The 40,647-nt window shown below is 54.5% G+C and carries 39 protein-coding genes and 1 other RNA gene; 18 read left to right on the top strand and 22 right to left on the bottom strand.

All coding sequences use genetic code 11. The features are described from left to right. Nucleotides 1-227: NUDIX hydrolase (locus PSSD_RS16800; RefSeq protein ID WP_500812363.1), on the top strand; the 227-nt coding region annotated here is incomplete at its 5' end. Nucleotides 228-346: 119 nt separating this feature from the next. On the opposite strand, the gene PSSD_RS16795 is transcribed toward PSSD_RS16800, so the two are convergent. Genes PSSD_RS16795 through PSSD_RS16760 form a run of 8 tightly spaced genes read right to left on the bottom strand, consistent with a single transcriptional unit; the run spans nt 347 to nt 8,273 of the window. After that, nucleotides 347-1,309, bottom strand: a complete 963-nt coding sequence (locus PSSD_RS16795; protein ID WP_058973010.1) for a ribokinase — start codon at nt 1,307-1,309, stop codon at nt 347-349. After that, nucleotides 1,309-2,202, bottom strand: a complete 894-nt coding sequence (alsK, locus tag PSSD_RS16790; RefSeq protein ID WP_058973009.1) for an allose kinase — start codon at nt 2,200-2,202, stop codon at nt 1,309-1,311. Before alsK ends, PSSD_RS16795 begins: the two co-directional genes overlap by 1 nt. Further along, nucleotides 2,199-2,891 carry a D-allulose 6-phosphate 3-epimerase gene (gene alsE / locus PSSD_RS16785; protein WP_058973008.1) on the bottom strand — a complete coding sequence of 231 codons (693 nt, stop codon included), beginning with the start codon at nt 2,889-2,891 and terminating at the stop codon, nt 2,199-2,201. The genes alsK and alsE overlap by 4 nt, the downstream gene beginning before the upstream one ends. Next, nucleotides 2,891-3,940 carry an ABC transporter permease gene (locus PSSD_RS16780; RefSeq protein ID WP_058973007.1) on the bottom strand — a complete coding sequence of 350 codons (1,050 nt, stop codon included), beginning with the start codon at nt 3,938-3,940 and terminating at the stop codon, nt 2,891-2,893. Before PSSD_RS16780 ends, alsE begins: the two co-directional genes overlap by 1 nt. A gap of 16 nt (nt 3,941-3,956) precedes the next feature. Then, nucleotides 3,957-4,946, bottom strand: coding sequence for an ABC transporter permease (locus PSSD_RS16775; RefSeq protein ID WP_058973006.1), 990 nt, complete (start codon nt 4,944-4,946; stop codon nt 3,957-3,959). Next, the gene (locus PSSD_RS16770) at nt 4,939-6,444 is read right to left on the bottom strand and encodes a sugar ABC transporter ATP-binding protein (RefSeq protein ID WP_058973012.1); all 1,506 of its coding nucleotides are present in this window, start codon (nt 6,442-6,444) and stop codon (nt 4,939-4,941) included. Before PSSD_RS16770 ends, PSSD_RS16775 begins: the two co-directional genes overlap by 8 nt. 2 nt (nt 6,445-6,446) lie before the next feature. Further along, nucleotides 6,447-7,430: a substrate-binding domain-containing protein gene (locus tag PSSD_RS16765; protein WP_039329719.1), complete on the bottom strand. Its 984-nt coding sequence runs from the start codon at nt 7,428-7,430 to the stop codon at nt 6,447-6,449. Between the two features lie 12 nt (nt 7,431-7,442). After that, nucleotides 7,443-8,273, bottom strand: coding sequence for a DeoR/GlpR family DNA-binding transcription regulator (locus PSSD_RS16760; protein WP_039329717.1), 831 nt, complete (start codon nt 8,271-8,273; stop codon nt 7,443-7,445). A 624-nt stretch (nt 8,274-8,897) separates the two neighbouring features. On the opposite strand from PSSD_RS16760, the gene PSSD_RS16755 reads away from it, so the two are divergent. Then, nucleotides 8,898-9,971, top strand: coding sequence for a DUF1176 domain-containing protein (locus tag PSSD_RS16755; RefSeq protein WP_058973005.1), 1,074 nt, complete (start codon nt 8,898-8,900; stop codon nt 9,969-9,971). Between the two features lie 88 nt (nt 9,972-10,059). Here the strand turns inward: PSSD_RS16755 and ampH are convergent, their stop codons facing one another. From ampH to tal, 3 genes are all read right to left on the bottom strand, one after another. Continuing rightward, nucleotides 10,060-11,229: a D-alanyl-D-alanine-carboxypeptidase/endopeptidase AmpH gene (gene ampH / locus PSSD_RS16750; RefSeq protein WP_058973004.1), complete on the bottom strand. Its 1,170-nt coding sequence runs from the start codon at nt 11,227-11,229 to the stop codon at nt 10,060-10,062. A 145-nt stretch (nt 11,230-11,374) separates the two neighbouring features. After that, nucleotides 11,375-13,384, bottom strand: a complete 2,010-nt coding sequence (gene tkt, locus PSSD_RS16745; protein WP_058973003.1) for a transketolase — start codon at nt 13,382-13,384, stop codon at nt 11,375-11,377. A gap of 69 nt (nt 13,385-13,453) precedes the next feature. Continuing rightward, a complete protein-coding gene (gene tal, locus PSSD_RS16740) occupies nt 13,454-14,404 on the bottom strand; it encodes a transaldolase (RefSeq protein ID WP_039329710.1) in 951 nt (316 codons plus the stop codon). Nucleotides 14,405-14,733: 329 nt separating this feature from the next. Here tal and maeB point away from each other — a divergent pair, with 329 nt between their 5' ends. Further along, the gene (gene maeB / locus PSSD_RS16735) at nt 14,734-17,013 is read left to right on the top strand and encodes an NADP-dependent oxaloacetate-decarboxylating malate dehydrogenase (RefSeq protein WP_058973002.1); all 2,280 of its coding nucleotides are present in this window, start codon (nt 14,734-14,736) and stop codon (nt 17,011-17,013) included. A gap of 147 nt (nt 17,014-17,160) precedes the next feature. Here the strand turns inward: maeB and hemF are convergent, their stop codons facing one another. Together hemF and amiA are read right to left on the bottom strand one after the other, a co-directional pair. Further along, complete coding sequence (gene hemF, locus PSSD_RS16730) at nt 17,161-18,081, bottom strand: oxygen-dependent coproporphyrinogen oxidase (RefSeq protein WP_058973001.1); 921 nt, start codon at nt 18,079-18,081, stop codon at nt 17,161-17,163. A gap of 47 nt (nt 18,082-18,128) precedes the next feature. Further along, a complete protein-coding gene (gene amiA / locus PSSD_RS16725) occupies nt 18,129-18,986 on the bottom strand; it encodes an N-acetylmuramoyl-L-alanine amidase AmiA (RefSeq protein ID WP_039329704.1) in 858 nt (285 codons plus the stop codon). 210 nt (nt 18,987-19,196) lie between these two features. Here amiA and PSSD_RS16720 point away from each other — a divergent pair, with 210 nt between their 5' ends. The 11 genes from PSSD_RS16720 to PSSD_RS16670 all read left to right on the top strand — a co-directional run bounded on the left by PSSD_RS16720 (nt 19,197) and on the right by PSSD_RS16670 (nt 29,069). Further along, on the top strand, nt 19,197-19,622 hold the full coding sequence (locus PSSD_RS16720) for a GNAT family acetyltransferase (protein ID WP_034825851.1): 426 nt from the start codon (nt 19,197-19,199) through the stop codon (nt 19,620-19,622). A gap of 7 nt (nt 19,623-19,629) precedes the next feature. Continuing rightward, the gene (locus PSSD_RS16715) at nt 19,630-20,091 is read left to right on the top strand and encodes a DUF2919 domain-containing protein (protein ID WP_153011454.1); all 462 of its coding nucleotides are present in this window, start codon (nt 19,630-19,632) and stop codon (nt 20,089-20,091) included. Between the two features lie 63 nt (nt 20,092-20,154). Next, nucleotides 20,155-20,775, top strand: coding sequence for an RpoE-regulated lipoprotein (locus PSSD_RS16710; protein WP_058973000.1), 621 nt, complete (start codon nt 20,155-20,157; stop codon nt 20,773-20,775). Nucleotides 20,776-20,872: 97 nt separating this feature from the next. Further along, nucleotides 20,873-21,769, top strand: a complete 897-nt coding sequence (locus PSSD_RS16705; protein WP_058972999.1) for a Dyp-type peroxidase — start codon at nt 20,873-20,875, stop codon at nt 21,767-21,769. Nucleotides 21,770-22,098: 329 nt separating this feature from the next. Further along, nucleotides 22,099-23,115 (top strand): sulfate ABC transporter substrate-binding protein, encoded by a 1,017-nt coding sequence (locus tag PSSD_RS16700; protein ID WP_058972998.1) that lies wholly within the window; start codon nt 22,099-22,101, stop codon nt 23,113-23,115. Further along, entirely contained in the window at nt 23,115-23,948 is an 834-nt protein-coding gene (cysT, locus tag PSSD_RS16695; RefSeq protein WP_058972997.1) for a sulfate/thiosulfate ABC transporter permease CysT, read from the top strand. The genes PSSD_RS16700 and cysT overlap by 1 nt, the downstream gene beginning before the upstream one ends. Then, complete coding sequence (cysW, locus tag PSSD_RS16690) at nt 23,948-24,820, top strand: sulfate/thiosulfate ABC transporter permease CysW (protein ID WP_039329693.1); 873 nt, start codon at nt 23,948-23,950, stop codon at nt 24,818-24,820. The genes cysT and cysW overlap by 1 nt, the downstream gene beginning before the upstream one ends. Further along, nucleotides 24,810-25,898, top strand: a complete 1,089-nt coding sequence (gene cysA / locus PSSD_RS16685; protein WP_039329691.1) for a sulfate/thiosulfate ABC transporter ATP-binding protein CysA — start codon at nt 24,810-24,812, stop codon at nt 25,896-25,898. The genes cysW and cysA overlap by 11 nt, the downstream gene beginning before the upstream one ends. Before the next feature lie 72 nt (nt 25,899-25,970). Then, nucleotides 25,971-26,852: a cysteine synthase CysM gene (gene cysM / locus PSSD_RS16680; RefSeq protein WP_039329689.1), complete on the top strand. Its 882-nt coding sequence runs from the start codon at nt 25,971-25,973 to the stop codon at nt 26,850-26,852. 178 nt (nt 26,853-27,030) lie between these two features. Beyond that, on the top strand, nt 27,031-27,711 hold the full coding sequence (locus tag PSSD_RS16675; RefSeq protein ID WP_039329688.1) for a response regulator transcription factor: 681 nt from the start codon (nt 27,031-27,033) through the stop codon (nt 27,709-27,711). After that, nucleotides 27,708-29,069, top strand: coding sequence for an ATP-binding protein (locus tag PSSD_RS16670; protein ID WP_058972996.1), 1,362 nt, complete (start codon nt 27,708-27,710; stop codon nt 29,067-29,069). The genes PSSD_RS16675 and PSSD_RS16670 overlap by 4 nt, the downstream gene beginning before the upstream one ends. 287 nt (nt 29,070-29,356) lie before the next feature. On the opposite strand, the gene crr is transcribed toward PSSD_RS16670, so the two are convergent. From crr to cysZ, 6 genes are all read right to left on the bottom strand, one after another. Beyond that, nucleotides 29,357-29,860 carry a PTS glucose transporter subunit IIA gene (crr, locus tag PSSD_RS16665; protein WP_034825872.1) on the bottom strand — a complete coding sequence of 168 codons (504 nt, stop codon included), beginning with the start codon at nt 29,858-29,860 and terminating at the stop codon, nt 29,357-29,359. Nucleotides 29,861-29,902: 42 nt separating this feature from the next. Then, nucleotides 29,903-31,630, bottom strand: coding sequence for a phosphoenolpyruvate-protein phosphotransferase PtsI (gene ptsI, locus PSSD_RS16660; protein WP_058972995.1), 1,728 nt, complete (start codon nt 31,628-31,630; stop codon nt 29,903-29,905). Between the two features lie 159 nt (nt 31,631-31,789). Further along, the gene (gene ptsH, locus PSSD_RS16655) at nt 31,790-32,047 is read right to left on the bottom strand and encodes a phosphocarrier protein Hpr (protein ID WP_007889063.1); all 258 of its coding nucleotides are present in this window, start codon (nt 32,045-32,047) and stop codon (nt 31,790-31,792) included. 64 nt (nt 32,048-32,111) lie between these two features. Next, entirely contained in the window at nt 32,112-32,414 is a 303-nt protein-coding gene (locus PSSD_RS28150; protein ID WP_231568844.1) for a hypothetical protein, read from the bottom strand. Between the two features lie 19 nt (nt 32,415-32,433). Next, nucleotides 32,434-33,405, bottom strand: coding sequence for a cysteine synthase A (gene cysK, locus PSSD_RS16645; RefSeq protein WP_058972994.1), 972 nt, complete (start codon nt 33,403-33,405; stop codon nt 32,434-32,436). 140 nt (nt 33,406-33,545) lie between these two features. Continuing rightward, complete coding sequence (cysZ, locus tag PSSD_RS16640) at nt 33,546-34,304, bottom strand: sulfate transporter CysZ (RefSeq protein ID WP_058972993.1); 759 nt, start codon at nt 34,302-34,304, stop codon at nt 33,546-33,548. A gap of 218 nt (nt 34,305-34,522) precedes the next feature. Between cysZ and zipA the strand changes: the two genes are divergently transcribed. From zipA to PSSD_RS16625, 3 genes are all read left to right on the top strand, one after another. After that, entirely contained in the window at nt 34,523-35,509 is a 987-nt protein-coding gene (gene zipA, locus PSSD_RS16635; RefSeq protein WP_058972992.1) for a cell division protein ZipA, read from the top strand. Between the two features lie 187 nt (nt 35,510-35,696). Then, nucleotides 35,697-37,712, top strand: a complete 2,016-nt coding sequence (ligA, locus tag PSSD_RS16630) for an NAD-dependent DNA ligase LigA (protein WP_058972991.1) — start codon at nt 35,697-35,699, stop codon at nt 37,710-37,712. Nucleotide 37,713: 1 nt separating this feature from the next. Next, the gene (locus PSSD_RS16625) at nt 37,714-37,932 is read left to right on the top strand and encodes a DUF3820 family protein (RefSeq protein WP_058972990.1); all 219 of its coding nucleotides are present in this window, start codon (nt 37,714-37,716) and stop codon (nt 37,930-37,932) included. Between the two features lie 30 nt (nt 37,933-37,962). On the opposite strand, the gene PSSD_RS16620 is transcribed toward PSSD_RS16625, so the two are convergent. Further along, complete coding sequence (locus tag PSSD_RS16620; protein ID WP_058972989.1) at nt 37,963-38,964, bottom strand: bile acid:sodium symporter family protein; 1,002 nt, start codon at nt 38,962-38,964, stop codon at nt 37,963-37,965. Between the two features lie 100 nt (nt 38,965-39,064). Between PSSD_RS16620 and PSSD_RS16615 the strand changes: the two genes are divergently transcribed. Next, nucleotides 39,065-39,985: a LysR family transcriptional regulator gene (locus tag PSSD_RS16615; RefSeq protein WP_058972988.1), complete on the top strand. Its 921-nt coding sequence runs from the start codon at nt 39,065-39,067 to the stop codon at nt 39,983-39,985. On the opposite strand, the gene PSSD_RS16610 is transcribed toward PSSD_RS16615, so the two are convergent. Together PSSD_RS16610 and PSSD_RS26230 are read right to left on the bottom strand one after the other, a co-directional pair. Continuing rightward, nucleotides 39,982-40,332, bottom strand: coding sequence for a FlxA-like family protein (locus tag PSSD_RS16610; protein WP_039329661.1), 351 nt, complete (start codon nt 40,330-40,332; stop codon nt 39,982-39,984). The two genes, PSSD_RS16615 and PSSD_RS16610, sit on opposite strands and share 4 nt — an antisense overlap. A 148-nt stretch (nt 40,333-40,480) precedes the next feature. Further along, a non-coding RNA gene (locus tag PSSD_RS26230) (RtT sRNA) lies at nt 40,481-40,617 on the bottom strand. Nucleotides 40,618-40,647: the final 30 nt, after the last annotated feature.

Here is a 40,647-nt window from a genome sequence, read left to right as displayed (position 1 = left end):
CCTATATGTCGCCAGGTGGCGTGACGGAGATTGTCCAATTCTTTGCGGCCGAGTACAGCGATGCGATGCGCACCCATGAAGGCGGTGGCGTCGAGGATGAGGAGATCACGGTACTGGAATTACCGTTCCCGCAGGCGCTGGCGATGGTGAAAGAGGGCCGTATCCAGGACGGAAAAGCAATCATGCTGTTGCAGCATGCGCAAATTGCGGGTTGGTTGAAAGCGTAAAGGGTGCGGTGATTGACCTGATCAGTATAAATGCCGTCAATACCCGGGTGCGGTGATTAACCAGGTCGGCATAAATGCCGACCCTACGGACGCTGTAGTGTGCGCATTTATGCGCACCGTTACACGCAAACGGCTAACGGTTCTGGCACACACTCCGGATGTGCCTGCATACGCGCCAACGCTTCGGCGTAAGAAGGCATTGAATTCGCCGCTCCTGAACGCTCCACACACAGTGAAGCATAGGCAGAAGCAAACAGCGCCGCCTGCGGTAGCTCATCACCGGACGCCAGCCGTGCCGCCAGTGCGCCGTTGAACGCATCGCCCGCGCCGGTGGTATCCAGCGGCTGTGCCGGGAACAGCGGAATGCGCAGCGGCGCTTGCTCTGCGTTGGAAAGCAGTGCGCCGGCCATACCCAAGGTAATAATCACCTGACGTGCGCCTTTACGATGCAGCACCTCAGCGGCTTGCTGCGCGCTGGCGAAATCGGTGACTTTCACTCCGGTGATTTGCATCGCTTCGGTGCTGTTTGGCGTCAGCAAATCCACTTTCGCCAGCAATGAGTCACTCACTTTTTGCCATGGCGCAGGGTTTAAAATCACAAAAGTGCCACCTGCACGCGCATTATCAATCATGCGCTGGATGGCGCTGAGGTTGTTCTCCAGCTGAACCAGCAGAATATCGGCGGCGGCAACGGTGGGCTGGCAGCGTGACACTTCAGCGGCACTCACCGTGGTGTTAGCGCCGGGATACACCGAAATCATATTCTCGGCATCATTACCCGCCACGTAAATCAGGGCGTTACCGGTCGGTTTCTCTTTGCAGGTAAACAGCGTAATGGCATCAAAGCCGGTTTTTTCTAAGTGACGACGCGCAAAGGTGCCGAAATCATCGTTCCCCACTTTGCCGATGTAGTGCACGCGCGCCCCGGCGCGCAGGGCAGCAGTGGCCTGGTTTGCGCCTTTACCGCCGGGTCCCATCATACTCTGGTGGGCCGTCAAGGATTCACCCGGCATCGGGAAACGGTTCATCACCGCGACAACGTCGAGGTTGAATGAGCCAAACACACACACTTTTCCTTTCATCATGCACTCCTGAACAGGCGTTCTGCGGCCAGACAGGCGCCGCGACAGCCGGTGTGATCGGTGGATTGACTGAACACAATCTTCAAATTATCACGCGTGGCAGGTGGACGCAGATGCTGCTGAACCTGGCTGCGTAGCTGCGCCAACGGGAAATCTGCCATCGCCAACACGCCGCCGCCCAAAATCAAGTATTCCGGATCGAGAATGTTCATCTCGGTGGCAATCAGCTGCGCCAGACGATAAACGAACGCCTGCAGTTCAGGATGATCGCCATGCTGGGTAAACAGCACAGACATATCGGTTTGTGGCACGTTGGCCTTCGCCCATTGGCTCAGCCAGTGGCCTGACGTCAACGTCTCTGCACAACCCCGGTTGCCGCACGGGCAGGGGAGATCGTTACCGGCGATCGGTACGTGTCCCAGCTCACCCGCGCCGCCGTGCTGACCGTGGTAAAACTGGCCGTTGATCCACAGGCTGTTGCCCATGCCGGTGCCAGGATAGAGGCCGACGGCGATATCCGGTAACTGCTCCAGCTGCATCAAATCCCACATCATCAGATGATTGACGTCTTTATCCATCGCCACCGGCACGCCAAGGCGTTCAGTGAGGATGGCGGCAACTGGCTGGTGATCAAGCGCCTGGATAAAGGGCAGCGAGATCACCTGCCGACGGTCACGGCTGAGAATGCCCGGCAAGCCCAGCATCACGCCGTTCACCGGCTGTTGCTCTAACGTCTCGCCGATTAACTGCCCGAGTGCCGACAGGGCATCGGGTTGCTGCGCCCAGCTGGCCGTCGGCACTTTGCGGAAGCTGGACCATTCGCGTCCCTCTTCCATCAGTTGCAGACGTGTGCCGGTGCCGCCAATGTCGATACCGAGCCAGCGTTTTTTCATGCGGACACCTTGCTCAGGCCCTGCGCTTCATCAATGCTGTCGCGCATCATGTCCCAGGCGGTCGCCAGATCGTTGTGAATATTGAACAGGCCAGAGGTGCCGACAATCAGCACTTCCGCGCCCGCACCCACCAGGGTGTTATAAGTGCGGATGTTACAGGAGCCGTCGATCTCAATCAGATATTTATGGCCGTGCTGCTGCTTCAGAGCTTTCAACTCCTGCACTTTCGCCACCATCTCCGGGATAAACGGCTGGCCTGCATAGCCAGGATCAACGGTCATCACGGTGATCTTATCCAGCAGGTGAATGTAGTGGTGGATAAACGACACCGGAGTCGCCGGGTTCAGCACCACACCCACTTTCTTGCCGAAACTGCGAATCAGGTTAATCACGCGGAACGCATCACGGTTGATGGTTTCGGCGTGCGGGCAGATGTAGTCTGCGCCGGCTTTGGCAATCACGTCGATGAAATCAGTCGGGTGTTCCACCATCAGATGAACATCCAGCGCCACTTTGGTGTGTGGACGAATCTGTTCAATAAAGAACGGCGACAGCGTGATGTTCTTAACGTAATGACCGTCCATGATGTCGATGTGAAGGAAGTCCGCGCGGGAGTCCAGCACTTCTAACTGGTGCTTGATCTCCATCAGATTCATACACATCAACGACGGGGAGACTTGAATACGCATCATACTTCCTTCTTTTCGGTCAAAGGGTTAAGGGCCGCGGCTAACTTGCTGAGCTTTACGGCGCGATGTTCATTAAAACGAGCTTTAAATTGTTTGAAGGCCAGCACGACAATCAGCACGGCACCCCACATCGCCAGGCTGACATGCTGGCTGATGTTCATCAGGTTGAATCCAGTGGAGAGTACTTGCAGCGCAATCAGCGCCAGTACCACACCGGTGACGCGACCAAAACCGCCGTTCGGGTCGGTGCCGCCGAGAATAATCGCCAGTACCGTCAGCAGCAGGTAAGCATCGCCGTAACCCATGCGGGCCGAGTTAAAGCGCGCCATCATGATTAATCCGGCCAGCACACACAGCAGGCTGGAGATCACGTACACCAGAATCACCATGCGGTGGGTATTGATGCCGCTGAACCAGGTGGCGTTGATATTGCTGCCGCCCATATAGATGCATTTACCGGCACGAGTTTTGCCTAAGAACAGCGCCAGCAGCGCAGCGGCAACCAGAAATACCCACAGTGGCAGCGGCATACCCAGCAAGGTGTTGGAGCCGAGCGCTTGCACAATCGAAGGCATACCGCTGACGGCTGCGCCTTTGGTCAGCCAGATACCGATGCCGTTGAGTGTCATCATGGTCGCCAGCGTCACCAGAATCGGGTGAGCACCAATCCGCGTCACCATCACACCGGTAATTACGCCGATGAAGGCAGCAATCACCATCGCGCCGATGATGGCGATAAACAGCCACAGCAGTTGCTGGCCAGTGCCTGCATCGGCGGGCAGGGCGCTCATCAGCGTCCAGGCGATGAACAGCGCGGTCAGGTTAGCGGTGGCGATGATCGCCAGATTCAAACCGCCGCTGAGAATGGCAATAAACATCGCCAGCGTAAGCAAGCCGAGTTCTGGCAACTGGAACGCCATACTCATAAAGGTGGAGTCCGTCATAAAACGACCCGGCAACATGATGGTGAAGATCGCCAGCGCCAGCGCAATCAGTAACATCAGGCCGATATTGGTGCCGTCCGGACGCAGAGAGGAGAGTGATTTCATATGCATGCCCTTTCGGTCAGACGAAACTGACGTCAGTTTCTTTACGTTTTTTGTAGTGCGTCACGGCAATCGCCACCATGATCACGCCGCCGACGACGATGTTCATGAAGTAGTTCGAGACGCCAATCAGGTTGAGGCCGTTCTTCAGGATGGCGATCAGGAACACACCCATCAGCGTGCCGCTCACCGTGCCTTTGCCGCCCATCAGGCTGGCACCGCCAAGCACTGTGGCTGCCAGAACATCTAACTCGCCGCCAACTAACGCATTCGGCACCACTTCCCCCATACGATACACCTGCACCAGCCCGCCAATTGCGGCCATCGCACCCAGCCAGCCGTAGGCGAAGACGTGAATCAGACCGACGCGGATGCCGATGCGACGGGCAGATTCAGCATCGCCTCCCACCGCATACAGCTGACGGCCGAGGTTGGTTTTGTTCAGCAGCAGCGCGGTCAGCCCGGCAATCACCAGCATGGTGACCAGCGGCAATCCAATCTGGAAACTGTTGCCCTGCCAGGTAAAAGGCAGCACGCTGCGCAGGGTGATCCACCAGTCCGGCAGTGAGTAGAGGCTTTTTCCGCCGGTGACCCACATCAACAAACCAAACAGCAGCGACTGCATACTGATGGTGATGATGATCGACACCACGCGCAGTGAGGTAATCAGCAGGGCGTTGATCACCCCGAACAGCGTGCCGCACACAATTGCCAGCAGAATGCTTAGCAGGGCGTTATCAAACTGGAACTGCACAAACAGCGTGGCGATCAGGTATTGCACCACCGATGCCACCGCCGCGAACGAGATATCGATGCCGCCGGTGACCAGCACCAAAAACAGCCCGAGGGCAAAGATGCCGGTGACGGCATAGCTTTCGGCCAGATCCAGCAGGTTCTGCACCGTCAGAAATTGATCGCTGGCCACCGAGAAGAACAGGATGAAAGCCAGCAGTACCCACGCCAGCCAGCCTTGGCTGGAGTGCGGGCGTAAACGAGAAAAATCAGGCATTGATCACCTCCGCCAGCTGATGTTGCTCAACGGTATCGGGTTGGTATTCGGCATGAATGGTGCCATCACGGAAGTGCAGAATGCGGTCGCAGTTGTACCAAACCTCAGGCACTTCATCGGAAATCAGAATGATCGACAGACCTTCTTTCGCCAGCTCATGGATAAGTTGATAAATGCTGGCTTTGGCACCGACGTCGACGCCCACGGTCGGGGAATCAAGGATCAGGATGCGCGGCTGCGTGAGCACCCATTTCGCCAGCACGATCTTTTGCTGGTTACCGCCAGACAGGGTAGAGATCGCCAGATTGGGATCGGCCACGCGCACGCCGAGCTGTTGAATCCATTGCAGGATCAGCTTGTTTTTGCGGTATTCGTCGATGATGTGGAAACGGTTTTGCAGCTTATCGAGGATCGGCAGCACCATGTTGTCGGCTACCGACTGCTGCTGGACCAAGCCCAGCGTCAAGCGGTCTTCGGAGACATAACCGATGCCCGCTTTGATGGCATCTTCATGACCACGGAAGCGCACCGGCTTGCTATCGAGCCAGATTTTGCCGCTGTCCGGTTTGGTCATGCCAAACAGTGAGAGTGCCAGTTCGGTGCGGCCGGAGCCAAGCAGACCACACAGGCCCAGAACTTCGCCTTGATAGAGTTTGAAATTGACGTCGTGATACTGTCCGGCACGGGTCAGATTATCCACTTCAAGAATGGCACGGTCGGCATTGCGGGTTGGCGCTTTCAGCTGATAGTCGAGTTTCAGACCGGTCATCAGTTCGGTGAGATGGTGTGGCGTCATCTCTTTGGCTGGCCAGCAACCCATTTTGCGCCCGTCACGGATCACCGTCACGCGGTCGGAAATTTCTAACACTTCATCCAGACGGTGACTAACAAACACCACACAGATGTTTTTGTCTTTCAGATAACGCACGGTGCGCAGCAACTGATTCACCTCGGTACGGGTGAGAGAAGCCGTTGGCTCATCCATGATCACCAGACGCGCATCGGCGACCAGTGCCCGGCATATCGCCACCTGCTGGCGGGCCGCAATCGACAGCGCCGAGACTTTCTCATCCAGATCGAGGTCAAACTTGAGTTCTTCAATAATGCGCGCAGCGGTCTCGCGCAGCTTCGCTTTGCGATGCCAGCCGAGCAGGCCATTGAGGTTATGCTCAAAGGCGATGTTCTCGGCCACGCTGAGATTGGGGAACAGTGACAGGTCCTGGTAAATCACCTGGATGCCGAAGTCACGCGCCTGACGGGTGGTCAGACGCGGGAAGCTGGGACCCTCACCCAGTGTGATGCGGCTGCCACTGTCCGGGGCATGTACCCCGGAAATGACTTTGATTAAGGTGCTCTTGCCACAGCCGTTGGTGCCAGCGAGACAGTGCACTTCGCCAGCCAACAGGCTTAGCGAGATATCGCTCAGTGCGCGGTTGCCACCAAATGTTTTCGACAGGTTGTCGAGCGCAATCAGCGTCTGTGGGGTCACCTCTTTCATCATTACAGCCCCATTTTCACCAGTTTTGGCAGGTTTTCTTTGTCCAGGCTTTCGGTGTTGTTACCGAGGATGGTGTGTGTCGCCTCGTCAACTTTCACTTTGCCCAGCCCCTCGATGGTCATGCCATCGGTGATTGGCTCTTTCTTCTGCATCATGTCGGCGATACGGATAAACACTTCACCGGCGGTTTCTGGGTTCCAGATGTAGCCACCTTTAATCGCACCACGCTGCACCAGCGAAGCACCCTGACCTGGGCTAAAGGCACCAATCACGCACACCTGATCGATTTTGTTGCGGTTCATCACCGCGCGACCGGCACCAATCGGGCCTTGAGAACCAAACGCCATGATGCCTTTCAGATCCGGGTACTTGGACATCAGCTCATTGGTGGTACGAATCGAGTCATCCAGCGATTCGCCCACGCCGAATTTGTCGGTCACCATCTGCATTTTTGGATAGTGCTCTTTCTGGTAATTCAGTGCGGCATCGGTCCACTGTTGATGCAATGGCACGGTCAGGCTGCCGACGTACATGGCGTATTTGCCTTCCTCATGCATGCATTTCGCCAGAGCTTTCATATGGTTGATGCCGTGGGTTGGCGCATCCACCAGTTCGAAGTCCCAGTTGGCCCCTTTCTGATCGGGTGATTCGTGGGTGATGACCTGAATTCCGGCTTCACGTGCGCGTTTCAGCACCGGCTCCAGCACTTTCGGGTCATTTGGCACCACGCCGATGATGTCGACTTTCTGCGCGATCAAATCCTCAATAGCACGCACCTGTAACGCCGGGTCCGCAGCCGTTGGGCCCACCATCCATGCATCAATGCCGCGTTTCGCTGCTTCACTTTTGATGCCCGCTTCCATGGCGTTGAACCAGGGAATACCGCCAATTTTCACCACGATGCCCATGCGCAATTTATCGGCAGCGTGCGCGCCAGTGGCGGCAAACAGGGCGAGGAGAGAACAGGCGATAAGATGTTTTTTCATAAAGACTCCGAATTAATTTTTTATTAGCTGCATTGAATTGGTGCGCTGTGAGCAATCAATAATATTGACGCCGTTCCAGGCTAATTCTTGTTCCAGCTCTTTGTCTTTTATTTGGTCAGTGATGAGAAAGTCCACATCGCGATAATGACAAATACGCGCGAATGAGGGTCGCAGAAATTTACTGGCGTCCAGCAACAGATGTTTTCTTTCTGCTGCTAATAGCATTTGCTGTTTTAAATGTGCGTTGTTTTCGTTACCTTCACGTAAATAACCGTCATTGCCTAAACTGCTACAGGAAAAAAAGATCTTATTGATCTGGAATTCCCGTAAAGGCTGCTCAGCGACCACGCCATGGAAATCTTCATAACGGTCAGAATACTCTCCCCCTAAGCAGATGGTGCGGATGCTGCCGCGTGCGGCAAGGGTCTGCACGATTCTGATAGAGTTGGTTAACACCGTTAATTCAATATCCGGTAGCTGTCGCGCTAAATACCAGCAAGTGGTGCTACTGTCGAGTAATATACAATCGCCGGGGCTGATGAAATCGAGTGCACGTTTGGCTATCGCCATTTTTGCATCTACATGTTCATTCATTCTCTGGCGGAAAGATAATTCATACTCGTTAACACCTCTCGTATTCCCCTGAATGTTAGCGGCTTGTCGTTTTGCTGGTACTGCACCGCCGTGGCTACGTTGCAACAGCCCACGTTTCTCCAGCTGAGTTAAATCACGACGAATGGTTTCCTGAGAAACCTGACATAACGTGACTAATTCAGCGACAATAACCCGACCATTTAAATTAAGTTCGTCAATAATTCGCTGCTGTCTTTCAATCGGCAACATAACTGCCCTCCGATGGTGATAAATTACTGGATACCGCAGCGGGAAAATGTGGACTGCGCACGAGTCCACAGTGCCCAAATTGCCCGGCGGTGTTTGAGTGATGTGATTCAAGTTTTTATGTAAATCAAATCTTAAATTTTCATGTTAAGTGAGATCTGATTCACATAAATACGCGTATAAGCGCTCAATGAAGGGATCGGTAGCCAACAACTATTACCGCGGTAAAACACCTTAACATGACCGGATGTGACCGTTTGTGTGTATTTGACCGATTTGTGATCCCAACATAATTATGTTGTTTACCGAAGCGGTGCGATTCATCACGCGGTTTTTAACGGTGTGCTGATGACAAATGCGCAATGCATTGCGCCGCTACCTCTCTTTAGATCCTCTATTGGCGGACATCACCTGCACTGTCCGCAATAGTCCGACGAATCCGATTGAGCAGAATTCGATCGAAAAGGATGATGAAGGTGTTACGTCATCCAGCCTTAGAGCGCCTCAGGCGACGGCTTTTTCAGCAGTTAACCTTACTTTTCGGGCCAGCTCACAGTTTGGGCCTGCTGACAGCGTTGCCGTTGCGCTATGATTTTCTTTCCAGGAATTTGGGGACCGGTTTTTTTAATGTCGTATTGGATGAAGTCGCTGCTTTTGTTGCCTTTTATGTTTGTCGCGTGCGTTCAGGCTGAGCCACTGCAAAAGTCATTTTCTGACTGGCAGCTCACCTGCAACAACGCGGCTTTTTGCGTGGCGCGCAGCTTTCCCGGTGACAACGGATTAGTGATGACCGTCTCACGTCATGCTGGCGTTAACGATCGCCCGCTTCTGCGCATTGATTACGGCAGCGGATACAGTGGCGAACTGCCCGGCGGTACACTGAAAGATAACCTGCTGCTGGATCAGCGTCGCTTGACGCCAGACCTTAAACACTGGTCAGTTGAACCGCACCATCTGGCCACCAGCAATGCCGTTGCCATTGACGAGTTTCTGGCACAAACGCTGGATGCCAACAATCTTCAGCTGACCTATCAAGCCAAAGCCACCATTCCTTTAAGCGGCATGAAAGCGGCACTGCTATTGATGGATGAAGTGCAGGGCAGGGTGAACGGTGGCAGTGCCTGGGTGAAGCGGGGAGATCGGTCGCAGTGGGATGTACCGCCGCCACCTCAGCCACCTCAATTGCCCACTCCGTTACCGCAACCCGCGCCACTGACCCAAGAGGAAACCGCCGGGTTAATTGACTATGGCACCTGGCGCGTCAATACCGATAACTGCTCGCTCGATCCGCTGCGGCGAGAAGTGACGGTGGCACCGCTCACCGACACCAAAGCGTTGATCTTAGTCAGCTGCGAAACCGGCGCTTACAACGTGATTGATCTGGTGTTTGAAGTGACGCGCAGCCAGCCTTATGTGGCGCGCGGATTGATGCTGAACTTGCCCTTTACGCCGCCATCACGCAGCGATAATCAGTTGGAGTTGGTTAACGCAGAGTTCGATGCCAGCAGTGGCCTGCTGTACACCTTCAGTAAAGGGCGTGGTTTGGGAGACTGCGGCGTAGCGACCCGTTGGCAGTTCGATGGCAACGAATTTGTGCTGGCCGAGTATGCCGAAGAGAAAATCTGCGATGCCTGGCATAGCAGTGAAGACTGGCCAACGTTGTGGGTTAGCCAGTCGCAGAATGCGGTTCAGTCGCGTTAAAGCTGTTCGGTGCGCATAAATGCGCACCCTACGAAAAACCGCCTACTTTTGTAGGGGCGCCATTTATGGCGACCGAAAGACACATTTATTAACGAATCGCTTGCACCGTCATCGGTGAGCCGTTCTGGTTACCAACCAGTTCGGCCAGCAGGTTATTCACGCCATCACTCATCGGGGTAAAGCGTGACAACGGTGAACGCGTCACCACCACAAACACCCCAACATTGTTCTGCGGCACCATCGCCATATAGGTAATGAAGCCACCGCCGCCGCCGGTTTTCTCGATGATGCCAGGACGGCCCTCTTTTGGCCCCATATAAACCCAGCCCATGCCTAACGCATCGGCGCGTCCTGGCACATCCATGCCTTCGACTTTGGTCAGTTGATCGCGGCGATAAATCAGCGTTTGCAAACGATCAATCTGTGGCGTGCGATGATTGACTGCCGAGTTCAGGAACTGCTGCATCCAACGGCCCATGTCATCAGGTGTCGAGTAAACGCCACCGCTGCCCACCGCTGCCAGTGTGTTATTACAAGGACTGGCCCCTTTTTCCGGGATCATCAGACGTTGGCATTGATCCGGTGACGGAGTAAAGGTGGTGTCTTTCATGCCCAGTGGGCGCGTCACCAACTGCTGCAACAGCGCTGGGTAGGGCATCCCGCCGGCTTTCGACAAGGCATCGCCCAGCAGATCAAAACCGAGATTAGAATAGGCCGCCTGAGTGCCTGGCGTCGCCTTCAACTCGGCACCACGCAGCCATTGCCAACGGTCGGCTTTGGTTGGCCAGACAAATACCGGACGATGCGGTTTGCCGCCTGGCTGTTCGCGCGGCAGGCTGCCGGTGTGGGTGGCAAGATTGATCAGGCGAATCGGCTGGCCGTTATAACTTGGGACACGTGCGCCAGGAGGCGCATATTTACTCAGCGGATCGTCAAGACGGATCTGACCGCGCTCGGCCATCTTCACCATCACTTCGCTGGTCATCAACTTACTCAATGAAGCAATGCGAATCACTGAATCAAGCTGGGGGCGGACATTATTGCCGGGGCTGGTATCACCAAAGCTGGCGAACACGCGCTGATTGCCATCAATCGCCACCAACGCCATACCAGTTGCACCGCTGCCATAGAAAATGTGCTCGGCATAACGATCAACGATCTGAGAGGCCAGCAGCGGATCGGCGGCGGTCTGCGCCATGCTTTTTAATGGAAGCACTGAAACCATTAAGGCCAGTAAAAAGGGAGTACGTTTTTTCAACGGGAAAGCGTCCGCAACAGGAATCGGAGGAAAGCCTATAGTAATCAGTTTGCGCGGTGCGGGAAGGGGGAAAGTGGGATTTTTTTCTGTATCAGGCTGTGATCAAAAAACGGCCCATACGTTGGTAAACGCAGGGCCGAATCGATTAGTGCGGCTTGAGTAATGCTTCGGTGTGGCTCACGATATTTTCCACGGTAAAGCCAAACTCCGCGAACAGCTTACCGGCGGGTGCGGACTCCCCGAAGGTGGTCATCCCGACAATCGCGCCATCCAGACCGACATATTTGAACCAGTAATCGGCGATGCCCGCTTCAACGGCCACGCGCGCTTTCACGCTCGAAGGTAGCACGGATTCACGGTAGGCCACGTCCTGCTTATCAAACACATCCGTGCTTGGCAGCGAAACCACGCGGATTTTATGGCCGTTAGCGCCCAGTTTATCCGCTGCACCCAAGGCGATTTCAATTTCGGAACCGGTGGCAATAATGATGGCTTCCGGCGTGCCGTCACAATCCTGCAGCACATAACCCCCTTTGGCGATATCAGCCACCTGGGTCTTGCTCCGCTCAGGTTGCAGCAGATTCTGCCGTGACAGAATCAGCGCTGTCGGGCCATGGTGACGCTCGACGGCCGCTTTCCATGCCACGGCGGTTTCTACCTGATCACAAGGACGCCAGACGCTCATATTCGGCGTGACACGCAGGCTGGCGAGTTGCTCAACTGGCTGGTGTGTTGGGCCATCTTCACCCAAACCGATCGAGTCATGGGTATAGACCAGCACCTGGCGCGCCTTCATCAATGCGGCCATGCGCACGGCGTTACGCGCGTACTCAACAAACATCAGGAAGGTGGCGGTATAAGGAATAAAGCCGCCGTGTACGGCAATCCCGTTGCCAATGGCCGTCATACCAAACTCACGCACGCCGTAGTGAATGTAGTTACCGGCAATATCCTCTTTGATCGATTTCGAGCCAGACCAGATAGTGAGGTTACTCGGCGCGAGGTCAGCGGAGCCACCCATCAGCTCAGGCAGCAGTTTGCCATAAACTTCCAGGGTGTTTTGCGAGGCTTTGCGGCTGGCAATTTTTTGCGGATTCGCCTGTAGCTGCTCGACAAAAGCCTGAGTTTCATCTGCCCACCTGGCGGGCATACCGCCGTCGAGGCGGCGGCTGAACTCTTTAGCGAGATCCGGGTGTGCAGCCTGATAGGCCGCGAATTTCTCATCCCAGGCTTTTTCTCGCTGATTGCCAGCTTCTTTCGCATCCCATTGCTGGTAGATCTCTTTCGGAATTTCAAACGGGGGATAATGCCAACCCAGTTTCTGGCGCGTTAACGCCACTTCCTGCTCACCCAGCGCCGCGCCGTGCGACTCTTCTTTACCGGCTTTGTTCGGCGAGCCAAATCCGATGATGGTGCGGCAGATAATCAGAGACGGTTTGTCCGTGACACTCTGCGCCTCTTTAATGGCTGCGGCGATGGCCTCTGGGTCGTGTCCGTCAATCCCTTCGGCACTGCCGACTACGTGCCAGTTGTAGGCTTCAAAGCGCTTGTGGGTGTCATCGGTGAACCAGCCTTCGGTTTCACCATCAATCGAGATGCCGTTGTGATCATAGAAGCCAATCAGTTTGCCGAGGCCAAGGGTGCCCGCCAGTGAACTGACTTCGTGCGAGATGCCCTCCATCAGGCATCCATCGCCCATAAACACATAGGTGTAGTGATCGACAATGTCGTGACCAGGGCGGTTAAATTGTGCCGCCAGCGTGCGTTCGGCAATCGCCATGCCCACCGCATTGGCGAGGCCCTGACCGAGCGGTCCGGTGGTGGTTTCAATGCCTGGCGTATAGCCCAGCTCTGGGTGACCCGGTGTTTTCGAATGCAACTGGCGGAAGTTTTTCAGCTCTTCCATTGGCAGGTCATAACCGGTGAGGTGCAGCAAACTGTATTGCAACATCGAACCGTGGCCGTTGGAGAGAATGAAGCGGTCGCGGTCAGCCCACGCCGGGTTATTAGGGTTGTGTTTCAGGACATCGCGCCATAACACTTCAGCGATATCCGCCATCCCCATCGGCATGCCAGGGTGACCTGAATTTGCTTTTTGTACCGCATCCATACTCAAAGCACGAATCGCGTTAGCCAACTCTCTGCGTGAAGACATAGGGTACTCCGTTTTGATTGGGCAATTGAGGACGAGCAGACGCTCGTCCGGCATGAGAAGTTTTGTTGCTTACAGACGTGAAGCCAGCACATCCTCCAGCTTCTGCTGGTCAATGGCGAACTGGCGGATACCGTCAGACAGTTTTTCTACCGCCATCGGATCCTGATTATGCTCCCAGCGGAACTCTGCTTCGGAGAGCGGTGCCGGTTGGTGGAAGCCTTCGGTTGAGGGTTCCAGCTTGCGCTCCAGCGGTGCATCGCTGTTCGCCAGCTCTTCTAAAAGATTCGGCGAGATAGTCAGGCGGTCACAGCCAGCCAGTGCCTGGATCTGTTCGACTTTACGGAAGCTGGCGCCCATGATCACTGTGCTGTAACGATGCTTTTTGTAGTAATCGTAGATACGGCGTACCGATTTCACGCCGGGATCTTCATCCACCACATAAGGGTCGAGAGGTTTACGGCTGTTGTACCAGTCGTAGATACGGCCAACAAACGGTGAAATCAGGAACACGCCCGCTTCGGCACAGGCCCGCGCCTGAGCGAAAGAGAACAGCAGCGTCAGGTTGCACTGAATGCCATTTTTCTCCAGCTCTTCAGCGGCTTTGATCCCTTCCCAGGTGGATGCCAGTTTAATCAGGATGCGAGAGCGGTCGATGCCATTCTCTTCATACATCCGTACCAGTTTTTCAGCTTTGGTGACACACATGCCACGATCGAAGGAGAGGCGCGCATCCACTTCGGTCGAGACACGGCCCGGTACGCTTTTCAGAATTTCCATACCGAGGTTAATCGCCACTTTGTCGCTGGCGTTGATGATTTGTGTCTCTTTGCTGCCACCCTGTTTTTTTGCATAGTCGATGGCGTCATCAATCAGATGTTTATAAGCGTCGAGGCCGGCAGCTTTCAGAATCAATGAAGGGTTGGTGGTGGCGTCTTCCGGATGGTATTGGCGAATGGATTCGATATCGCCGCTGTCCGCCACCACGGTGGTGAACTGTTTCAATGCATCTAGCTGGTTCATTGCTTAACTCCTTGATTAGCAAATGTATGGGCAAAAGAGCCGTGCCCTTTCCTGTTGAGTCGTGGCCCAACACAGTGCTACAGACGTTGCACGAAGAAAATGCGTTTTCTCTGATTGTGGCGACGAAGTGCATCTGTGACAGATGGGGTGGCCTGATCGGTTCAGCAACGCGTTTTGCCATCCTTAAGGATAGCAGGCTGAGCCAAACCCGCAGGCGAAGCCGTAGCAATCTGTGCCCTTGAGACTGTGCGTTCTTTGAGCGCCTTCACCCTCTTTTGTGCCGTTGATTCCTATACTGGTGGCTTCTCAGCTGCGCAAAAGGATGCCTAATGGACGATCAACTCAAGCAAAGCGCTCTCGATTTTCATCAATTCCCCACGCCCGGAAAAATTCAGGTTTCCCCGACTAAACCCCTCGCGACACAACGTGATCTGGCGTTGGCCTACTCGCCCGGCGTGGCAGCACCGTGCCTGGAAATTGCCGCCGATCCGCTGGCGGCACATAAATACACCGCACGCGGCAACCTGGTGGCGGTGATCTCCAACGGTACGGCGGTTTTAGGTTTGGGCAATATCGGCGCGCTGGCGGGCAAGCCGGTGATGGAAGGCAAGGGTGTGTTGTTTAAAAAATTCGCCGGCATTGATGTGTTTGATATCGAAATCGATGAGCTGGACCCGGATAAGCTGATTGAGGTGGTCGCCGCCCTGGAGCCAACATTTGGCGGGATCAATTTGGAGGATATCAAAGCGCCGGAGTGCTTTTACATTGAGCAGAAGCTGCGTGAGCGGATGAAAATTCCCGTTTTCCACGACGATCAACACGGTACGGCGATCATCTGTACTGCGGCGGTGCTCAACGGACTGACTATCGTGAAAAAGGCCATCTCGGATGTGCGGCTGGTGGTGTCAGGCGCAGGCGCCTCGGCGATTGCCTGCCTGAACTTGCTGGTGGCGTTGGGCATGCAGAAACACAACATTGTGGTCTGCGATTCCAAAGGGGTGATTTACCGCGAGCGTGAACCGAATATGACGCCCACCAAAGCCGAGTATGCCATAGCGGATAATGGGGCGCGCACGCTGGATGAGGTGATTGGCGGCGCGGATATTTTCCTCGGCTGTTCAGGCCCTAAAGCTCTGACGCCAGAAATGGTGCAAAAAATGGCGCAAGATCCGCTGATTCTGGCTCTTGCTAATCCTGAACCGGAGATCATGCCGCCGTTAGCGAAACAGGTGCGACCGGACGCGATTATCTGCACCGGACGTTCCGATTTCCCCAATCAGGTCAACAACGTGCTCTGTTTTCCGTTTATCTTCCGTGGCGCGCTGGATGTCGGGGCTACTGCGATCAATGAAGAGATGAAACTGGCGGCGGTGCACGCGATTGCCGCGCTGGCGCAAGCAGAACAGAGCGATGTGGTGGCATCCGCTTACGACGATCAGGATCTGAGTTTCGGCGCGGAATACCTCATTCCCAAGCCTTTCGATCCGCGCTTGATTGTGCAAATCGCACCCGCTGTTGCCAAAGCAGCGATGGAATCGGGCGTGGCAACCCGACCGATTACTGACTTTGATGCCTATCGTGAGCAGCTCACCGAGTTCGTCTACAAAACCAACCTGTTTATGAAGCCGATCTTCTCGCAGGCACGAAAAGATCCGAAACGGGTGGTGATGGCGGAAGGGGAGGAGGTGCGCGTGCTGCATGCCACGCAGGAGCTGGTGTCGTTAGGGCTGGCAAAGCCGATTCTGATTGGCCGTCCGAATGTGATTGCCATGCGTATTCAGAAACAAGGGTTAAAAATCGAGGCCGGTAAAGATTTCGAGATCGTGAATAACGAGTCGGACCCAAGGTTTAAGGAGTACTGGAACGAGTATTACCAGATCATGAAACGGCGTGGCGTGACACCGGAAACCGCGCAGCGTGCGGTGATCGGCAATCCGACGTTGATCGGTGCCATCATGGTGCATCGGGGAGAAGCCGACGCGATGATTTGCGGCACTATTGGCGATTATCGTGAGCATTATGATGTGGTGGAGAAAGTGTTTGGCTTCCGTGACGACGTGAAAGTGGCGGGGGCGATGAACGCACTGCTGCTGCCAAGCGGCAACACTTTCCTGGCGGATACCTATGTGAATGAGGACCCCAGCGCGGAGCAGTTGGCGGATATCACCTTGCTGGCGGCTGAAACCGTGCGCCGCTTTGGTATTGAGCCGCGAGTGGCGCTGCTGTCGCACTCCAGCTTCGGTACGTCGAATGCACCGGGCGCGCGTAAGATGCGTGAAGCGCTGGCGCTGATTCAAAGCCGGGCACCGGAGTTAGAGATCGATGGTGAGATGCACGGTGATGCTGCGTTGGTGGAGAGTATTCGGCGAGAGTTGATGCCCGATAGCCCGCTCAAAGGTACCGCCAATCTGTTGATCATGCCAAACGTTGAAGCGGCGCGAATCAGCTACAACCTGCTGCGCGTGTCGTGCTCGGAAGGGGTGACCGTTGGGCCGGTATTAATGGGCATCAGTAAGCCGGTGCATGTGCTGACGCGTATCGCCTCGGTGCGGCGCATCGTGAATATGGTGGCGTTAGCGGTGGTGGAGGCGCAGACCGAGCCGTTGTGATGAACCGGTCGTCATAAATGGCGACCCTACGGGCTTGTAGGGTCGCCATTTATGCGCACCAGGCCGCAGCGCACACGAAATTCAATGACGCATTTATGCGCTCAAGGCCAAGGCCGCGGTGTGTTCAACCCCGATGACGACGAGGTGTTATTTGTCTAATCCCAGCCAATTCTTCACCGGCAGGAAATCGCTATACAGGGCTGCTTCCGGCGACCCTGTTTCTGGCTGGTAATCATACTCCCAGCGCACTAACGGCGGCATCGACATCAAAATGGATTCTGTGCGCCCGCCGGTTTGCAGGCCAAACAGCGTGCCGCGATCCCACACCAGATTGAATTCAACATAGCGCCCGCGACGATAAAGCTGGAACTGGCGCTCGCGTTCGCCCCACGGCAGGGTCTTGCGCTTAGCAACAATCGGCAGGTAAGCGTTCAGATAACCTTTGCCGACCGCCTGCATAAAATCGAAGCAGTGATCGAAATCTGGCGTATTGAGATCGTCGTAAAACAGCCCGCCGATGCCGCGCTGCTCATTACGATGCTTTAGATGGAAATAGTCATCACACCACTTTTTGTAGCGAGCGTAGACGTCTTCGCCAAACGGCTGGCACAGATCAAACGCCGTTTGATGCCAGTGCAGCGCATCTTCCTCGAAACCGTAATAGGGCGTGAGATCGAAACCACCGCCGAACCACCATACAGGGTCGGCACCGGGTTTCTCGGCAATAAAGAAGCGCACGTTGGCGTGGCTGGTGGGGATGTACGGATTTTCCGGGTGGACAACGAGGGACACGCCCATGGCTTCAAAACTGCGGCCTGCCAGCTCGGGACGATGTGCCGTTGCAGAGGCGGGCATCTGATCGCCATGCACGTGCGAGAAGTTGACGCCCGCCTGCTCAAATACCGCGCCGTTGCGCAGCACGCGGCTGCGTCCGCCGCCACCACCGGGTCGCTGCCAGTCATCTTCGGCGAAGGTCGCCTGGCCATCGGCTGCCGCCAACTGGGCGCAAATTTCATCCTGAAGCGTCAATAAGAACGCTTTGACGCGGGAAATATCGGGATTGCTCATGGGTCACTCGTTCCGGAAATTTGCCGCGATTCTATCACAGGAAAAAGCTACGCCTGGCGACGATCGTACTCGTTGAAGTAATTGACGATACCATCGGCAATCGCGCTGGCAATTTTCTGACGGAATGCAGTGGTACCCAGCAATTGCTCTTCACGCGGATTAGTAATGAACGACGTTTCCACCAGCACCGAGGGGATGGATGGCGACTTTAACACCGCAAATGCCGCCTGTTCGGTGTGCTGGCTGTGCAGATGGTGTACCGGGCGAATCTGATCCAGCACGTGTTTACCCAGCGTCAGGCTGTTACGGATGGTGTCGGTCTGCACCAGATCAAACAAAATCTGGTTCAGATAATTATCCTTTTCCTGTACTTCCGCGCCGCCGACTTTATCGGCATCGTTTTCACGCTGCGACATATAGCGCGCCATGGCGCTGCTGGCACCACGGTTAGAGAGCGCAAACACCGAAGCGCCATTGGCTTCCGGGCTGGTGTAGCCGTCCGCATGGATTGACATAAACATGCTCGCACCGTGTTGATGAGCGATCTCTACACGCTGATACAGCGGGATAAAGTGATCGCTTTCGCGCGTCAACCGCACCTCAACTTTTGGGTGGTTTTGCAGTAGCGTGCGTACCGTGTTGGCAATCGCCAGCACTACGTGTTTCTCTTCAGAGCCTTCCTCACCCACTGCGCCGGAATCGATGCCGCCATGGCCGGGGTCGATCATCACGATGCGTTTACCGCTGGTCGCCGGTTTCGGGGGCGTGTGACTTTTACTGATGCGTAAATCGGCGCTCTCTTCTTTCGCCATCACGGCGCGCGGCGACAGCACCGCCAATGCTAAACCAGACAGAATCAACTGACGGCGATTGGTCAGGCGCTTCAACAGTGAAATCTTACTCATTATGGTGTCCCTGACAGAAAATCCTGCCCAGTGTTATATCGTAACAATTGCCTCGCGGCGACCTCACAACCATTTCAGCGCATTACTTTGTATTACACCGTACTAACAGCAATTTAGCCGTTTTTTTCCCACGTTGCGCGGTGTGAGGGTTGCGCCAGGCAAATAATGCGTGATAATCAGCGAATTGTGCCTAACCGCAGGGTAACGTCGATGGAAATCCGCTCTTTCCGCCAGGAAGATTTTGAAGAAGTAATCACGCTCTGGGAGCGTTGCGATCTGTTACGTCCGTGGAACGATCCGGAACTGGATATCGAACGTAAAATGAACCACGATCCGGAACTGTTTCTGGTGGCGGAAGTCGGTGGTGAAGTGGTCGGCACGGTGATGGGCGGGTACGACGGCCACCGGGGTTCGGTCTACTATCTGGCGGTGCATCCCGATTATCAAGGACGGGGTTTTGCCAACGCGTTGATGAATCGGTTGGAGAAAAAACTGATTGCGCGCGGTTGCCCGAAAATCAATCTGATGGTGCGTGAAGAGAACGATCAGGTGCTCGCCTTCTATGAAAAACTCGATTATGAGCCAGTTGATTCGGTGCTGTTGGGTAAACGCCTGATTGAAGATCGCGAGTACTGAGCCACCGATGATGGGGCTGAAATATTTACCCGAAGAGTACGATGCAAAAGGGCAGCTGCGGCTGCCGTTTCTTTTCTGGTTAATTCTCTTATTACAGGCGCGTACCTGGCTGTTACTGGTGATGGCCGGTGCGTCACGTCAACAAGGCAACGATTTACTGGCGCTGTTTTATCCCGACCGCCAGAGCTTCTGGCTCGGCTTAGCGTTGGGCATTCCCGCCGCGCTGGGTTTACTGCTGACCGGTTATCGTCAACGCTGGCCTCGCCTGTGGCAGAGCTGGCGGCAGGTGTTAAGCGCTTCGCTGCTCATTAACCTGCTGTGGCAAGGCTATGGGCTGTTGCAAGGGGCGTTTCCTGATTCGCCACTGCCGCTGCTGTTAACGCTTTTTGACCTGCTGGCATTGGTTTGGCTACAAGCCCATCGACGTTTACGTGACTGTTTTCTGCCGGAACATCAACATCTCGAATAAACTTTTTGCCGCTTTGCGACTCCAACAGGCACGCCAGTCGGCACAGAAGATCAAGGAGTATTCATGAAAGTTGTTCGTCCCGCACTGCTGGTCAGCGCGCTGATACTGGCGGGTTGCGCCAGTTCGGGTTCCTCTTCACCTTCCAGCGCCAGCGAAAGCCATTGGTACAATCCGCTGAGCTATCACTGGTCGGCACTGAATCCGATGAACTGGTTTGGCGGCTCATTAACCGTGACAGAGCAGGGTGTGGCAGGGTTGAGCAGCACCACGCCGATGACGGAAGCAGCGATCGGTAAAGCGCTGAACAATGATTTCCAACTGCGTCAGGGCATGCGTACGCAGAATGGCCAGGTTGTCGATTTCTGGCAGGCGCTGGATGACGGCAAAGTGAAGCTGGTGATTAACGGGCAGAGCAGCGTTGAGCGCATCGAAGTAATGGATGCCGATGCGAAAAGCGCCGATGGCAGCAAAATCGGCGATCTGTTTAGCGCCAAATTCAGCAAGGCGTTCGATAACTGCAAACTGGCTCCAGGGCTGGATGCGCGCGACGTTGAGTGCCGTGCGCCTGGCAGTCAGCACATCGCTTATGTTTACAGCGGTGATTGGCATGGTCCAGAAGGTCTGATGCCCTCTGACGACACCTTAAAAAGCTGGAAGATCAGCAAAATGGTCTGGCAGCGTTAAGCGAAAAAAAGTTGCGTTAACGCACAATCACTGTGTGGCTTTCCGGTATGATACAGGCGAAAAAAACGTCCTAACTTTCATGCCGGAGAGCAGTGCAATGTCTCAATGTCAGAGCGGGATCCTACTGGAGCACCGCCGTTTCGCCATTTGGCTTGAAGCCCGTGTCACAGGCGACCTCGATGCGCTGCGTCAGGGCAGCCATTCCTTCTTGCAGCGGTTGGCTGCACTGCAACAGACCTTTAGTGATGCGGGATTAGGCGCGGTGATCGCCTTTGGTGATGCGCTGTGGCGCGATCTGCAAGGCCAGACTTCGGCTCCTGAGCTAAAAGCCTTTGCGCCATTGGGTAAAGGCATTGCGCCTGCGACGCAACGCGATCTGTTAATCCACATCCAGTCATTACGTCATGACGTGAACTTCTCGCTGGCGCAGGCCGCGCTGGAGGCTTTTGCCGGTGCGATAGCGATTGAAGAAGAGACGCACGGTTTCCGTTGGGTTGAAGAGCGCGATCTCTCCGGCTTCGTGGATGGCACCGAGAACCCGCAGGGTGAGGCGCGTCAGCAGGTGGCGATCATTGCCCAAGGTCCAGACGTTGGCGGCAGCTATGTGTTCACCCAGCGCTGGGAGCACAACCTCAAGCTGTGGAATCGCATGGCCGTTGAGAAGCAGGAAGCGATTATTGGCCGCACTAAGGTGGATAACCAAGAGTTGCCAGGCGACCAGCGCCCCGCGACATCGCATCTCAGCCGCGTTGATCTCAAAGAAGAGGGCAAAGGGTTGAAGATCCTGCGCCAAAGCCTGCCTTATGGCACCGCCAGTGGCACGCACGGTTTGTACTTCATCTCTTACTGCAACCGTCTCCATAACATTGAACAGCAGTTGCTGAGCATGTTCGGCGAGCGAGATGGCAAGATGGATGCGATGCTGCGCTTTACCAAACCGGTGACCGGTAGCTACTTCTTTGCGCCATCGATTGAAGCGCTGCAGGCGCTTTAATCGACTTTATTCATGTCAGACAGGCGCATTTTGGTCGCCATAAATGGCAACCCTACAATGATCGCGCGCGTTTTTCGTAGGGTGCGCATTTATGCGCACCGGCATGAAGATTTAAATTTTGCTTAATGAGCACGACTACATATTAAATTGCGCCGCTACGACAAACTTCTCATTGTTGCCTGATGCATAAACTCTCCCGCCGTCTTATGCCTTTTTAGACTTTGAAATCCCCAAACGATATATAAAACCGTTACAGCTTTGCCCTGAGTTATAAATACACTGACAGCATCTAATGGCATTGGCGCTATCGCCGAATTTCAGGGTGCAGCATGACACTTCCGATTGCGAAAAAATGGATGAGCGGAATCGCCTTGTCACTGGCGTTAGCCGGTGCAGCGCAGGCAACAGAGCTGCTGAACAGCTCTTATGACGTCTCGCGCGAGCTGTTTGTTGCCCTGAATGCCCCGTTTGAACAGCAGTGGGATGCCGCGCACCCTAATGACAAGCTGACGATTAAACAATCGCATGCCGGGTCATCAAAACAGGCGCTGGCGATTTTGCAGGGCTTGCGTGCGGATGTGGTCACCTACAACCAGGTGACCGACGTGCAGGTGCTGCACGACAAAGGCAACCTGATCCCGGCTGACTGGCAAACGCGTCTGCCAAACAACAGTTCACCGTTTTACTCCACCATGGCGTTTTTGGTGCGCAAAGGGAATCCCAAGCAGATCCATGACTGGGCCGACCTGGCACGCGACAACGTGAAGCTGGTGTTCCCAAATCCGAAAACCTCAGGCAACGGTCGCTATACCTACCTCGCAGCGTGGGGCGCAGCCGATCAGGCCGATGGCAAAGATAAAGCCAAAACCGAAGCTTACATGACGAAGTTCCTGAAGAACGTCGAAGTGTTTGATACCGGCGGGCGCGGCGCAACCACCACCTTTGCCGAGCGTGGATTGGGCGATGTGTTGATCAGCTTTGAATCGGAAGTGAACAATATCCGCAATCAATACAGCAAAGATGAATACGAAGTGATTGTGCCAAAAACCAATATTCTGGCGGAATTCCCGGTGGCGTGGGTCGATAAAAACGTCGAGCACAATGGCACGGCCGAAGCGGCTAAAGCTTACCTGAATTTCCTCTATTCCCCAGAGGCGCAGAAAATCATTACCGGTTACTACTACCGTGTGAACAACCCACAACTGATGGCGGAGCAGAAAGATCGCTTCCCGCAGACCGCGCTGTTTAACGTGCAGGACGCGTTTGGCGGCTGGGAAAAGGTGATGCAAACGCATTTCTCCAGCGGTGGTGAGTTGGATAAATTACTGGCAGCGGGGCGCGGTTGATGTTCGCCTTATCGCAAAAACGCGTGTTACCCGGCTTCGGTTTGAGCCTGGGCACCAGCCTGCTGTTTACCTGCTTGATCTTGCTGCTGCCGATCAGCGCCCTGTTGATGCAACTCTCCAACATGACGCTGGCGCAGTACTGGAATGTGGTGACCAATCCACAGCTGATTGCGGCCTATAAAGTCACGCTGATTTCAGCCGGTGTGGCCTCCATCTTCAATGCATTCTTTGGCATGTTGATGGCCTGGATCCTGACGCGTTACCGCTTCCCTGGCCGTGCGCTGCTGGATGGCTTAATGGATTTGCCGTTTGCCTTACCCACCGCAGTAGCCGGTTTAACGCTGGCAGGCTTGTTCTCGGTGAACGGCTGGTATGGTCAATGGCTGGCGCACTTTGACATCAAAGTCTCTTACACCTGGCTTGGCATTGCCGTGGCGATGGCGTTTACCAGCATCCCTTTTGTGGTGCGTACTGTACAGCCGGTGCTGGAAGAGTTGGGTCCGGAATATGAAGAAGCCGCCGAAACCCTCGGTGCTTCACCGTGGCAGAGTTTCCGCCGCGTGGTGCTGCCTGAAGTGGCTCCGGCGCTGTTAGCGGGTACGGCATTATCCTTTACCCGCAGCCTTGGTGAGTTTGGTGCGGTTATCTTCATTGCGGGCAACATCGCGTGGAAAACCGAAGTCACTTCGCTGATGATATTTGTTCGCCTGCAAGAGTTTGATTACCCGGCAGCGAGTGCCATTGCCTCGGTGATTATGGCCGCTTCGCTGCTGTTGTTGTTTGCGATTAACACCTTGCAGAGCCGCTTTGGCCGCCGCTTAGGAGGTCACTAATGGCGGAGATTTCACAGATTAATCAGGCCGACCGCCAACCGATCAACTGGGGTAAGTGGGTCCTGATTGGCATCGGTGCGCTGGTATCGATTCTGCTGTTGGTTGTGCCGATGGTGTCGATCTTCTGGGAAGCGCTCAGCCAGGGCCTGGTCGCCTCGCTGAATAATCTCAAAGATGGCGACATGCTGCATGCCATCTGGCTGACCATTCTGGTGGCGTTAATCACCGTGCCGGTCAATCTGGTGTTTGGCACCTTGCTGGCGTGGCTGGTGACACGTTTTACCTTCCCCGGCCGCCAACTGTTGCTGACGCTGTTTGATATTCCGTTTGCCGTGTCGCCGGTGGTGGCGGGTCTGATGTATCTGCTGTTCTGGGGTATCAACGGTCCGGCGGGCGGTTGGCTGGATGCGCACAATATCCAGATTATGTTTGCCTGGCCGGGCATGGTGCTGGCCACTATCTTCGTCACCTGTCCGTTTGTGGTGCGTGAACTGGTGCCGGTGATGTTAAGCCAGGGCAGCAATGAAGATGAAGCCGCAGTGCTGTTAGGCGCATCCGGCTGGCAGATGTTCCGCCGTGTGACGCTGCCGAATATCCGTTGGGCACTGCTGTATGGCGTGGTTCTGACCAATGCCCGTGCGATTGGTGAGTTTGGTGCGGTCTCGGTGGTCTCGGGATCGATTCGCGGTGAGACCTATACCTTGCCGCTTCAGGTTGAATTACTGCATCAGGATTACAACACCGTAGGCGCGTTTACCGCCGCCGCGCTGCTGACCCTGATGGCAATTGTAACGCTGTTTCTGAAAAGCGTGGTGCAGTGGCGGTTAGAGCATCAGCAGAAGCGTCAACAGGAGGAAAATCATGAGCATTGAGATCAAACAAATTAATAAATCGTTTGGCCGTACACCGGTGTTGAACGACATCTCTCTGGATATTCCTTCCGGCAAGATGGTGGCGCTGCTGGGCCCGTCGGGTTCCGGTAAAACTACACTGCTGCGCATTATCGCTGGGCTGGAACATCAAAACAGCGGGCAGATTCATTTCCACGGTAACGATGTGAGCCGCATCCATGCGCGCGATCGTCAGGTCGGTTTTGTGTTCCAGCACTATGCGCTGTTCCGCCACATGACGGTGTTTGACAACATCGCCTTTGGCCTGACCGTGCTGCCGCGCCGTGAGCGCCCCTCAGCTGCGGAAATCAAACAACGCGTCACGCGTTTGCTGGAGATGGTGCAACTCGCCCATCTCGCTAATCGCTTCCCGGCTCAGCTATCGGGTGGGCAGAAACAGCGTGTGGCGTTGGCCCGTGCGTTGGCGGTGGAGCCGCAAATTCTGCTGCTCGATGAACCTTTTGGTGCGCTGGATGCCCAGGTACGTAAAGAATTGCGCCGCTGGTTGCGCCAGCTGCACGAAGAGTTGAAATTCACCAGCGTGTTCGTGACACACGACCAGGAAGAAGCGATGGAAGTCGCGGATAGCGTGGTGGTGATGAGTCAGGGCAACATCGAGCAAGTCGGCACGCCAAATGAAGTGTGGCAAGAGCCGGCAACCCGCTTTGTGCTGGAGTTCCTTGGCGAAGTGAATCGCTTCGACGGTGAAGTGCACGGTTCGCAGTTCCATGTGGCCGCACATCGCTGGCCGCTGGGTTACACCCCTGCGCATCAAGGTGATGTTGAGCTGTTCCTGCGTCCATGGGAAGTGGATGTCTCTCGCCAGAGTAGCCTGGAAACGCCGCTGCCAGTGCAAGTATTAGAAATCAGTCCGCGCGGTCACTTCTGGCAGTTAGTGGTACAGCCAAGCGGCTGGCAGGGCGATGCATTCTCCGTGGTGTATGACGGCGACCATACGGCCCCGATTCGTGGCGAACGCCTGTTTGTCGGCCTGCAGCAGGCTCGACTCTACCATGGCACTACGCCGCTGCGTCCGGTTGCCTTTGCCGAAAGCGCCTGATATTTTTGACACTCCTTCGGGCGGGACTTTCCCGCCCGATTTCTTTGCATCTCTTCTGTCTGGAATCAAACCGTGACCACACTGGAAAATACTATCGGCAATACGCCGTTGATCAGGTTGCAGCGCCTGACGCCCGATAACGGCAGTGAGATCTGGTTAAAGCTGGAGGGGAACAATCCGGCCGGTTCGGTCAAAGATCGTGCCGCCTGGTCGATGATTCATCAGGCAGAGTTGCGCGGTGATATCACCCCCGGCGACCAGTTGATTGAAGCCACCAGCGGCAACACCGGCATCGCGCTGGCGATGATTGCGGCGATGAAAGGCTACAAGCTGCGCCTGCTAATGCCCGATAACATGAGCCAGGAGCGGCAGGATGCGATGCGTGCTTACGGTGCGGAGTTGGTGTTGGTGACGCGCGAACAGGGCATGGAAGGGGCGCGCGATTTGGCGCAAGAGATGGCCGATCGCGGTGAGGGCAGGGTGTTGGATCAGTTCAATAACCCCGATAATCCACTCGGCCACTATCTCACCACCGGCCCGGAGATATGGCAGCAGACGCAGGGTCGGATGACCCATTTTGTGTCCAGCATGGGCACAACCGGCACCATCACGGGGGTCGGGCGCTATTTGAAGGAGTTCGCGCCTGCAGTAAAAGTGATTGGCTTGCAGCCGCAGGAAGGCAGCAGTATTCCTGGCATTCGCCGCTGGCCAGAGGCGTATCTTCCCGGCATTTTCCGCCCGGAGCTGGTGGATGACGTCATTGATATGGCGCAACAGGAAGCCGAAGAGACAATGCGGGCGTTAGCCCAGCGTGAAGGTATCTTCTGCGGCGTCAGTTCCGGTGGTGCAGTGGCTGGCGCATTGCGTGTAGCGGCAGCGCATCCCGGCAGCGTGGTCGTGGCGATTGTCTGCGATCGCGGTGACCGTTATCTCTCCACCGGCGTGTTCCACTGATTTCAGCTTCTCAAAATTTTATCTGGCCTGAGCGTACTGTTGTGGTGCGACCGGGCCGTTTTTGTCTATAGTCTCCCTAATTATCGTCTGGTGTTGGCACTGTAAGGATCGAGTAAAATCGGCTGCGCTCGTTGCCAACTCAGGCCAAAATAGCGGCAATTTTGTACGAGAGATAAAGATGAAAATTCTGCTTGTTGATGACGATGTAGAACTTGGCACCATGCTGAGCCAGTACCTGATTGCGGAAGGCTTTGAAACGCAATTGGTTTTAACCGGAACCGCCGGTATTGAAGGCGCGTTGTCGGGCAATTACACCGCGATGATCCTCGATATTATGCTGCCCGATATGAGCGGTATCGATGTGCTGCGCCAGGTGCGTCAGAACAGCCGCCTACCGGTGATTATGTTGACGGCGAAAGGCGACAATATTGATCGCGTCATCGGCCTGGAAATGGGCGCGGATGACTATGTGCCCAAGCCATGCTATCCACGTGAGTTAGTGGCGCGTTTGCGTGCGGTGCTGCGTCGTTTTGAAGACCAGGCCCCAATACCGGATAAAAAAGAAGTGCTGCGCTGGGGCGAGCTGTGCCTGAATCCCGCTACGCGTATTACTGAATGGCAGGGTAAAGCGTTTGACCTCACTGCATCAGAATTCAACCTGTTAGATCTGCTGCTGCGTGCGCCAGATCGTGTGGTGTCGAAAGATGAGCTGTCTGAGAAGGGATTGGGTCGTCCGCGCGAAGCTTACGATCGTAGCGTTGATGTGCACATCAGCAACATTCGTCAGAAGCTGGCGGCGCTCACCGCTGACAGCGTCAATATTGAGACTGTACGCAGTATTGGTTATCGCATTCGATGAAACACAGCTACCGCGGCCGTATGTTCTGGAAGATCCTGCTGGGCTTCTGGATCGTGTTTGTCATTATTAGTCAGCTGTTATGGCTCGGATTTACCCTTTCCGGTAATCGCCATGAGCCGCCGGAGATCGTAGCGATTCGTCGTATCGTCAATTTGCAGATGGCGTCTGCGGTGTCGGTTTTAGAGCGCGGTGGCCCCAGTTCGCTGGATGACATGATGGCCGACTGGGAGCCGAATGATCGTCAGTTCTTTTCGGTTATTCAGCATGATAAACCCGCGACCACGCCGGGAAATGCGCCACCTGAGACCTTCAGTGCGCCTTTCCATGGTCCTTTCCCGGATGTGATTGTGCGCTGGGTGAAGGGCCAGGACGGAAAAGAGTATGAGCTGCGTTACGATGTTAAAGGGCTGCGGGAAGACAGCACCATGGGGGGCGGTGGCCCGCGTCGTATCCTGAATATCCCCGAACCAATGTTTACCTTTGCAGGGGCACTGGGCTTGTTATTCAGCCTGCTACTGGCCTGGAACCTGACACGTCCGATGCGTCAGCTGCGCGAAGGTTTTGCGCGTGTCTCAAGTGGCGATTTGTCTGTACGCCTCTATCCGGTGATGCGTAAGCGCCACGATGAGCTTTCCACGGTGGCACAAGAGTTCGATGCCATGGTGGAACGCCTCGACACGCTGGTCAAAGCGCGTGAAGAGCTACTGCATGATATCTCTCATGAATTACGCTCCCCGCTGGCGCGTTTGCAGCTGGCAACAGGGTTGGCACGTCAAACCCCAGAATCCGTTGAGGCATCTCTTAATCGTATCGATGAAGAGGCACGCCGCCTCGACAAGATGATTGGCGAGCTGTTGACCCTGTCACGCGCTGAACATGAAAGTATGCCTGGCGAGCAATACTTTGACCTCACCGGACTGCTGCATGCTGTGGTGACGGATGTGCGCTATGAGGCGCAGATTCCAGGCGTGAAAGTTGATTTTCAGGTGGACGAAAACGCGGACTACACCGTACACGGCAACGCCGAGCTGATTCGTCGTGGTGTGGAAAACGTGCTGCGCAATGCGCTGCGCTTTTCACACAAAGGCCAACATATCAATGTGCGATTACAGGCGGAAAATCAGTGGCTGGCGATTCGCGTCCGCGACCAAGGGCCGGGCGTGGACGACGAGAAACTCTCCAGCATCTTTGATCCCTTTGTCCGGGTCAACTCCCCGATGATGGGTAAAGGATACGGCCTGGGTCTGTCCATCGTGCGTAAGGTGATTCTGGCGCACCATGGTGAAGTGCAGGCGGTGAATCGCCCTGAAGGTGGTTTAGAGCTGACATTGCGACTTCCGCGCTGGAAGCAGGACTGAAGGTTTAAGCTCTCCATGGCTGCCACACTGGACGCAGAACTGAAGTTTTAAGCTCTAAAACAGCACGCACTATTTCGAGCAGGGCAGGACAACCGGGCAGAAGAGCAAAGCGTCCCTCGCCAGGGATGGCGAGGGTAGAGGCCCAGGGATGGTTTATGCCGTCTTTGCGATCTGCCCGGTTGTCCTGACCGACAGCACCAAACCCGCTTTTCTGCACTTATGCTGATCCAGCCTTACCAAACAAAAACGGCACCCAAAGGGTGCCGTTTTTATGATGCAAGCGCTGCTTACTTCTTAATGCGGATAACCGGGGTTTCACCCACAGTCACCTGACCGGAGAGTTTGATCAGGTCTTTGATCTCGTCCATGTTCGAAATCACAACCGGCGTCAGCGTGGATTTTGCCTTCTCTTCCAGCAGTGGCAGATCAAACTCGATCACCACATCGCCTTTTTTCACTTTCTGGCCTTCTTCAGCGATGCGTTTGAAACCTTCACCTTTCAGTTCAACCGTATCGATACCGAAGTGGACAAACAGCTCAATGCCATTGTCAGATTCGATGGAAAAAGCGTGGTTGGTTTCGAAAATCTTACCGATGGTACCGTCAACCGGTGCAACCATTTTGTTGCCTGTCGGTTTAATGGCGATACCGTCACCCACGATTTTCTCAGCAAAAACCACATCAGGAACGTCTTCGATATTCACGATTTCGCCTGACAGAGGCGCAACGATATCAATAGTCCCTGACGCGCTCTCTGATTTTTCGCCAAAAAGTTTAGAAAACAAACCCATGATCTTCTCCTAAGCAGTAATTTGGGGCCAGCATCTCGTGGATCAGCAGAGCGTTTTTTCTTTAATGAACTTGTTCACCAGGTTCATCAAATCTTCCGCTGTGGGTTGAGCCAGAGCCTGCTCCGCCAATGCCTTCGCATCTTCGAAATTGGTATTACGAATAATCTTCTTGATGCTCGGGATTGAAATGGCACTCATGCTGAATTCGTCCAGCCCCATTCCCAGTAACAGTAGTGTAGCACGTTCATCACCCGCCAGCTCACCACACATGCCGGTCCATTTCCCTTCGGCATGTGACGCGTCGATCACTTGCTTAATGAGGCCGAGTACGGATGGCGTCATTGGGTTATAGAGGTGTGAAATCAAATCATTACCACGATCGACCGCCAGAGTATACTGCGTCAGGTCATTTGTCCCAATACTAAAGAAGTCGACTTCTTTCGCCAGATGGCGAGCAATCACCGCTGAAGCCGGTGTTTCCACCATAATGCCCACTTCAATGGACTCATCAAAGGACTTGCCTTCTTCACGCAGCTGCGTTTTCAGCATTTCCAGCTCGGCCTTCAGCGCACGCACTTCTTCCACCGAAATAATCATCGGGAACATGATGCGCAGTTTGCCGAAGGAAGAGGCACGCAGAATAGCGCGCAGCTGAGCGTGCAGGATCTCTTTACGGTCCATCGCGATACGAATCGCGCGCCAGCCGAGGAACGGGTTGTCCTCTTTTGGCAGGTTCATGTACGGCAGATCTTTATCACCGCCGATGTCCATAGTACGCACGATTACGGCCTGAGAACCCATGGCTTCAGCAACGGCTTTGTAAGCCTGGAACTGCTCTTCTTCGGTTGGCAGTGAGTCACGGTCCATAAACAGGAACTCGGTACGATACAGGCCCACGCCTTCCGCGCCGTTGCGCTCTGCACCAGCGACATCACGTACGGTACCAATGTTGGCACACACTTCAACCTGATGACCATCCAGCGTGATAGCAGGCAGGTCTTTCAGCTTAGCCAGTTCATGTTTTTCTGACAGATACTGGGTTTGAATCGCTTTCAGTTCTTCTTGTTCAGCATCAGTAGGATTCACGTAAATTTTATTGTTTACGCCATCCAGAATCAGGAAATCACCGTTTTTAATTTGCGTGGTGACATTACCGGTGCCGACAATCGCTGGGATCTCCAGAGAACGCGCCATGATGGAGGTGTGAGAGGTACGTCCACCGATATCGGTAATAAAGCCCAGCACCTTCTTCAGGTTTAGCTGTGCGGTTTCTGACGGCGTTAAATCTTTCGCCACCAGAATAGATTCTTCTGCGATAGCACCCAGATCAACAATGTGCAGACCGAGGATGTTTTGCAGCAGACGCTTACCGATGTCACGTACGTCAGCCGCACGTTCCTTCAGGTATTCGTCGTCGAGTTCTTCCAGTGCTTTGGCCTGGCCATCAATGACAGAGTACGCTGCAGCGTCAGCCGTGGCGTGATCTTTCTTAATCAGGTCGATGATTTCTTGCTCAAGCTCTTCGTCTTCGAGCAGCATGATATGACCTTCAAAGATCGCCGCTTTCTCTTCGCCGAGGGTTTCACCGGCTTTGACACGGATAGCTTCAAGCTGAACTGCCGCTTTGCCGCGACCATCAAGGAAGCGTTGAACTTCTTGCTCAACCTGGTCGTCAGTAATTTTTTTACGGCTGATGACGATCTCATCTTCCTTCAGCAGAAGTGCTTTGCCGAAAGCGATACCCGGTGATGCTAAAATGCCTGAAATCATAACCCTACCTTTTAATCACGATGGCTCATTGACCCAATGCGTTGCCACTGTCACGGACCAGTACTCTAAGGAAGCAAGAACGCGGACAGGTTGTCCGCGATCAAGATTTTTGCACTCAATGGGGCAAAGGAGTCGGTTTAATTGCTTACCTGAGCGGAATTACTCCAGCTCAGCCATCAGTTTCACCAGGTGCTCAACCGCTTGCTGCTCGTCTTCACCTTCAGCAGACAGCGTAACAACCGTACCCTGAGTCAGACCCAGAGTCTGCAGTTTGAACAGGCTTTTCGCGCTGGCAGATTTGCCATTAGAGGTCACAGTGATTTCTGACTGGAAAGCCTTAGCTTCTTTAACGAACTGAGCTGCAGGACGGGTATGAAGGCCGTTAGGTGCGGTAATGGTAACTTCTTGCTGGAACATTCTATTTCCCCAACTTTATCAGGTTTGGTGTTATGGATCTAAAGTCTAGCCTGGAGCCGCTACTTTAGCCTGTGTAGGTGCGCTGGTGTGGCATTAAGCTGACCAAAAAATGCGCTTCATAATGTGCGTCTTTCGGAGACAGATCAAAAACTGCGCGAATTCGGCACTCCGTTAAGTATGCCGTGAATCGCCGTTTAGCCAAATCAGTAAATCGATTCAGCTTGATCCACTTCAAAGCCAGATTAATTTCAGGCACCGAAATAATTGGGAGCTTAAATACCAGAGCCGCGACATTGAAATCAATCTGCCTGGTGGTAAAAGTGAGATCTACACCACAAAAAAGCACCCGATTGGGTGCTTTTTCCATCAATTTAAGACTTTGGCGGTTACTGCTGCAGCTCTTTTTCAGTGAACAGATCGGCGAACAATGCAGTGCTAAGGTAGCGCTCTCCAGAAGAGGGCAGGATAACCACAATGTTCTTGTTAGCGAAGGCTTCGTCTTCCTGCAATTTCAACGCGGCAGCCACGGCAGCACCTGATGAGATACCGGCCAGAATGCCTTCTTCTTCCATCAACTGACGCGCAGTGCTGATCGCTTCTTCGTTGGTAATCGCCACCACACGGTCAACCAGTTTCAGGTCGAGGTTGCCCGGAATGAAACCGGCACCGATGCCCTGAATCTTGTGAGGACCGGGTTTGATCTCTTCACCTGCCAGCGCTTGCGCGATAACCGGTGAGTCTGTTGGCTCAACCGCCACCGTAATCAGCTCTTTCTTGCCTTTGGTATTTTTAATGTAGCGGCTTACGCCAGTCAGCGTGCCGCCGGTGCCCACACCCGCGATAAACACATCGACTTCGCCGTCTGTGTCTTCCCAGATTTCTGGGCCGGTGGTTTTCTCGTGGATTTCCGGGTTTGCTGGGTTGCTGAACTGCTGCAACAGCACAAATTTGTCTGGGTCGCTGGCGACGATCTCTTCCGCTTTGGCGATGGCCCCTTTCATGCCTTTCGCGCCTTCCGTCAGCACCAGATTGGCGCCCAGGGCTTTAAGCAGCTTACGGCGTTCAACCGACATGGTCTCTGGCATGGTCAGGGTTAATTTATAACCGCGTGCCGCCGCAACGTAGGCCAGCGCAATACCGGTGTTACCGCTGGTGGGTTCAACCAGCTCAACCCCCGGTTTAAGAATGCCGCGTTTTTCCGCGTCCCAAATCATATTGGCACCGATACGGCATTTGACGCTGAAGCTCGGGTTACGCGACTCGACCTTCGCCAGAATGCGGCCGTTACCGATGCGGTTCAGTCGAACCAGCGGCGTATGACCAATTGTCAGAGAGTTGTCTTCATAGATCTTACTCATAGCTCGTCCTTAACTGTATGAAATATTGGGAACCCTCAGAGCATACCTTTTCTTCCCGTACGCGGAAGGAAAGAAATCGTATATCTATATAGCCCACAACCATAAGCCTTACGCAAAAATGCATAAGGCTTTTTGAAGCTTTAATGACGTGCGTGTTGCATACGATAACGGTCAACCCACATCGCTGTGGCGCCACATACCGCCACCGGCATGATGGCCAGATTCAGAATTGGAATCATGGTAAACAGGCTCACCATCGCACCGAACTGCATATTGGCGGTCTTATGCTGACGCAATGCACTGCGCATCTGGTGGAAACTCACTTTGTGGTTGTCAAACGGATAATCGCAATACTGTATCGACAACATCCAGGCGCTGAACAAAAACCATAAGACCGGGGTGACGGTTTGTCCAAATCCAGGGACAAAATAGAGCAGCAGCAAGCCGAGTGCACGCGGCAGGTAGTAGCCCAGCTTTTGTAATTCGCGCTTCATAATGCGCGGGATATCTTTGAACATCGCCATCCAGCCACTGTCTGGCAGCGGTTTGCCGGTCAGGCGTCCTTCCAGCTGCTCTGCCAACAGCCCGCAGAAGGGAGCGGCAATCCAGTTGGCCAGGGTGGAGAAGAAGTAACTAAACACCAGCACAATCGAGATAACCGACAGCGGCCAAAGTAAATAACTCAGCCACTGCAACCAGTCTGGTACGTGGGACAACACGGCAGGGATCCATTGGCCCAGACGTTGAAACAGCCAGATAAAGGCGCCGCCCAGCAGCACGATGTTAACCAGCAGCGGGATAATAACGTAACGGCGAATGCCAGGCAGGCGAACCAACTTCCAGCCTTCGGCAAAGTAATGAATACCATTAAATGATGAGGGTAAGTTCTCTGCGGGCATAGCGAGCCATTCTCCTTGTGTGTGGCGGCGCGCACATCATAACCTGGCTTTTTGTCGGCGGCAGGGGCACATTGCGCGAAAAAACAGCAAAAAAGCGTGGGGCAGCTATCTTATTTGTCAGAAAATACTGCACAGACTTGCACTTGTGTAGCTGGGCAAATACAGTTAGAGGATAAAGTTTGCCGTGGTGGCAAGGTATTGGAACAACAGAGAATACAATGATGCAGGATTTGCGTCTGATATTAATCGTTGTTGGCGCGATCGCCATAATAGCGCTGCTACTTCACGGACTGTGGACCAGCCGTAAAGAGCGCTCTTCCGTGTTTCGTGATCGCCCGCACAAACGTCTGAAACAACGCGATGAAGCCGATGAAGATCTGCTGAGCGACGAAGATGATGGCGTCGGCGAAGTTCGTGTGAGCCGTCATCGTGACGCCCATGAAGAGCCTGAATTTGACGCGCCTGTGACTAAACCTGTCAGCGTGCCGCGTGCGCCTGAACCTGTGCGTCAGCCGTTCCCACGTCATGAAGCGCCATTAATGGGCGATCCACTGCTGGATGATGAGCCAGCCGTGCGTCAACCTGCACCGCAAGCGCCTGTACCACCCGTAGCGAGACCTGCGCCTGCGCCACAACCTCAGCCAGTGCAGGCCGATCCTTTGCTGGATAATGAGCCACTGTCTGCAACCCAGCCTGCGCCTGAATTCCAGGCTGCGGAAGAACCTGAATTTGAAGAAGAAGCACCGGTGGTGCAGGAACAGCCGGCGCAGCCTGCTGCCTCTTCACAAAGAAAAAATGAAGCGGTGCTGGTACTGCACGTGGCCGCGCACACCGGTGGTGAACTGAACGGCGAAGCGCTGTTGCAGGGTATTCTGCAAGCGGGCTTCCAGTTTGGAGAAATGAACATTTTCCATCGCCATCTCAGCCCAGCAGGCAGCGGACCTGTGCTGTTTAGCCTGGCGAATATGGTCAAGCCGGGCTCATTTAACCCGGACACCATGGGCGATTTCACTACGCCGGGCATCTCCATCTTTATGATGGTGCCGTCTTACGGTGATGCCAACCAGAACTTCAAGCTGATGCTGCAGTCAGCACAGCGTATCGCTGATGATGTGGGTGGTGTGGTGCTGGATGATGAGCGCCGTATGATGACGCCACAGAAGCTGGAAACCTACAAAGCACGCATTCGCGAAGTCATTGGTTGATAACTCATTAACAGATTTCCAAAAGACTTTGCGCTGTGGCAAGGCGGCAAACGCATGAATCTCCAGGAGCTTACATCAGTAAGTGACTGGAGTGAGTAAGAGCAGCCAACGCAGCCATAGCGTAAAGGATGAAGGAAATAACTAAACCCCCGCATGTCGGGGGTTTTTTATCTCGCAGGGCAAAATTATGAAATCGGTTCAGGAGCAGATCACCGCACTGCGTACCTCGTTACGTCACCATGAGTACCTCTATCACGTGATGGATGCACCGGAAATTCCGGATGCAGAATATGATCGATTAATGCAGCAGTTGCGCGAACTGGAAGCGGCGAACCCCGATCTCATCACGCCCGATTCCCCCTCTCAGCGCGTAGGCGCGGCACCGTTGGCTGCTTTCGAACAGGTTCGCCACGAAGTGCCCATGCTGTCACTCGACAACACCTTTGATGAAGCCGGATTCCTTGCCTTCAATAAACGCGTCCAGGATCGCCTGAAAAGCAGCGATGATTTGACCTACTGCTGCGAACTCAAGCTGGATGGCCTGGCGGTTAGCCTGCTGTATGAGGATGGCCTGCTGGTACGCGCAGCCACGCGCGGTGATGGCACCACCGGTGAGAACATCACCGTCAATGTGCGTACTATTCATGCTATCCCGCTGCGTTTGCACGGCGACAACATTCCTGCACGCGTTGAAGTGCGTGGGGAAGTGTTTATGACGGAAGTGGGCTTTGAAAAGCTCAATGAAGAAGCCCGTCGTACGGGAGCGAAAGTGTTCGCCAACCCGCGCAATGCCGCAGCGGGCTCATTGCGCCAGCTCGATCCACGCATCACGGCGAAACGCCCGTTGACCTTCTTCTGCTACGGTTTTGGCCTGCTGGAAGGCGGTGAAATGCCTGCCAGCCATTGGCAGCGCCTGCAACAGTTTAAAGCCTGGGGGTTACCGGTCAGTGACCGTATTCGTCTGGCTCATACCGCCGAAGAGGTGCTGGCATTCTATCGCCAGGTGGAGCAAGACCGTCCATCACTCGGTTTTGATATTGATGGTGTGGTGATCAAGGTGGATTCCCAGGCCTTGCAGGAGCAGCTCGGTTTTGTCGCGCGTGCGCCACGCTGGGCCGTGGCCTTTAAATTCCCCGCGCAGGAGCAGATGACCTTCGTGCGCGATGTTGAATTCCAGGTTGGCCGTACGGGTGCCATCACCCCCGTGGCACGTCTGGAGCCGGTGCAGGTGGCTGGCGTGGTGGTGAGTAATGCCACACTGCACAACGCTGATGAAATCGCGCGTTTGGGCTTGCGCATCGGCGACAAAGTCGTGATTCGCCGCGCGGGCGATGTGATTCCGCAGGTGGTGAATGTGGTGGAATCTGAACGTCCTGAAGACACGCGTGAAATCGTCTTCCCGAGCCATTGCCCGGTCTGTGGATCGGATGTGGAGCGCGTCGAAGGGGAAGCCGTCACGCGTTGTACCGGTGGCCTGATTTGCGGTGCGCAGCGTAAAGAGGCGCTCAAGCACTTTGTCTCTCGCCGTGCGATGGACGTTGACGGCATGGGCGACAAAATCATCGATCAGCTCGTGGAAAAAGAGTACGTCCAGACGCCGGCCGATCTGTTCCGTCTTACCGCTGGCAAGCTCACCGGGCTGGATCGCATGGGACCAAAGTCGGCGCAAAACATCGTGGATGCGCTGGAAAAGGCTAAGCTCACCACCTTGCCTCGATTTCTCTATGCACTCGGCATCCGTGAGGTTGGGGAAGCCACCGCCGCTAATCTGGCCAATCATTTTGGTGAGCTGGATAAAGTGATGAATGCCGATCTCGAGGCTCTGATTGCCGTGCAGGATGTGGGCAAAGTGGTTGCTGCACATGTGCGTAATTTTATGGATGAAGAGAGCAATCGCGAGGTGATCCGCGAACTGACTGAGATTGGGGTGCACTGGCCTCAGCCAGAAGTGGTGAACGCGGCAGAGATCGACAGTCCGTTTGCCGGTAAAACCGTGGTACTGACCGGCTCGCTGTCGCAGATGAATCGTGACGATGCTAAGGCACGTCTGGCGGCGCTCGGTGCGAAAGTCAGCGGCAGCGTATCGAAGAAAACGGATTTACTGATCGCCGGAGAAGCCGCAGGTTCGAAACTGGCAAAAGCACAGGAGCTCGGTATTCCGGTGATTGACGAAGCGGAAATGATTCGCCTGTTGGGAGCCTGACGTGGATAAATTTCAGCTGGTTGATATCGCCAATACCGCGATGCCGTTTGGTAAATACAAAGGCCGGATGCTGATTGATGTGCCGGAAGAGTATCTACTGTGGTTTGCGCGTAAAAACGAGTTTCCCGCAGGTCGGTTGGGCGATCTCATGCAGCTGACGCTGACGATTAAAATTGAGGGGTTGCAGGAGCTAGTGAAACCTCTCAAACGCAGCGAATAACAAAACGGCCCGCATTTGCGGGCCGTTTGCTTAGGATTTTTGCGCTTCCACTTGCTGCTGCGCCAGCCGCTTCTCATTGCCTGCCTTGTAGCGTTGGGCAATAAAGGAACACACCATCAACTGCACCTGATGGAAGATCATCAGCGGCAGTACGATAATCCCCACCGAACTGGCCGGGAACAGAATGTTGGCCATCGGTACACCATTAGCCAAACTTTTCTTCGAACCACAGAACAGCACCACGATTTCATCAGCCCGGCTGAAACCAAACAGACGCGAAGCCCCAAGGTTAATTGCCAGCGCGACAAACAGAATCACCACGCTGCCCACCAGAATCCACAGCAGCGTATCCACGCCCACGCGATGCCAGATGCCGTTCACAACCGCTTCACTGAAGGCGGAATAGACCACCAGCAGGATTGAAGTCTGGTCAGTTTTGCCAATCAGGCTGCGATGCTTCTCTATCCAGCCGCCAATCCAGCGACGAGACAAGTGACCAATCACGAACGGCACTAACAGTTGCAGCATGATTTTGCCAATCTGTTCGAGACCATTACTCGGCGCATCGCTGTGCACATTCATCACCAGATTGACCAGCAGCGGCGAAACAAATACGCCGAGCAAACTGGAAGCCGATGCTGCACAGACCGCAGCGGCGACGTTACCGCCCGCCATGGAGGTGAAGGCAATGGCTGACTGAACAGTCGCGGGCAGAATACACAGATAGATGAAGCCGGTGTAAATCTCCGCACCAACGTTAACTGGATGCCACCACACCAGCAGCAAACCCAGAATCGGGAATACCACAAAGGTGCTGCACATAATCCACAGATGCAAACGCCAGTGGCTACTGCCTGCAATGATTTTTTCGCGAGATAACTTGGCACCGTGCATAAAGAACAGCAGGGCGATGGCGGCGGTGGTCAGATACTCAAAGAAATCAACAAAACCGCCTTTGGCCGGGAAGAAGCTTGCCAGCAGCACGGTGATGATGAGCTTGACCATCATTGGGTCGAGTCGTAAAAATCCCATTGTTACAATCCGGTTAATAATAAAAATGATGGTGCTGATTGTGCGCTACTCGGGTTTAGAAATAAAATTGATTTATTGCATTAATCTATGAGCGATATCGATGAATTACACCTTACGTCAGCTACGCACCTTTGTTGCGGTGGCACAGCAGGGGAGCTTTAGCCAGGCAGGACAGGCCATTGGCCTCAGCCAGTCTGCGGTGAGCCACAGTATTAAAGAGCTTGAAGCCGAAATGGGGGTGCGATTACTCGATCGTACCACGCGAGAGGTAATGCTGACGGAAGCGGGGCACCAACTGGCATCACGCCTTGAGCGGCTGTTGGAAGAGTTAAACACCACGGTGTTGGATGTGCGCAGCTATGGGGAGCAGCGCAGCGGCACGGTGCGGGTGGCCGCGAGTCAAACCCCTTCGGCAAACCTGATGCCGCAATGTTTAGCGGGCAGTCAGCAACGTTATCCGGATATTCGTGTGATTTTGCACGACCGCGCGCAGCAATCGGTGCTACAGAGCGTACGTAATGCGGAAGTCGATTTTGGTATTGTTATCGGACCGCTGGCGGAAGCCGATTTTGATGCCGAAGATATTTTGCAAGAGCCGTTTTTACTGTTGTGCCACCAGGACGATGTGCTGGCGCAGGTGGAGCAAGCCGAGTGGGCGATGTTAGCGGGGCGCAATCTGGTGTTACAGGATTATGCTTCCGGCAGTCGCTTACTGGTGGATGCGGCTTTGCAGCAGTTATCAATAAAGGTTCAGGTGGTGCAGGAGATTGGTCACCCCGCCACGTTGTTTCCGATGGTGGAGGCGGGAATAGGCATCAGTATTTTGCCAGCGTTAGCGCTGCCACTGCCTTCAGGGCGCAAACTTGCAGTACGTCGACTCTATCCAGAAATCAATCGTCATCTGATGTTGATTAAACGAAAAAATCGGTCTTTGACCCCGGCCGCCGAAGCCATCTGGCAGGAGGTGCGCCAACAGGCAAGCCTGCTGGCGCAACAACGCGCACTCAAACCGGCGTTTTAGACGTAAACGTTGATTTGGTTGGTATCGGTCGGACGATTAATGCCATCGGCTTTCGGTGCGCTGGTGGCACTGGCCGCCGTCGGCTGCTGCGCTTCTTGCTTCTGCTGCGCTTTTTCTGCCTGCTGCTGCTCAATTTGCGCTATCTGCGCTTCTACCATTGCAATCTGTGATTCCAGCATTTGCTGTTCTTCAGATTTCTGTTCATCCGTGAGGGTATCGTCATCTGCAAGATCTTTAACCTGTTGAGTCAGGCTTTGGATCTGTTTGTTCAGGCTGGCGATTTGTGAGGTGGAACCTCCACCACTGCTTGCGCTACTGATGCTGCTTACACTTGAGATAGTCGACATGGTTTACTCCTTGCAATAGACCATTATCGTTATCGGCACAGGTGGGAACAGCCTTGAGCACGCAAAGCGTTAAGCCAGTGAAAAGGTTTTGTGAGGATGGGATATTTTACGCATAGCAAAAAGGCGCCTTTAGGGCGCCTTTCTACATTGGTGGGTCGTGCAGGATATGCCTCGGCCCGTCCGGGGCCTCGCCCTTCGGGTGATGCTGGCGCATCAGCCTGAATTGCTCCGGGCAATTCAGTCGAACCTGCCGCAGGTTCTCATCCTGCACTTTTTCTGCATAGCAAAAAGGCGCCTTTAGGGCGCCTTTCTACA

The organism is Type-D symbiont of Plautia stali, from assembly GCF_001485335.1.
GTDB lineage: Bacteria > Pseudomonadota > Gammaproteobacteria > Enterobacterales > Enterobacteriaceae > Pantoea > Pantoea vagans_C.
The sequence above is the reverse complement of the archived record's forward strand: the minus strand, read 5'-3'. Positions and strand labels throughout refer to the sequence as shown.

Excerpts from the sequence above, each read along its gene's own strand:
- PSSD_RS16795 (WP_058973010.1), bottom strand. The coding sequence starts at position 1,309 with ATGAAAGGAAAAGTGTGTGTGTTTGGCTCATTCAACCTCGACGTTGTC.
- alsK (WP_058973009.1), bottom strand. The coding sequence starts at position 2,202 with ATGAAAAAACGCTGGCTCGGTATCGACATTGGCGGCACCGGCACACGT.
- alsE (WP_058973008.1), bottom strand. The coding sequence starts at position 2,891 with ATGCGTATTCAAGTCTCCCCGTCGTTGATGTGTATGAATCTGATGGAG.
- PSSD_RS16780 (WP_058973007.1), bottom strand. The coding sequence starts at position 3,940 with ATGAAATCACTCTCCTCTCTGCGTCCGGACGGCACCAATATCGGCCTG.
- PSSD_RS16775 (WP_058973006.1), bottom strand. The coding sequence starts at position 4,946 with ATGCCTGATTTTTCTCGTTTACGCCCGCACTCCAGCCAAGGCTGGCTG.
- PSSD_RS16770 (WP_058973012.1), bottom strand. The coding sequence starts at position 6,444 with ATGAAAGAGGTGACCCCACAGACGCTGATTGCGCTCGACAACCTGTCG.
- PSSD_RS16765 (WP_039329719.1), bottom strand. The coding sequence starts at position 7,430 with ATGAAAAAACATCTTATCGCCTGTTCTCTCCTCGCCCTGTTTGCCGCC.
- PSSD_RS16760 (WP_039329717.1), bottom strand. The coding sequence starts at position 8,273 with ATGTTGCCGATTGAAAGACAGCAGCGAATTATTGACGAACTTAATTTA.
- PSSD_RS16755 (WP_058973005.1), top strand. The coding sequence starts at position 8,898 with ATGTCGTATTGGATGAAGTCGCTGCTTTTGTTGCCTTTTATGTTTGTC.
- tkt (WP_058973003.1), bottom strand. The coding sequence starts at position 13,384 with ATGTCTTCACGCAGAGAGTTGGCTAACGCGATTCGTGCTTTGAGTATG.
- tal (WP_039329710.1), bottom strand. The coding sequence starts at position 14,404 with ATGAACCAGCTAGATGCATTGAAACAGTTCACCACCGTGGTGGCGGAC.
- maeB (WP_058973002.1), top strand. The coding sequence starts at position 14,734 with ATGGACGATCAACTCAAGCAAAGCGCTCTCGATTTTCATCAATTCCCC.
- hemF (WP_058973001.1), bottom strand. The coding sequence starts at position 18,081 with ATGAGCAATCCCGATATTTCCCGCGTCAAAGCGTTCTTATTGACGCTT.
- amiA (WP_039329704.1), bottom strand. The coding sequence starts at position 18,986 with ATGAGTAAGATTTCACTGTTGAAGCGCCTGACCAATCGCCGTCAGTTG.
- PSSD_RS16720 (WP_034825851.1), top strand. The coding sequence starts at position 19,197 with ATGGAAATCCGCTCTTTCCGCCAGGAAGATTTTGAAGAAGTAATCACG.
- PSSD_RS16715 (WP_153011454.1), top strand. The coding sequence starts at position 19,630 with ATGATGGGGCTGAAATATTTACCCGAAGAGTACGATGCAAAAGGGCAG.
- PSSD_RS16710 (WP_058973000.1), top strand. The coding sequence starts at position 20,155 with ATGAAAGTTGTTCGTCCCGCACTGCTGGTCAGCGCGCTGATACTGGCG.
- PSSD_RS16705 (WP_058972999.1), top strand. The coding sequence starts at position 20,873 with ATGTCTCAATGTCAGAGCGGGATCCTACTGGAGCACCGCCGTTTCGCC.
- PSSD_RS16700 (WP_058972998.1), top strand. The coding sequence starts at position 22,099 with ATGACACTTCCGATTGCGAAAAAATGGATGAGCGGAATCGCCTTGTCA.
- cysT (WP_058972997.1), top strand. The coding sequence starts at position 23,115 with ATGTTCGCCTTATCGCAAAAACGCGTGTTACCCGGCTTCGGTTTGAGC.
- cysW (WP_039329693.1), top strand. The coding sequence starts at position 23,948 with ATGGCGGAGATTTCACAGATTAATCAGGCCGACCGCCAACCGATCAAC.
- cysA (WP_039329691.1), top strand. The coding sequence starts at position 24,810 with ATGAGCATTGAGATCAAACAAATTAATAAATCGTTTGGCCGTACACCG.
- PSSD_RS16675 (WP_039329688.1), top strand. The coding sequence starts at position 27,031 with ATGAAAATTCTGCTTGTTGATGACGATGTAGAACTTGGCACCATGCTG.
- PSSD_RS16670 (WP_058972996.1), top strand. The coding sequence starts at position 27,708 with ATGAAACACAGCTACCGCGGCCGTATGTTCTGGAAGATCCTGCTGGGC.
- crr (WP_034825872.1), bottom strand. The coding sequence starts at position 29,860 with ATGGGTTTGTTTTCTAAACTTTTTGGCGAAAAATCAGAGAGCGCGTCA.
- ptsI (WP_058972995.1), bottom strand. The coding sequence starts at position 31,630 with ATGATTTCAGGCATTTTAGCATCACCGGGTATCGCTTTCGGCAAAGCA.
- ptsH (WP_007889063.1), bottom strand. The coding sequence starts at position 32,047 with ATGTTCCAGCAAGAAGTTACCATTACCGCACCTAACGGCCTTCATACC.
- PSSD_RS28150 (WP_231568844.1), bottom strand. The coding sequence starts at position 32,414 with ATGGAAAAAGCACCCAATCGGGTGCTTTTTTGTGGTGTAGATCTCACT.
- cysK (WP_058972994.1), bottom strand. The coding sequence starts at position 33,405 with ATGAGTAAGATCTATGAAGACAACTCTCTGACAATTGGTCATACGCCG.
- cysZ (WP_058972993.1), bottom strand. The coding sequence starts at position 34,304 with ATGCCCGCAGAGAACTTACCCTCATCATTTAATGGTATTCATTACTTT.
- zipA (WP_058972992.1), top strand. The coding sequence starts at position 34,523 with ATGATGCAGGATTTGCGTCTGATATTAATCGTTGTTGGCGCGATCGCC.
- ligA (WP_058972991.1), top strand. The coding sequence starts at position 35,697 with ATGAAATCGGTTCAGGAGCAGATCACCGCACTGCGTACCTCGTTACGT.
- PSSD_RS16620 (WP_058972989.1), bottom strand. The coding sequence starts at position 38,964 with ATGGGATTTTTACGACTCGACCCAATGATGGTCAAGCTCATCATCACC.
- PSSD_RS16615 (WP_058972988.1), top strand. The coding sequence starts at position 39,065 with ATGAATTACACCTTACGTCAGCTACGCACCTTTGTTGCGGTGGCACAG.
- PSSD_RS16610 (WP_039329661.1), bottom strand. The coding sequence starts at position 40,332 with ATGTCGACTATCTCAAGTGTAAGCAGCATCAGTAGCGCAAGCAGTGGT.